General features: G+C 51.8%; 53 protein-coding genes and 5 pseudogenes (2 of these 58 only partly in view). 27 read left to right on the plus strand and 31 right to left on the minus strand.

Annotated features, from left to right (window positions below):
* The 3 genes and pseudogenes from MON37_RS07280 to MON37_RS07290 form a co-directional block, all read left to right on the plus strand.
* On the plus strand, positions 1 to 155 hold the 3' portion of the coding sequence (locus tag MON37_RS07280; RefSeq protein ID WP_242883552.1) for an IS5 family transposase. Its footprint begins 853 nt before the window's first position; the window shows 155 of its 1008 coding nt (coding positions 854-1008); its start codon lies off the left edge, out of view; the stop codon is at positions 153 to 155.
* Positions 156 to 602: 447 nt separating this feature from the next.
* Positions 603 to 1412: an HNH endonuclease gene (locus tag MON37_RS07285; RefSeq protein ID WP_039409810.1), complete on the plus strand. Its 810-nt coding sequence runs from the start codon at positions 603 to 605 to the stop codon at positions 1410 to 1412.
* Between the two features lie 160 nt (positions 1413 to 1572).
* Positions 1573 to 1686, plus strand: a pseudogene (locus MON37_RS07290) (IS5/IS1182 family transposase); the annotation flags it as partial.
* 147 nt (positions 1687 to 1833) lie between these two features.
* On the opposite strand, the gene pyrC reads toward MON37_RS07290, so the two are convergent.
* The 3 genes from pyrC to MON37_RS07305 form a co-directional block, all read right to left on the minus strand.
* Positions 1834 to 2868 carry a dihydroorotase gene (gene pyrC, locus MON37_RS07295; protein WP_003741827.1) on the minus strand — a complete coding sequence of 345 codons (1035 nt, stop codon included), beginning with the start codon at positions 2866 to 2868 and terminating at the stop codon, positions 1834 to 1836.
* A gap of 70 nt (positions 2869 to 2938) precedes the next feature.
* Complete coding sequence (locus tag MON37_RS07300) at positions 2939 to 3541, minus strand: NMCC_0638 family (lipo)protein (protein ID WP_039409813.1); 603 nt, start codon at positions 3539 to 3541, stop codon at positions 2939 to 2941.
* Positions 3542 to 3554: 13 nt separating this feature from the next.
* Positions 3555 to 3779 (minus strand): sulfurtransferase TusA family protein, encoded by a 225-nt coding sequence (locus MON37_RS07305; RefSeq protein ID WP_009311572.1) that lies wholly within the window; start codon positions 3777 to 3779, stop codon positions 3555 to 3557.
* Between the two features lie 108 nt (positions 3780 to 3887).
* Between MON37_RS07305 and MON37_RS07310 the strand changes: the two genes are divergently transcribed.
* Positions 3888 to 4499, plus strand: a complete 612-nt coding sequence (locus tag MON37_RS07310) for a CNP1-like family protein (RefSeq protein ID WP_039409827.1) — start codon at positions 3888 to 3890, stop codon at positions 4497 to 4499.
* A 74-nt stretch (positions 4500 to 4573) separates the two neighbouring features.
* On the opposite strand, the gene MON37_RS07315 is transcribed toward MON37_RS07310, so the two are convergent.
* From MON37_RS07315 to MON37_RS07325, 3 genes are read right to left on the minus strand one after another with little or no spacing between them, the layout of a single operon-like run.
* Complete coding sequence (locus MON37_RS07315; RefSeq protein ID WP_039409816.1) at positions 4574 to 5350, minus strand: TatD family hydrolase; 777 nt, start codon at positions 5348 to 5350, stop codon at positions 4574 to 4576.
* Positions 5351 to 5354: 4 nt separating this feature from the next.
* Positions 5355 to 5711, minus strand: coding sequence for a PilZ domain-containing protein (locus tag MON37_RS07320; RefSeq protein WP_003760734.1), 357 nt, complete (start codon positions 5709 to 5711; stop codon positions 5355 to 5357).
* 19 nt (positions 5712 to 5730) lie between these two features.
* Positions 5731 to 6708 carry a DNA polymerase III subunit delta' gene (locus tag MON37_RS07325; RefSeq protein WP_039409819.1) on the minus strand — a complete coding sequence of 326 codons (978 nt, stop codon included), beginning with the start codon at positions 6706 to 6708 and terminating at the stop codon, positions 5731 to 5733.
* 285 nt (positions 6709 to 6993) lie between these two features.
* Here MON37_RS07325 and MON37_RS07330 point away from each other — a divergent pair, with 285 nt between their 5' ends.
* From MON37_RS07330 to MON37_RS07370, 9 genes and pseudogenes are all read left to right on the plus strand, one after another.
* Positions 6994 to 7224, plus strand: coding sequence for an NGO_0222 family membrane protein (locus MON37_RS07330; RefSeq protein ID WP_019270290.1), 231 nt, complete (start codon positions 6994 to 6996; stop codon positions 7222 to 7224).
* A gap of 153 nt (positions 7225 to 7377) precedes the next feature.
* Positions 7378 to 8007, plus strand: coding sequence for a DUF1269 domain-containing protein (locus MON37_RS07335; protein WP_039409821.1), 630 nt, complete (start codon positions 7378 to 7380; stop codon positions 8005 to 8007).
* Between the two features lie 130 nt (positions 8008 to 8137).
* Positions 8138 to 8351, plus strand: a pseudogene (locus MON37_RS07340) (HI_0552 family protein); the annotation flags it as partial.
* 139 nt (positions 8352 to 8490) lie between these two features.
* Positions 8491 to 8721: an NGO_0222 family membrane protein gene (locus tag MON37_RS07345; RefSeq protein ID WP_019270288.1), complete on the plus strand. Its 231-nt coding sequence runs from the start codon at positions 8491 to 8493 to the stop codon at positions 8719 to 8721.
* A 9-nt stretch (positions 8722 to 8730) separates the two neighbouring features.
* A complete protein-coding gene (rdgB, locus tag MON37_RS07350; protein ID WP_039409824.1) occupies positions 8731 to 9324 on the plus strand; it encodes an RdgB/HAM1 family non-canonical purine NTP pyrophosphatase in 594 nt (197 codons plus the stop codon).
* Positions 9325 to 9456: 132 nt separating this feature from the next.
* Entirely contained in the window at positions 9457 to 10422 is a 966-nt protein-coding gene (locus MON37_RS07355) for an IS30 family transposase (RefSeq protein WP_242883583.1), read from the plus strand.
* Positions 10423 to 10471: 49 nt separating this feature from the next.
* Entirely contained in the window at positions 10472 to 11647 is a 1176-nt protein-coding gene (hemW, locus tag MON37_RS07360; protein ID WP_039410282.1) for a radical SAM family heme chaperone HemW, read from the plus strand.
* A gap of 178 nt (positions 11648 to 11825) precedes the next feature.
* Positions 11826 to 12215: a RidA family protein gene (locus tag MON37_RS07365; protein WP_003766974.1), complete on the plus strand. Its 390-nt coding sequence runs from the start codon at positions 11826 to 11828 to the stop codon at positions 12213 to 12215.
* A gap of 80 nt (positions 12216 to 12295) precedes the next feature.
* On the plus strand, positions 12296 to 13126 hold the full coding sequence (locus MON37_RS07370; RefSeq protein ID WP_003756961.1) for a symmetrical bis(5'-nucleosyl)-tetraphosphatase: 831 nt from the start codon (positions 12296 to 12298) through the stop codon (positions 13124 to 13126).
* 202 nt (positions 13127 to 13328) lie between these two features.
* Here the strand turns inward: MON37_RS07370 and tal are convergent, their stop codons facing one another.
* Positions 13329 to 14384: a transaldolase gene (tal, locus tag MON37_RS07375; RefSeq protein WP_039410285.1), complete on the minus strand. Its 1056-nt coding sequence runs from the start codon at positions 14382 to 14384 to the stop codon at positions 13329 to 13331.
* A 135-nt stretch (positions 14385 to 14519) separates the two neighbouring features.
* Here tal and MON37_RS07380 point away from each other — a divergent pair, with 135 nt between their 5' ends.
* Positions 14520 to 15494, plus strand: coding sequence for a KpsF/GutQ family sugar-phosphate isomerase (locus MON37_RS07380; protein ID WP_039410287.1), 975 nt, complete (start codon positions 14520 to 14522; stop codon positions 15492 to 15494).
* A gap of 88 nt (positions 15495 to 15582) precedes the next feature.
* Positions 15583 to 16842, plus strand: coding sequence for an RsmB/NOP family class I SAM-dependent RNA methyltransferase (locus MON37_RS07385; protein ID WP_039410289.1), 1260 nt, complete (start codon positions 15583 to 15585; stop codon positions 16840 to 16842).
* Positions 16843 to 17299: 457 nt separating this feature from the next.
* Here MON37_RS07385 and scpB read toward each other — a convergent pair whose 3' ends face one another.
* The 6 genes from scpB to MON37_RS07415 all read right to left on the minus strand — a co-directional run bounded on the left by scpB (position 17300) and on the right by MON37_RS07415 (position 21823).
* Entirely contained in the window at positions 17300 to 17911 is a 612-nt protein-coding gene (gene scpB, locus MON37_RS07390) for an SMC-Scp complex subunit ScpB (RefSeq protein ID WP_039410291.1), read from the minus strand.
* 200 nt (positions 17912 to 18111) lie between these two features.
* Positions 18112 to 18732, minus strand: a complete 621-nt coding sequence (locus tag MON37_RS07395) for an HI_0552 family protein (protein WP_039410292.1) — start codon at positions 18730 to 18732, stop codon at positions 18112 to 18114.
* Positions 18733 to 18852: 120 nt separating this feature from the next.
* The gene (locus MON37_RS07400; protein ID WP_003741856.1) at positions 18853 to 19362 is read right to left on the minus strand and encodes a hemerythrin domain-containing protein; all 510 of its coding nucleotides are present in this window, start codon (positions 19360 to 19362) and stop codon (positions 18853 to 18855) included.
* 59 nt (positions 19363 to 19421) lie between these two features.
* A complete protein-coding gene (locus MON37_RS07405; RefSeq protein WP_242883537.1) occupies positions 19422 to 20387 on the minus strand; it encodes an IS30 family transposase in 966 nt (321 codons plus the stop codon).
* Between the two features lie 151 nt (positions 20388 to 20538).
* Positions 20539 to 21114: an azurin gene (gene azu, locus MON37_RS07410; RefSeq protein ID WP_045075155.1), complete on the minus strand. Its 576-nt coding sequence runs from the start codon at positions 21112 to 21114 to the stop codon at positions 20539 to 20541.
* A gap of 286 nt (positions 21115 to 21400) precedes the next feature.
* Positions 21401 to 21823, minus strand: coding sequence for a DciA family protein (locus MON37_RS07415; protein ID WP_070636240.1), 423 nt, complete (start codon positions 21821 to 21823; stop codon positions 21401 to 21403).
* 157 nt (positions 21824 to 21980) lie between these two features.
* Between MON37_RS07415 and secA the strand changes: the two genes are divergently transcribed.
* The 3 genes and pseudogenes from secA to MON37_RS07430 all read left to right on the plus strand — a co-directional run.
* Positions 21981 to 24734, plus strand: a complete 2754-nt coding sequence (gene secA, locus MON37_RS07420; protein ID WP_242883585.1) for a preprotein translocase subunit SecA — start codon at positions 21981 to 21983, stop codon at positions 24732 to 24734.
* A gap of 194 nt (positions 24735 to 24928) precedes the next feature.
* Positions 24929 to 25776, plus strand: a protein-coding gene (locus MON37_RS07425) for an IS630 family transposase (protein ID WP_242883587.1) whose coding sequence is annotated in 2 segments (ribosomal slippage) — positions 24929 to 25244 and positions 25244 to 25776 — 849 coding nt in all. Because the reading frame shifts where the segments join, the coding sequence is not laid out codon by codon here.
* A 130-nt stretch (positions 25777 to 25906) separates the two neighbouring features.
* Positions 25907 to 26041: pseudogene (locus MON37_RS07430) on the plus strand (IS5/IS1182 family transposase); the annotation flags it as partial.
* Between the two features lie 85 nt (positions 26042 to 26126).
* Here the strand turns inward: MON37_RS07430 and MON37_RS07435 are convergent.
* Entirely contained in the window at positions 26127 to 26963 is an 837-nt protein-coding gene (locus MON37_RS07435; RefSeq protein ID WP_156122111.1) for a hypothetical protein, read from the minus strand.
* Positions 26964 to 27051: 88 nt separating this feature from the next.
* Here MON37_RS07435 and MON37_RS07440 point away from each other — a divergent pair.
* Positions 27052 to 27204: pseudogene (locus MON37_RS07440) on the plus strand (IS5/IS1182 family transposase); the annotation flags it as partial.
* A gap of 30 nt (positions 27205 to 27234) precedes the next feature.
* Here the strand turns inward: MON37_RS07440 and MON37_RS07445 are convergent.
* Together MON37_RS07445 and MON37_RS07450 are read right to left on the minus strand one after the other, a co-directional pair.
* Positions 27235 to 28923: a glutamine--tRNA ligase/YqeY domain fusion protein gene (locus MON37_RS07445; protein ID WP_039405524.1), complete on the minus strand. Its 1689-nt coding sequence runs from the start codon at positions 28921 to 28923 to the stop codon at positions 27235 to 27237.
* 123 nt (positions 28924 to 29046) lie between these two features.
* Positions 29047 to 29637, minus strand: a complete 591-nt coding sequence (locus MON37_RS07450; RefSeq protein ID WP_052242811.1) for a hypothetical protein — start codon at positions 29635 to 29637, stop codon at positions 29047 to 29049.
* A 27-nt stretch (positions 29638 to 29664) separates the two neighbouring features.
* Here MON37_RS07450 and MON37_RS07455 point away from each other — a divergent pair, with 27 nt between their 5' ends.
* Positions 29665 to 30630 carry an IS30 family transposase gene (locus MON37_RS07455; protein ID WP_242883589.1) on the plus strand — a complete coding sequence of 322 codons (966 nt, stop codon included), beginning with the start codon at positions 29665 to 29667 and terminating at the stop codon, positions 30628 to 30630.
* Positions 30631 to 30902: 272 nt separating this feature from the next.
* Here the strand turns inward: MON37_RS07455 and MON37_RS07460 are convergent, their stop codons facing one another.
* The 3 genes from MON37_RS07460 to serC form a co-directional block, all read right to left on the minus strand.
* On the minus strand, positions 30903 to 31679 hold the full coding sequence (locus MON37_RS07460; protein ID WP_039410480.1) for a DeoR/GlpR family DNA-binding transcription regulator: 777 nt from the start codon (positions 31677 to 31679) through the stop codon (positions 30903 to 30905).
* 161 nt (positions 31680 to 31840) lie between these two features.
* A complete protein-coding gene (locus tag MON37_RS07465; protein ID WP_039410483.1) occupies positions 31841 to 32398 on the minus strand; it encodes a nitroreductase family protein in 558 nt (185 codons plus the stop codon).
* 231 nt (positions 32399 to 32629) lie between these two features.
* A complete protein-coding gene (gene serC, locus MON37_RS07470; protein ID WP_039410486.1) occupies positions 32630 to 33736 on the minus strand; it encodes a phosphoserine transaminase in 1107 nt (368 codons plus the stop codon).
* Between the two features lie 354 nt (positions 33737 to 34090).
* Between serC and rimP the strand changes: the two genes are divergently transcribed.
* The 5 genes and pseudogenes from rimP to MON37_RS07495 all read left to right on the plus strand — a co-directional run bounded on the left by rimP (position 34091) and on the right by MON37_RS07495 (position 43195).
* Positions 34091 to 34522: a ribosome maturation factor RimP gene (gene rimP / locus MON37_RS07475; RefSeq protein WP_003741871.1), complete on the plus strand. Its 432-nt coding sequence runs from the start codon at positions 34091 to 34093 to the stop codon at positions 34520 to 34522.
* Positions 34523 to 34547: 25 nt separating this feature from the next.
* Positions 34548 to 36050 (plus strand): transcription termination factor NusA, encoded by a 1503-nt coding sequence (nusA, locus tag MON37_RS07480; RefSeq protein ID WP_039410489.1) that lies wholly within the window; start codon positions 34548 to 34550, stop codon positions 36048 to 36050.
* 11 nt (positions 36051 to 36061) lie between these two features.
* A complete protein-coding gene (gene infB / locus MON37_RS07485; RefSeq protein ID WP_141752678.1) occupies positions 36062 to 38968 on the plus strand; it encodes a translation initiation factor IF-2 in 2907 nt (968 codons plus the stop codon).
* Positions 38969 to 39107: 139 nt separating this feature from the next.
* Positions 39108 to 39905, plus strand: a pseudogene (locus tag MON37_RS07490) (IS30 family transposase); the annotation flags it as partial.
* Positions 39906 to 40537: 632 nt separating this feature from the next.
* On the plus strand, positions 40538 to 43195 hold the full coding sequence (locus MON37_RS07495) for a calcium-binding protein (protein ID WP_039404211.1): 2658 nt from the start codon (positions 40538 to 40540) through the stop codon (positions 43193 to 43195).
* Between the two features lie 567 nt (positions 43196 to 43762).
* Here the strand turns inward: MON37_RS07495 and MON37_RS07500 are convergent.
* From MON37_RS07500 to alr, 9 genes are all read right to left on the minus strand, one after another.
* Positions 43763 to 44227 carry a ProQ/FINO family protein gene (locus tag MON37_RS07500; RefSeq protein WP_039404210.1) on the minus strand — a complete coding sequence of 155 codons (465 nt, stop codon included), beginning with the start codon at positions 44225 to 44227 and terminating at the stop codon, positions 43763 to 43765.
* A 236-nt stretch (positions 44228 to 44463) separates the two neighbouring features.
* On the minus strand, positions 44464 to 45555 hold the full coding sequence (gene aroC / locus MON37_RS07505) for a chorismate synthase (RefSeq protein WP_039404209.1): 1092 nt from the start codon (positions 45553 to 45555) through the stop codon (positions 44464 to 44466).
* Positions 45556 to 45658: 103 nt separating this feature from the next.
* Entirely contained in the window at positions 45659 to 46429 is a 771-nt protein-coding gene (locus MON37_RS07510; RefSeq protein ID WP_039404208.1) for a sulfite exporter TauE/SafE family protein, read from the minus strand.
* A 117-nt stretch (positions 46430 to 46546) separates the two neighbouring features.
* Positions 46547 to 47629: a tRNA (uridine(54)-C5)-methyltransferase TrmA gene (gene trmA, locus MON37_RS07515; RefSeq protein WP_039404207.1), complete on the minus strand. Its 1083-nt coding sequence runs from the start codon at positions 47627 to 47629 to the stop codon at positions 46547 to 46549.
* Positions 47630 to 47775: 146 nt separating this feature from the next.
* The gene (locus MON37_RS07520; RefSeq protein WP_039404206.1) at positions 47776 to 48492 is read right to left on the minus strand and encodes a GntR family transcriptional regulator; all 717 of its coding nucleotides are present in this window, start codon (positions 48490 to 48492) and stop codon (positions 47776 to 47778) included.
* Between the two features lie 358 nt (positions 48493 to 48850).
* Entirely contained in the window at positions 48851 to 49270 is a 420-nt protein-coding gene (locus tag MON37_RS07525; protein WP_039404204.1) for an OsmC family protein, read from the minus strand.
* A 151-nt stretch (positions 49271 to 49421) separates the two neighbouring features.
* Positions 49422 to 50777: a PFL family protein gene (locus MON37_RS07530; RefSeq protein WP_039404202.1), complete on the minus strand. Its 1356-nt coding sequence runs from the start codon at positions 50775 to 50777 to the stop codon at positions 49422 to 49424.
* A 14-nt stretch (positions 50778 to 50791) separates the two neighbouring features.
* The gene (locus tag MON37_RS07535; RefSeq protein WP_003765481.1) at positions 50792 to 51064 is read right to left on the minus strand and encodes an ACT domain-containing protein; all 273 of its coding nucleotides are present in this window, start codon (positions 51062 to 51064) and stop codon (positions 50792 to 50794) included.
* A gap of 347 nt (positions 51065 to 51411) precedes the next feature.
* Complete coding sequence (gene alr, locus MON37_RS07540) at positions 51412 to 52470, minus strand: alanine racemase (protein ID WP_039404198.1); 1059 nt, start codon at positions 52468 to 52470, stop codon at positions 51412 to 51414.
* A 458-nt stretch (positions 52471 to 52928) separates the two neighbouring features.
* On the opposite strand from alr, the gene MON37_RS07545 reads away from it, so the two are divergent.
* Positions 52929 to 53810, plus strand: a complete 882-nt coding sequence (locus MON37_RS07545; protein WP_039404197.1) for a carbohydrate kinase family protein — start codon at positions 52929 to 52931, stop codon at positions 53808 to 53810.
* Positions 53811 to 53889: 79 nt separating this feature from the next.
* Here the strand turns inward: MON37_RS07545 and thiD are convergent, their stop codons facing one another.
* The 3 genes from thiD to MON37_RS07560 form a co-directional block, all read right to left on the minus strand.
* Positions 53890 to 54696 (minus strand): bifunctional hydroxymethylpyrimidine kinase/phosphomethylpyrimidine kinase, encoded by an 807-nt coding sequence (gene thiD / locus MON37_RS07550; RefSeq protein WP_039404195.1) that lies wholly within the window; start codon positions 54694 to 54696, stop codon positions 53890 to 53892.
* Between the two features lie 254 nt (positions 54697 to 54950).
* Complete coding sequence (locus tag MON37_RS07555) at positions 54951 to 55946, minus strand: ornithine carbamoyltransferase (RefSeq protein WP_039404194.1); 996 nt, start codon at positions 55944 to 55946, stop codon at positions 54951 to 54953.
* Between the two features lie 221 nt (positions 55947 to 56167).
* The gene (locus MON37_RS07560) at positions 56168 to 56977 is read right to left on the minus strand and encodes a methylated-DNA--[protein]-cysteine S-methyltransferase (RefSeq protein ID WP_082013565.1); all 810 of its coding nucleotides are present in this window, start codon (positions 56975 to 56977) and stop codon (positions 56168 to 56170) included.
* A gap of 253 nt (positions 56978 to 57230) precedes the next feature.
* On the opposite strand from MON37_RS07560, the gene MON37_RS07565 reads away from it, so the two are divergent.
* On the plus strand, positions 57231 to 57671 hold the 5' portion of the coding sequence (locus tag MON37_RS07565) for a YbhB/YbcL family Raf kinase inhibitor-like protein (protein ID WP_039404191.1). It continues 117 nt past the right edge of the window; 441 of the gene's 558 nt are visible here — the first part of the coding sequence; its start codon is at positions 57231 to 57233; its stop codon lies beyond the right edge, outside the window.

The following is a 57671-nucleotide window of genomic DNA, read 5'->3' on the forward strand; positions in this document are numbered from 1 at the left end:
TCGAGCAAAGCTTTGGTACGCTGCACCGTAAATTCCGCTACGCCCGGGCAGCCTATTTTGGTCTGCTCAAAGTGAGTGCGCAAAGCCATCTGAAGGCGATGTGTTTAAACCTGTTGAAAGCGGCTAACAGGCTAAGTGTGCCTGTTGCCGCCTAAAAGGCGGCCCGGATGCCTGATTATCGGGTATTCGGGGAGGATTAAGGGGATATTTGGGTAAAATCAGGAGCAATTAGGGGCGGAAATAGACGAAAACCTGTGTTTGGGTTTCGGCTGTCGGGGGGAAGGGCTTTTTTGCAAAGGTCTCAGGCTGATTTGATTCGGCTTTAAAGAAAAGGTCGTCTGAAAACGATTTAGCGAAACCTGCTCTATCTGTTTTCAGACGACCTTTATATGTTCTTTTGCGTATAAGACCGAGCCGACTGCCGTCATTCCCGCGCAGGCGGGAATCCAGACCCCTGCATTTCAGAAATATTTAAAGATTACTGTAAATCCAAACTTCTGGATTCCCGCCTGCGCGGGAATGACAGCCTAGATTTTTTGTCTCGAACCTATATATATACAAATACACTTAATTGAATTTATAGAAAAGATTTGGAGAATCTTATGTCTGACATAGTAATTTTTGAAGATATGCCAAATGATGCTGCTTTTATTGAATGGCTTAAGAACAACCAAAATGGTTTTGTACTAAACATAAACAAAAAAGGTAAAGTCTCCCCTATATACCCTAAATTACACAAAGCTAGTTGTAGTAGCTTTCCAATTGAAAAAAAAGACAAAAATTGGACAACAAAAGCTTCAGACTATTTCAAAGTTTGCTCAAACTCAATCGAAGAACTTGAACAATGGAGCTGGGTCAAATATCAAAAAGGGCTAAATCCATGCAGAATCTGTAAGGAAAAAGGATTACCGGTAGAACAGCTCACAGGAATACAAAATTTTCAGGTAACTTCTGCCCTATCCTTAAAATCTGATATATACAAACTCGAAAAACGTTTAGCCTCCGAGACCAATTCAAACAAGCGAACCGAAATTGAAACTTTGATCAAAGCCCGTTTAGGGCAAGGCAGATTCCGGCAAAAACTACTCGAACTGTATCCGAACTGCCCGCTAACAGGTCTAGATGTTCAGTCTTTACTTATTGCCAGCCATATTAAACCTTGGAGCAAGTGCAACAATGAAGAGCGTCTAGACCCCTCCAATGGTCTGATGCTCGCACCCAATATCGACGCATTATTCGATAGCGGTCTGATTACGTTTGAGACCGACGGTACGATAAAAATCAGTCCGAAAATCGATCTGAAAAATCAAAAGCGGCTTGGGATTTCTTCCGATATGAAATTGAAAATTCGACCGAAAAGCAAAAAATATTTCGAGTATCACCGCAACCACGTTTTCCAAAAAGAAGAATAGATAGTGTTGAACAGTCCGTTGATTTAAGGTCGTCTGAAAACGATTTAGCGAACCACTCTATACCTGTTTTCAGACGACCTTTTTGCGTTCTTTTGTATACGAATACTAACCAATTACCGTCATTCCCGCGCAGGCGGGAATCCAGACCTCTGCATTTCAGAAATATAGTGGATTAAATTTAAATCAGGACAAGGCGACGAAGCCGCAGACAGTACAAATAGTACGGCAAGGCGAGGCAACGCCGTACTGGTTTAAAGTTAATCCACTATACTTAAAGATTACTGTAAATCCAAACCTCAAGATTCCCACCTGCGCGGGAATGACGATGATTGAATATTTCCCATTTGAATTCACCATCAAACCAAAATGCCTGCCCTTTTTCGGGCAGGCATTTTCATACGTCAGTTCAATCAGGTTCGGCTCAATATTTGACTGTCCAGCCTATCTCGCCGCCCGCGCGCATTGGGACGAGTTCGCCGTCGCCGTAGGGGACGCTTGCGGGGACGGTTTGGCTTTGTTTGACGAGGGTGATCGTGTCGGCGTTTTCGGGAATGCCGTAGAACCTTGCGCCGTTTTTCGAGGCGAAGGCTTCGAGTTTGTCCAATGCGCCTGCTTTTTCAAACACTTCGGCGTAAAGCTCGATGGCGGTCATGGCGCTGAACATGCCGGCGCAGCCGCAGGCGTTTTCTTTGGCGGATTTGGCGTGCGGCGCGGAGTCGGTGCCGAGGAAGAATTTGTGTGCCTTCTCGCCGGTAACGGCGGCGACCAATGCCTGACGGTGGGTCTCGCGTTTGAGTACGGGTAGGCAGAAATGATGGGGGCGTACGCCGCCGACCAAGAGGTCGTTGCGGTTGAGCAGGAGGTGTTGCGGGGTAACGGAGGCGGCAACGTTGTCGCCTGCTTCCAAAACAAGGCGGGCGGCTTCGGCGGTGGTGATATGTTCGAACACGACTTTGAGATTCGGCACTTGCGCCAAAACGGGTTTCATCACGCGCTCGATAAAGGCGGCTTCGCGGTCGAAGATGTCGATTTCGGGGTCGGTTACTTCGCCGTGAACGAGGAACAGGATGCCCTGTTTTGCCATTTCTTCCAAAACGGGTATGAGTTTGAACAGGTCGGTTACGCCGGAATCGGAATTGGTCGTCGCACCTGCGGGGTAGAGTTTGAAGGCGACGATGCCGGCGGCTTTGGCTTCGCGCACCAGCTCGGGTGTGGCTTGGTCGGTCAGGTAAAGCGTCATCAACGGCTCAAACGCGCTGCCTTCGGGCAATGCCGCCATGATGCGCGCTTTGTAGGCAAGCGCGTCGGCTACGCTGACGACGGGCGGCTTGAGGTTGGGCATGATGACGGCACGCCCCATCTGGCGGGCGGTATAGGGGGCAACGGCTTTGAGCGCGTCGCCGTCGCGCAGGTGCAGGTGCATATCGTCGGGGCGGATGATGGTCAGGGTTTGCATGAGTGTTCCTTTTTAGATTTTTGGGTTTCAGACGACCCCTTGATGTTCCCTTAAAGGTCGTCTGAAAAGGCTATTGCACAAGGACAGGCTTGCCGTTGTAGGACTGATGCGTCAGGTAAAACACCGCCTGCACGGGCAACTGGTCGGACGGGGTGGTTTTGACGGTCAGCAGGGTTTCTTCCGGGCTACCCGACGCGCGCCACGCATAAGAAAGCTGACGGATCGGAACCGGCGATTCAGAGGCTTGATCGGTGCGCAATTCGTTGTTCAAACCCTTCGGCGGGTTTTCGACCAGCACCATAAACTGCTTGCGTATCAAGTTTTCGTCCGCCCGCGCCGTCTTCACGCTGCAACTGTCGCCGGTCAGGCTCAAATAATAATCCGCGCCGTCCTGCGTTTTCTTCCAAACGGCAAGCGCATCCAGCTCGATGAAACCTGCGGGCAGCCTGCCGATTTCTTCCGCGTTCAAAGCCGTCAACTTTTCATTATCGGCAAAAGAGCGCACTCTATCGGCAGCCCCGTCAAAAGCGACGCAGCCTTGACGGAACAATTCCGCCGCCGCGTTCGCACGATCCGCCATCTGCTCGGGCGGCACTTCCTCCCTGCCGCACGCCGTCAATAAAACGGAGAAAGCGGCAAGCGTCAAAAGCCTTGAAATCGGACGTTTCGCCATTTTCAGACGACCTCTATTTATGTTTCACGACCAGCGTGAACACGCCGTCTTCTTCGCGCGATTCGAGCAAGACATGCCCGGTCTGGCGGCAGAAAGCCTCAAAATCGCCGGGCGCGCCGCCGTCGGTCGCCAACACGGTCAGGACTTCGCCCGCCTCCATTTGCGCCAAGGCTTTTTTGGTTTTCAAAATCGGCAAAGGGCATCTGAGCCCCTTCAGGTCTAAGGTGTGTGCGTTCATATTTTCGGATGTTCCGTTAACAGGATTAACATGAATTATACCGTACTTACTTGCACCCCACCCCGCCGAACCCATAAAATAAAGCCGTTTTTCACTTTGGAGCACACCATGCGCCGTCTCGCCCTCCTAACCCTCTGCCTCGCCGCCACGGCAGTCAACGCCGCCGGATTCAGCGAAAAAGATACCCCCTTCAACACACGCTACAAAGAAAGCCCCGAAGAAGCCGCAGCCCGCGAGTTCGCCGAACAAAAAACCGCGCTCCCGCCGCTGCCCGACACCCAATCCGGCGACTGGTTCGACCTCTACGTCAGCGAAGACTACGGCAAACAGCCCAAAATCCTCCTCAGCAGCCTGCAAATCATGCCCTCTCCCGACGGCAGCATCCGCTACATCCTCAACGTCCGTTCCGACAAAGGCCATGACAACCTGACCGTCGAAGGCCTCTTCTGCGCCCACTCTTCCTTCACATATGGCAAAGACAAACGCTCGTCTTATAAAGTGTTCGGCTACGGCGACACCGTCAACCGCCGCTGGATCGAGCCGCGCAAAGCCGAATGGAAACCCATAGGCTCAACCTTCAACAAAAACGACGCAATGCGTGCCGTCCTCTACCAGGCCTTCTGTGTCGACGGTGTACCGAACACCACCGAAGGCCTGGTCAAACGCCTCAAAGAACGCGCCGGACGCTACGCGCCGAAGATGGTGCGCCACGACAAATAAGCAAGCCGTTTGACGGTTTCAAACATCAAAAAAGGTCGTCTGAAGCATTTTCAGACGACCTTTTTCCATTCGAATCAAACACGGATGTCGGGTACTTTATTGAACAAACGATAGAAATTGTCGCTAGTGTAAGCGGCAAGCGTTTCTACGGGTTCGCCGCGCAGTTTCGCCACAAATTCGGCAGTATAACGGACATAGGAGGGTTCGTTAGGCTTGCCGCGTTTGGGAACCGGAGCGAGAAACGGGGCATCGGTTTCAACCAGCATTCGATCTACAGGGACGTATTTGGCAGCTTCCTGAATTTGCGGGGCATTTTTGAAGGTAACAATGCCGGAGAAGGAAATGTATAGCCCCAAATCTAAAGCAGCTTTGGCGAAAGCAGTATCTTCGGTGAAGCAGTGGATAACGCCGGAGTTGGTTTGACCTTCTTTCAGAATCGCCAAAGTATCGGCGGCGGCATCGCGGGTATGAACAATCACGGGCAAACCGCCTTCGTTGGCGGCTTGAATGTGTTCGGCGAAGCGGCGGTGCTGCCATGCCAGATCGCCTTTGCACCAGTAATAATCCAAGCCCGTTTCGCCTATGCCGACGACTTTCGGGTGTTTTGCCGCTTCTACCATTTCAGCGACGGTAAATTCTTCGGCTTCTTGACTGTCGGGGTGGACGCCTATGGTGCAGTAAATCTGTTCATTGGCTTGGGCAATGCTGAAGACTTCGGCGAAACTCTGTTTGCTCACGCTGATGGCAAGCGCCTGCTTGACGCTTTGTTCTTCCATGTTGGCGAACACTTCAGGCAGGCGGTTGCTTAAGCCTTCGAAATTGAGGTGGCAGTGCGAATCGATTAAATGCATGATTTTAAAGCGTGAAGGTAACGCGGTCGCTGCGCAGTTTCGGTCCCAGCTCGCCTTCAATCAGGGTTTTCGCCTGAAGGCAGCTTTCGTGTTCGGAAAATGCCAGCCCGACGCCTTTAGGACGGTGTGCGGAAGTACGGGCGGGATTGATCCAGACGACTTTGGTAGGCAGGAAGCGTTTGGGGTAATCGGCGATTTCAACGGCGAGCAGGATGTCTTCGCCCAATGAAAATACGTCTTCGGTCGGAACGAAAAGTCCACCGTGTTCGAGAAACGGCATATAGCAGTTGTAGAGCAGGGTCGGGTCTTTAAGCTGCAACGCCATCATTTTCGCCGGAATGTCTTTATTGTTGTTTACCATTTTGTTTTACCTTATCTGATTATTTGTTTTGCCAAAATTCGAGATATTCAGTCAGCAGATACTCAAGCTGCATTTTAACACTCAAGGTGTGGTATCCGTAAGGGCTGAGTGCGTTCAGACGACCCGTCAGCGCAAACAGGCGGCGCGGATCGGTTTTGGAAGCCGTCTGCGACAATGCCTGCGCGTAATCGGGATAATAAAGCGGCGGCATTTGTTGTTGCGCCAAGCCGACATCCAACAGCCATTTTTGCATCCAATCGATGAAGACTGCCAACGGCTGTTTGTGTTTGTCAAACGCAGCGGCGTAGTCGAGTATCGTCAACAGACGCGGTGCGGCAAGCAAAGTGAGCAGTTCTTCGCGCAAGTCATCCATTTCGGGCGTATGGGCAAACAAAGGCGCACCGCTGTGAAAAGCCAGCAAAGATTCCGCATCACCTACACCCTCTTTCCGAAGATATGCCAAAGCTTCATCACGTGAAGGTGCGGGCAGAACCATCTGGCGGCAACGGCTTTTAATGGTCGGAAGAAGCTTGTCGCGTGCATGCGTAACCATCAAAAAAACAACGTGTTGCGGCGGCTCTTCCAAAGCTTTGAGCAAGCCGTTTGCCGCCTGTACGTTCATACTTTCAGCGGGATGCACCAATACCACCCGCAATCCTCCGCGCACAGCCGTCAGATAAATATTTTCCACAATATCGCGCACGGCATCGATTTTAATCTGCAACAATTTTCGCCCGACCGCACCGTCTTCGGGGATTTCAGGAGTGAGTTCGTAAAAATCGGGATGGCTGTTTTGCAAAAACAAATGACACGAAGCGCATACGCCGCAAGGCTGATGATCTTCCCGAGGCGATTCGCACAGCAAAGCCTGCGCCACAAACCGTGCAAACGCTGTCTTACCGGTGTTTTCCTTGCCGGTAAACAGCCAAGCGTTCGGACGGTTTTCCCAATGGCCGGCAAGCTGCCGCCACTGGTTTTGATGCCACGGATAAATCATATCGGGAAGTACAAGCGTTTGAACAAAAGCGTGATTATACAGGGAAATGTTAGAGGTCGTCTGAAAAGCGGCTTCCGTTGCAGACGACCTTACCGGATGTGCATCATTTTTAAGCAACATGATTTTTTGTTTGTATATCAATCGTCAAACCAATTTATACACAGGCTGTTCACACAGTTTGCCTGACAAAATGTGTATCACAACAAAACCCGCGGGACACTTTTTTCAAATTTCAAACAACAGCCTGCGCTATAATCCGCCTCATTCACTTTCACCCTTTCAATCATGAACCGACAAAAAACCTACCTCCTGCTGACCGCCCTGTTCACCCTGATTTTCATCGCACTCATCATGCTCGGCGGCTACCTGCTTTCCATCCAAAGCAAACAGTTCGCCGTCGCCGCCTTCCTGTTCGCATTCGGCGCCGTCTTCGCCCAAATCGGCAGCCTCGCCCTCTACATCCGCCACAAAGCCCGCGCACAAATCATGCGTGAGCAACAAACCGAATCCCATTAAGGCTGGGTATTGTTCGTTATCCATTTGCCGGTTCTACAGGCTTTACATAGGTAAAGTTCTGTTTGCCGCATTGCTCCCCCCCCCTTGCAATTTACACTGACACCGCATACAACTTGTATGTTCTTAAATCTTTCAACCCACGGGAGTAGACTTATGAAACAAAACATCATCGTTGTCTTATTCAACATCTCCAGCGAAGCTTATCAAGCCTTTTCTGAATTGAAAGCTTACTCGCAGACAACAGATACTTTGGTGGCACAAGCCGTTTTGGTTAAAAAGGAAAATGACCTGATTATCCCAGCAGAAAGCACCGACTTTACCGCCAATACGGTCGAAGGCACATGGACGGGCGGCCTCATTGGTTCACTGGTCGGCATTCTCGGCGGTCCTATCGGTGTTCTGTTGGGTGGAGCTACTGGCGCACTCATCGGCAGTGATGCAGGTACTGCCCAAACATTGGAAGAGGGGGCGTTGCTGGAAAATACAGCCAAAAAACTGGATAACGGCAGTACTGCAATCATTATTTTGGCGCAAGAATCCGACGAGGCTGTATTGGATGCTTTCTTCCACCGTTTCAAAACCGTTATTCTCCGGCAAGATGCAGTCGTTGCCCAACAGGACGTATTGGCAGCAATAGAAGCGCAGGAAGAAGTGGCACGTCAGGCACACGAAGCTTGGAAAAAACAGCGCAAAGCCGAACGCAAAGAACGCAAAGAGATAGTGGAAGCCTTCAAGGCCGACATCAAACAAAAATTCGACGAATTGGCAGCCAAGTTGAAATAACACTGCCACCAACCCAAGGTATGTAACCGCTCAAATTTTCCGTTTCGGATGCATGCCAAACCGGTTTGAGGCTACCTGAAAATCTATTTTTCAGGTAGCCTCTCCCTTTTTCATGCCCCGCCAAACCATCATGCTCACCCCGCAAAGCTGCGACCTATTCCAACGCCCATTTTTCCAGTTCGCCCAAATCCGCCAATACCAGCCCGAAACCGAAGCGCAAACCAAGCAAGGCCGACTACAAAGCCGCGTGGCAAGTGTGGCGCACGTTGGTTTTACAGGTAGCCTCACAACTGGGCGCGGGCTTTGCCCCGCCGCATATCGAACGCTGGTGCAACGGCTGGCAGCGCGACCTGGCTAGTCGAAACCCTGCACCGCCTGCTGCCAGTGTACGAAGCCTGCCACAATGTGCGGCTGTGAGCGGAAGCAAGCTTCCCCCATCTGCCGTTAAGGCTACCTGAAATCTAAAAGAAACAAACAAAACCAATGACCAAACGCCGAACCTTCCTCATTCTGACCGTCCTCTTCACCCTGCTCTTCATCGCATTGGTAACGTTGGGCGCCTACCTGCTTTCCATCCAAAGCAAACAATTCGCCGTCGCCGCCTTCCTATTCGCCTTCGGCGCCGTCTTCGCCCAAATCGGCAGCCTCGCCCTCTACATCCGCCATAAAGCCCGCGCACAAATCATGCGCTCGCAACAAACCGAACCCCATTAAGGAAAACCCATGTTCGACAAAATCGTCCTCGCCAGCGGCAACGCAGGCAAACTCAAAGAATTTTCCCGCCTCTTCGCCGATTTGAACATCGAAGTCCTGCCGCAATCCCAGTTCGACACGCCCGAATGCCCCGAGCCGTACCGCACCTTCGTCGAAAATGCGCTCGCCAAAGCCCGCCACGCCGCCAAACACAGCGGCCTGCCCGCGCTCGCCGACGACTCCGGTATCTGCGCCGCCGCATTAAACGGCGCACCCGGCGTCCTCTCCGCCCGCTATGCCGGAGCCAATCCCAAATCCGATGCCGCCAACAACAAACGCCTTTCAGACGACCTCGCCGACAAAGCCGACAAAAGCTGCTACTACGTCTGCGTGCTCGTCCTCGTCCGCCACGAAAACGACCCGCAACCCATCATCGCCGAAGGCATTTGGCACGGACAATGGCAGGCAGAAGCCGCAGGAACCCACGGCTTCGGCTACGACCCTCATTTCTACCTGCCCGAACACAACTGCACCGCCGCCGAGCTTGACCCCGAAATCAAAAATGCCGAAAGCCATAGAGGGCAGGCGTTGCGGGAATTGTTGAGAAAAATTGAAGCCTTATAAATTTATAAATTAATAACAGGTCGTCTGAAAAAATTTCAGACGACGGCGGATTCGCATTTGAAGTGCAACTTTCCATAACAGAAAAAGGCCAGTATGCGGTAGCATACGGCCTTTCCTGCAAGAAAGATTGCCATGAGCTACACACAACTGACCCAAGACGAACGATACCATATCCAATACCTGTCCCGCCACTGCACCATCGCCGAAATCGCCAAACAGCTCAACCGCCACAAAAGCACCATCAGCCGAGAAATCAAGCGGCACTGCATCCAAGGACAGCAATACAGCGCCGAAAAAGCACAGAAGCAAAGCCGGCTGACCAAACAGCACCGGCGAAAACCCTATAAGCTCGATTCGCAGCTGGTTCAACACATCGACACCCTTATCCGCCGCAAACTCAGTCCCGAACAAGTATGTGCCTACCTGCATAAACACCACGGGATCACACTCCATCACAGCACCATTTACCGCTACCTTCGCCAAGACAAAAGCAACGGCGGCACTTTGTGGCAACACCTCAGAATATGCAGCAAACCCTACCGCAAACGCTACGGCAGCACATGGACCAGAGGCAAAGTGCCCGACCGCGTCGGCATAGAGAACCGACCTGCTATCGTCGACCAGAAAACCCGCATCGGCGATTGGGAGGCCGACACCATCGTCGGCAAAAATCAGAAAAGCGCGTTATTGACCTTGGTCGAACGCACTACCCGCTACACCATCATCTGCAAATTAAAGAACTTAAAAGCCGAAGACACTGCCCGGGCGGCCATTAGGGTATTAAAGGCATATAAAGCCAGAGTCCACACCATCACCATGGATAACGGCAAAGAGTTCTACCAACACACCAAAATAGCCAAAGCCTTGAAGGCGAAAACCTATTTTTGCCGCCCTTACCATTCTTGGGAGAAAGGGCTGAATGAGAACACCAATGGACTCATCCGGCAATATTTCCCCAAACAAACCGATTTCCGAAACATCAGCGATCGGGAGATACGCAGGGTTCAAGATGAGTTGAACCACCGGCCGAGAAAAACACTTGGCTACGAAACGCCAAGTGTTTTATTCTTAAATCTGTTCCAACCACTGGTACCCTAGTGTTGCACTTGAAATCCGAATCCAAGGACCTCAATCCCTAAAACACACCATGACCCAAATCACATTCTCCCAAGCCGGACAGCTCACCGCCCTGCCGCCACTGTCGCTCTATATCCACATCCCGTGGTGCATCAAGAAATGTCCGTATTGCGACTTCAATTCCCACAGCCTGAAAAACGGATTGCCCGAAGACGCCTATATCGACGCGTTGCTGACCGACTTGCAGCTTGAATTGCCGAATATTTGGGGCAGGCCGGTGGAAACGATATTTTTCGGCGGCGGTACGCCCAGCCTGTTTCAGGCGGAATCGATTGACCGTTTGTTAAGCGGCGTGCGTTCGCTGTTACGCTTGCAGCCGGAAGCGGAAATTACGTTGGAGGCCAATCCGGGCACGTTTGAAATCGAGAAGTTTCAAGGATTTAAAGACGCGGGTATCACGCGGCTTTCTATTGGCGTGCAGAGTTTCAACGACGATATGCTCTCAAGGCTGGGGCGCGTCCACAACGGCAAAGAAGCCTTAACCGCCATAGCTACCGCCTTGAAATTATTTGATAAAGTCAATATCGACTTGATGTATGCCCTGCCGAACCAGACCGTTCAGACGGCATTGGACGACGTGCAAACCGCCATCGCCACGGGTGCGACCCACATCAGCGCGTATCATCTGACGATGGAGCCGAACACGCCGTTCGGTCATACGCCGCCGAAAGGTTTGCCGCAAGACGAAGCCGCCCTCGACATCGAAGACGCGGTACACGGCGCGCTGGAAGGCGCGGGTTTTATCCACTACGAAACATCGGCTTTTGCGAAACCCGCCATGCAGTGCCGCCATAATTTGAACTACTGGCAGTTCGGCGATTATTTGGGCATAGGCGCGGGCGCACACGGCAAAATTTCCTACCCCGACCGCATTGAGCGCACCGTCCGCCGCCGCCATCCCAACGACTACCTCGCCTTAATGCAAAGTCAGCCAAGTGTTGCCGTCGAACGCAAAACCGTTGCCGCCGAAGATTTGCCGTTCGAATTCATGATGAACGCCCTGCGCCTGACCGACGGCGTACCCGCCGCGATGTTGCAGGAACGCACAGGCGTACCCGCCGCCAAAATCATGGCGCAAATCGAAACGGCAAGACAAAGAGGTTTGCTGGAAACCGACCCGACCGTGTTCCGCCCGACCGAACGGGGACGGTTGTTTTTAAACGATTTGTTGCAATGCTTTTTGTAAGATTGGATTTTTTCAGACGACCTTGATACACCAAACCGTAACATCCGCAGACTGCCGCTTCATTAAGGTCGTCTGAAAATATCCATACCCTACACAATCACTCGGTTTTATACGATAATCGACACCGTTTTCATCAAAGTTCCCATCTTTCAGACGACCCCGACAACAGGAGAAAATCATGTCCAAAACCATCATCCACACTGACAAAGCCCCTGCCGCCATCGGCGCATACAGCCAAGCCGTACGCGCGGGCGACACCGTTTACATGAGCGGTCAAATCCCCCTCGATCCCGCCACCATGACCGTTGTCGGCAACGGCGACTTCCGCACCGAAGCCCGCCAAGTCTTTAAAAACCTGCAAGCCGTTGCCGAAGCCGCGGGCGGCACGCTGGGCGACATCGTCAAACTCAACGCCTACCTGACCGACCTCGCCAACTTCGCCGTCTTCAACGAAGTCATGGCAGAATTCATCCAAGAACCCTTCCCCGCCCGCGCCGCCGTCGGTGTCGCCTCCCTGCCCAAAGGCGTGCAGGTCGAAGCCGAAGCCGTGCTGGTACTGAACGCATAAGACACGCAACCCGTTTTCAGACGACCTCCCACAAGCCAAAGGTCGTCTGAAACACCACACACTATCGGACAATAACAACAATGGCACACTACGCAATCGGCGATATTCAAGGCTGCTTCGACGAACTCACCCTTTTGCTCGACAAAATCAACTTCAACCACGGTACAGACACCCTCTGGCTCGTCGGCGACATCGTCAACCGCGGCCCCAAATCCCTCGAAGTCCTCCAATTCTGCATGGAACACGAAAGCAGCGTCCGCATGGTTCTCGGCAACCATGACCTGCACCTGCTCGCCGTCGGCTACGGCGAAGGCACCGTCAAGCGCAGCGACACCATCACCCCCATCCTCCAACATCCCGACAGCAAAAAAATGCTCGAATGGCTGCGCTTCCAGCCCCTGCTGATTAAAGGCGTGCGCCATGTTATGGTTCACGCCGGCATCCTGCCCCAGTGGACCATCGCCCGCGCCGAACTGCTTGCCAGCGAAACCGAAGCCGAACTGCGCGGCAAAAAATACAAAAAGTTTTTCTCCAAAATGTACGGCAACAAACCCGCCGAATGGCGCGACGATCTGACCGGCTACGACCGCCTGCGCATGATTCTCAACGTCTTCACCCGAATGCGCGCGCTGACGCTGAAAAACGAACTCGATTACGACTACAAATCCACCCTCAAAAAAATGCCCCCGAACCTGCGCCCTTGGTTCAAAGCCCCCGACAGGCAAAACCTCAGCCACACCATCGTCTTCGGACACTGGTCTTCGCTGGGTTTTATGAACACCGACAACATCCTCTCCCTCGACACCGGCGCGCTTTGGGGTGGCGAACTGACCGCCATCAACCTTGCCGACCACAGCATCACCCAAGTCCCTTCCCTTGGTGGTTTGGACTGGAAAACGGCTTTGAAATAATTCATATAGTGGATTAACTTTAAATCAGGACAAGGCGACGAAGCCGCAGACAGTACAGATAGTACGGCAAGGCGAGGCAACGCCGTACTGGTTTAAAGTTAATCCACTATAAAAATGAAAAAGGTCGTCTGAAAACCAAAATTCAGGTTTTCAGACGACCTTTTATATCGACGAACCGCAAGCCTTACCTGCGGTTTGACAATCAAGCCAGCGGGGCGAGCAGTTTGTCAAAGGCTTCTTCAAATTGTTTCAAACCGTCTTCCTGTAAGCGGTTGGCGAGGGTTTCTACGTCTATGCCGATCGCGGCGGTTTCGGCAAGCTGCGCTTGTGCTTCTTCTACGCCTTCGGTCAGCGTAGATTTGGCTGTACCGTGGTCGATGAAGGCTTTGAGGGTGGCGTCGGGAACGGTGTTGACGGTGTGTGCGCCGATCAGGCTGTCAACGTAGAGCGTGTCGGGATAGGCGGGGTTTTTGACGCCTGTGGATGCCCATAAGAGCTGTACGCGGTTTGCGCCTTTGGCCTCCAGCGCGGCAAATTCGGGGCTGCCGAAGTATTGCGCCCAGTCTTGGTAGGCGGCTTTGGCAAGGGCGATGGCGATTTTGCCTTTGAGGTGGTCGGGCAGCGTTGCGTCCAGCGCGCCGTCCACGCGGGAGATGAAGAAGCTGGCGACGGCTTGGATATGTGCAACGCTTTGTCCGGCTGCCAAGCGTTTGGCGATGCCACGCGCGTAGGCTGCGTAGGCTTTGAGGGTTTGGGCGCGTGAGAACAGCAGGGTCAGGTTCACGCTGATGCCGTCGGCGATGAGGGTTTCGAGTGCTTCGATGCCTGCGTCGGTGGCGGGGACTTTAATCATGGCGTTTTTACGCGCGATGGCGGCATGGAGGCGGCGGGCTTCTTCTACCGTGCCTTGTGCGTCTTTGGCAAGCTCGGGGGAAACTTCGAGGCTGACGAAACCGGTTTTGCCGCCGGTGGATTCGTGTTCGGCAAGGCAAACGTCGCAGGCTGCCTGTACATCGGCAATCGCCATGGTTTCGTAGCGTTGTTTGGGGCTGAGGTCTTGCTGCTTGAGGGCGGCGACTTCATCGGCGTAAAGCGCGTCGCCGGCAAAGGCTTTTTGGAAGATGGCGGGATTGGAAGTGACGCCGCACACGCCTTGTTTCAGCATTTGCGCCAATTCGCCGCTTTGTACGAGCGAGCGGGAAAGGTTGTCCAGCCAGATTTGTTGTCCTAATGCTTTAACGTCCGATAAAATAGTCATCTCTGATTCCTTTAAATATAGGTTATTTGCGAAGCAGGCGGTAATGCTACCCCTATTCGGCAAATTTGGATAGTTTATTAGGGCATTTAATGATGTCCAAAACGATATAAAACGAACACAAAAAGGCATGAAATTATGGCAGGAAACGGTCAATATCTCGATTGGGCGCGCGAAGTGTTGCACACCGAAGCGGAAGGCTTGCGTGAAATTGCGGCGGAATTGGACGAAAACTTCGTCCTTGCGGCAGACGCGCTGTTGCACTGCAAAGGCAGGGTCGTCATCACAGGCATGGGCAAGTCGGGACATATCGGGCGCAAAATAGCGGCGACCATGGCTTCAACCGGCACACCCGCGTTTTTCGTCCATCCTGCGGAAGCGGCGCACGGCGACTTGGGCATGATTGTGGACAACGACGTCGTCGTCGCAATTTCCAATTCCGGCGAAAGCGACGAAATCGCCGCCATCATCCCCGCGCTCAAACGCAAAAACATTACCCTCATCTGCATTACCGCCCGCCCCGATTCGACCATGGCGAGCCATGCCGACATCCACATCACCGCGTCAGTTTCCAAAGAAGCCTGCCCGCTGGGACTTGCCCCGACCTCCAGCACGACCGCCGTTATGGCTTTGGGTGACGCATTGGCAGTCGTCCTTTTGCGCGCCCGCGCGTTTACGCCCGACGATTTCGCCTTGAGCCACCCCGCCGGCAGCCTCGGCAAACGCCTGCTTCTACGCGTTGCGGACATCATGCACAAAGACGACGCCCTGCCTGCCGTCCGACTCGGTACGCCCTTAAAAGAAGCCATCGTCAGCATGAGCGAAAAAGGCTTGGGCATGCTGGCGGTAACAGACGATCAAGGTCGTCTGAAAGGCGTATTCACCGACGGCGATTTGCGCCGCCTGTTCCAACAGCGCGACCGTTTTGACGGACTGACCGTCGATGAAATCATGCACCCCTCCCCCAAAACCATCCCCGCCGAACGCCTCGCTACCGAAGCACTGAAAGTCATGCAGGCAAACCATGTGAACGGGCTTTTGGTAACAGACGCCGACGGCGTGCTGACCGGCGCGCTGAATATGCACGATTTACTGATGGCGCGGATTGTGTAGTCCAAGCAGGTCGTCTGAAACCTGATTCAACGTTTTCAGACGACCTTTCCAGTATAATCCAAGCCTTTCCCCCGATTGCGAACCCACCATGACCCCGATCCAAATCGACCATACCACCAAAGTTCTGGCCGAAATGCTGACTTTCAAACAGCCTGCCGATGCCGTTCTGTCCGCCTACTTCCGCGAACACAAAAAACTCGGCAGACAAGACCGCCACGAAATCGCCGAAACCGCCTTCGCCGCCCTGCGCCATTATCAAAAAATCAGTACCGTCCTGCGCCGCCCGCATGCCCAGCCGCGCAAAGCCGCACTTGCCGCGCTCGTCCTCGGTAGAAGCACCAACATCAGCCAAATCAAAGACCTGCTCGACGAAGAAGAAACCGAGTTCCTCAGCAGCCTCAAAGCACGCAAACCCGAATTTTCAGACGACCTCCATACCGCCGCCGAATTGCCGCAATGGCTGGTGGAGCAACTGCAAAAACATAACAGCGACGAAGAAATCCTCGCCTTCGGCCGCAGCACCAACCAAGCCGCGCCGCTCGACATCCGCGTCAACACGCTCAAAGGCAGACGCGACAAAGTGCTGCCCCTGATTCAAGCCGAAAGCCCCGATGCAGAAGCCACGCCCTATTCCCCTTGGGGCATCCGCCTGAAAAACAAAATTGCCCTCAACAAACACGAATTGTTTTTAGACGGCACGCTGGAAGTCCAAGACGAAGGCAGCCAGCTCCTCGCCCTGCTCGTCGGCGCCAAACGCGGCGAAATCATCGTCGATTTCTGCGCCGGCGCAGGCGGCAAAACCCTCGCCGTCGGTGCGCAAATGGCAAACAAAGGCAGAATCTACGCCTTCGACATCGCCGAAAAACGCCTTGCCAACCTCAAGCCCCGCATGACCCGCGCCGGACTGACCAACATCCACACCGAACGCATCAGCAGCGAACACGACAGCCGCATCTCCCGCCTCACCGGCAAAGCCGACCGCGTTTTGGTCGATGCCCCCTGCTCCGGCTTAGGCACGCTGCGCCGCAACCCCGACCTCAAATACCGCCAATCGCCCGAAACCGTCGCCAAACTTTTGGAACAGCAACACAGCATCCTCGATGCCGCCGCCAAACTGGTCAAACCGCAAGGCAGGCTGGTTTACGCCACTTGCAGCGTGTTGCCCGAAGAAAACGAAATGCAGGTCGAACGCTTTTTGGAAGAACACCCGGAATACGAACTCCTCGACTGCGCCGAGCTGCTCGCCGGTTTGAAAATCGATTTGAACACCGGCAAGTACCTGCGCCTCGATTCGGCAAAACACCAAACCGACGGATTCTTCGCCGCCGTTTTGCAACGCAAGGAATAAATGTTCAAACAAGGCGTAAACACACGAAAGTCGTCTGAAAAACCGGATTCGGGTTTTCAGACGACCTTTCTCAATTCAGCCAAGCCGTAGCTTGAACTTTGCCTGCAAAATCAGCCAAGCAAATTTGGAATCGGACAATCAAGTTTTTTAGCGGGAAAACCTACGCTACATTTTGTGGCTATCGCAAACATACTTAACTTTGAATGCAGTATGTCGTCCAATTCCGTCATTCCCCCGCAGACGGGAATCCATCGTAAAACGTAAGAAACCTTGATTTGAAGAACAGTTTCTGAATTTCAAAAATGGACTCCCGCCTGCGCGGGAATGACGGCTGACGACGGATCTCGTATTAAAACCAATACCTCAGGTCGGCATTCATGCCCGACCTGCATATGGCAAAGCAACGCCCAAAACACGAAAGGTCGTCTGAAAACCCTTTCAGACGACCCCTCCCAATTCAGTTGACCAACCTGCCTGCATTTTCAGACTCTTCCGCAGGCTCTTCCTCATCGCCCGTCGGCGGCGTTTCCACCAAATCGGGCAACACCAATTCACCCAACTCGGTCAATGGCGGCAGCTCTTCCAAACTGTCCAACTGCAAATCGCTCAAAAACGTTGCCGTCGTCGCCCACAATGAAGGCCGCCCGACCGAATCACGATGCCCGATCACTTCAATCCAGCCCCTGTCCTGCAAAGTCTGCATCACGTTCTGCGACACCGCCACGCCGCGTATGCCCTCAATGTCGCCTCGCGTCACCGGCTGCTGGTAGGCAATAATCGCCAGCGTTTCCATTACGGCGCGGGAATAGCGCGGCGCACGCTGCTCCTGAAGGCTGCCCAGCCGCTCGAATGCCGCCTGAGCAATCTGAAACCGCCAGCCCTCGTGCGTATGCACCAGTTGCAACGCCCTGCCCTGCCAACGTGTTTTCAACTGCGCCAATACATCGATTAATTTGTCCTGCGACAGCGGCGGCACACACAATTCGCGCATGGATTTTTCGTTTAGGGGTTCGGTTTGGGTCAAAAGCGCGGCTTCGATGAGCGCGTCGGGAGGGAGTTTTTCGTTCATAATTTAAGATTGTTGCTCGATATAACAAGTTTTCAGACGACCGCCAAGTGCTTAAAGGTCGTCTGAAAAACGGAAACAGCAGGATAGGTTTGACAGGTCAAATTTAAATGAAGTACCTGTTTCAGCCTCCCATCTGCGTGGGATTGACGATGTGTGTTTTTCCTATTTTAACCTGCGGCACATTCGGACAGAAACCGTCTTTATGCCCCATGACAGGCTTCGTAAAGCGGCAGCAAATCTTCCACCGTTTCAACTATCCATTTTGCTACATCCTGTTTGCCCAAATCGTCGCGTTCGATGTGTTTGCCGATGCAGAAAAAGTCTTCGCCGTTTTGCAATCTTCGGTCGGATTCGCTTTGCTGTGCGACGGTGCGGTAGTCGTCATATTCGCTTTCCGCGCCGTGCCACATATCGAATGCGGCGTATTTTTCGGTATCGAAATTGTCCAGCCAGCGGTTGTACTCGGGCAGCGCAATCGGCGACACGTCGGCTTTGTAGCAGTGCCAGTCTAGGCTGACGCTCAGGCGGCGGCGGTTCAATAAAATCGATAAAATCGCGGCGGAATTTTTGTATTGGGCGTATTTGAAGTAGGCGAAGAAATGGGCGCGAACCTGCCAGCCGTTACACCAGCGTTCGATATGCGGCGGGGCGAAAGGTTCGCCCAAATCTGCGGCGACCTGCTGTATCAGCTGCTGCCATATCTGCCAGTTTTCCTTGTAGTCGGCTTTGATTTGCGGAATGCTCTCGGGCTGGTATTTTTTGAGCTGGGCAAACTGGAAAAACGGGATATTGAACAAATCGCAGCTTTTTGGCGTCAGCATGGTTTGCTTCCTTTTCAGACGACGTTGTTGGTTTGCGGGAAGATACTGGGGTCGTCTGAAACTCTGTTTTCAAGTTTTCAGACAACCTTTGTTTGAAGAAACGGCAATCTGTAAACGACCTTATCTGCGTCGGCGCGCCGCCATGATTTCGCCGATTTCGGTCAGTTTCTCTTTGGGGATAAACGTTTTGCCCATGTCGAACAAGGGTTCTTCAATCGCCAGATGCACATCGTAACCTGCCACAAAGCGTTTGAACGCTTCCGCATCGGGGATATAGGCGTTGTCTGCTTCGAGTTTTGCAAATTCGGCAGCCACGGCATCCCAGTTGCCATGCAGGCTTACATGCTGGCGCAAAAGCTCGTCCACGCTTTCTTGGGCTTGCGGCGCGTATTGCAGCAGGAGCGGGAAGAAGTTTTCTTCTTCGTCTTCATGGTGCAGCGGCGCGGCAACGTTGAAATACTGGGCGATTTGGCGGATGGTTTGCAAAACAATCTGATTGCAGCCGTTTTCGGCGATATAGTCCGACAGCATGGCGACTTGGCCGCAGAAACGGCGTACTTTGCCGTGGCAGGCGTACAGCATTTCAATCGGCTCGGCAAAGGTAACGCTTTTGGTTTCAAACGGATTCATGTTTGTGTTCTCAATGGGTACTTTTCAGACGACCTTGGATTCGGATTTCAAGTGCAACACTAGGGTACCAGTGGTTGGAACAGATTTAAGAATAAAACACTTGGCGTTTCGTAGCCAAGTGTTTTTCTCGGCCGGTGGTTCAACTCATCTTGAACCCTGCGTATCTCCCGATCGCTGATGTTTCGGAAATCGGTTTGTTTGGGGAAATATTGCCGGATGAGTCCATTGGTGTTCTCATTCAGCCCTTTTTCCCAAGAATGGTAAGGGCGGCAAAAATAGGTTTTCGCCTTCAATGCTTTGGCTATTTTGGTGTGTTGGTAGAACTCTTTGCCGTTATCCATGGTGATGGTGTGGACTCTGGCTTTATATGCCTTTAATACCCTAATGGCCGCCCGGGCAGTGTCTTCGGCTTTTAAGTTCTTTAATTTGCAGATGATGGTGTAGCGGGTAGTGCGTTCGACCAAGGTCAATAACGCGCTTTTCTGATTTTTGCCGACGATGGTGTCGGCCTCCCAATCGCCGATGCGGGTTTTCCGGTCGACGATAGCAGGTCGGTTCTCTATGCCGACGCGGTCGGGCACTTTGCCTCTGGTCCATGTGCTGCCGTAGCGTTTGCGGTAGGGTTTGCTGCATATTCTGAGGTGTTGCCACAAAGTGCCGCCGTTGCTTTTGTCTTGGCGAAGGTAGCGGTAAATGGTGCTGTGATGGAGTGTGATCCCGTGGTGTTTATGCAGGTAGGCACATACTTGTTCGGGACTGAGTTTGCGGCGGATAAGGGTGTCGATGTGTTGAACCAGCTGCGAATCGAGCTTATAGGGTTTTCGCCGGTGCTGTTTGGTCAGCCGGCTTTGCTTCTGTGCTTTTTCGGCGCTGTATTGCTGTCCTTGGATGCAGTGCCGCTTGATTTCGCGGCTGATGGTGCTTTTGTGGCGGTTGAGCTGTTTGGCGATTTCGGCGATGGTGCAGTGGCGGGACAGGTATTGGATATGGTATCGTTCGTCTTGGGTCAGTTGTGTGTAGCTCATGGCAATCTTTCTTGCAGGACAGGCCGTATGCTACCGCATACTGGCCTTTTTCTGTTATGGAAAGTTGCACTTCAAATGCGAATCCGCCGACCATTTTATAACAAAACAGCCTGCATAAAGCAGGCTGTCTGTATTTTGAAGCTTGGACGGATTAGTCGACCAAAGTCACTTTGCCGTTCATCAAAGCACCGTGTCCCGGGAAGGTGCAGGCAAATTTGTATTCGCCGCCCGCCAGTTTGGCAGGATCCAGAGTCAGGGAAGCTTCTTCGCCGCCGCCGACCAGTTTGGTGTGGGCAACAACGCGTGCATCGTCAGCTTTCACATAGTCGGTTGCAGCAGCGCCGGCACCGTCTTTGAAAATACCGTCCATGTCTTCGGCTTTACCGATGACGATGTTGTGACCCATGCTTTCTTTAGGTTGGGTACCGGTGTGTTTCAGGGTAACGGTGAATTCTTTACAAGCTTTGCTGACTTGGATTTCTTTAGTGTTGAACTGCATAGCGTCGTTGGCTTCGACAGTAGTCGCGCAGTTGCCGGCGGCAGGTGCTGCGGCAGAATCGGCAGGCGCTGCTTCGGAAGCAGGAGCAGCATCGGCAGGTGCAGCAGTTTCCGCAGGAGCGGCTTCAGAAGCGGCAGGCGCTGCATTCTCAGCAGGTTTTGCAGGTTCTTGCGAGCAGGCAGCCAAACCGATAACGGCGGCAGAAATCAGGGCTAAATATGCTTTCATTTGTATCTCCTAATGATGAGAGTCTGTTAAATTTTACAAAACAAAACTTGCGAATATATTAATAAACCCATATTCGAGTTTACTATCTACAAGCGGAACCAAAGAAATAATGAAGCCGTATTCTGCTACAACAACCCAAACAAGTCCAAGATTCCATAGCAAATTTACATCAGTTTACCTAAAAAAGAATGACTACTATTCAGGTATTATTTCTTTAGTATTAGACCCTCTCATTCGAACGAATGAAATTTAACTTATATTAACAATTTAAATAATAATTCCCAACTCAACGGCTGTGTTTGCGCACCAACTCCGCCAGCGCGGCAGCCAATTCAGGATGCTTATCTTCCAATTTTGCCGCCGCCGCATCAAAACTCTCCAATGCCGCCCCGCTCAAATGCAGGCTGTTGACTTTGGGTTGTGCCGGCGGCTTCGGCACGACTTTGACCGCCACATTCCGAATCCCCGCGTTCAATTCCTGAAGCTGCGGCACAAGCGCGGGCAATATCATTTTCAGGCGCGAAGCCGCCATACCGTTTGCCGCCAGCAACACCAACCTGCCCTCTTCGATGCAGGCAGTTTGAAAGTGCGGGTGCAGGTTTGCCGGCAGGATGCGTTTGACTGCCGCATCCAGCCTGCGCCATTGTTGCGACTGCTGCAACAAACCGGCCAACCGCGCATCCCGCTTGCCCAATTGTTCCAAATTCATATGTTTCAGACGACCTTTTCAAAGTGTACGGTTGTATTATCAAGATTGAAATCCGGTAAAACTGCCTTTATTTCAAACGGCATGACTGCCTTGCTGCGAGGCTTGTGTTAAAATCCCCGTTTCGCCATTATTTTATATCAGGCGCAGGAACTATTTCATGCTGACAAACATTGCTAAGAAAATCTTCGGCAGCCGCAATGACCGGCTGCTCAAACAATACCGTAAATCCGTTGCCAAAATCAACGCACTCGAAGAACAAATGAAAGCCTTGAACGATGCGGATTTACAGGCTAAAACAGCCGAATTCAAACAACGTCTTGCCAACGGTCAGACTTTGGACGACATCTTGGTCGAAGCCTTCGCCGTCTGCCGCGAAGCGTCCCGCCGCGTACTTAGTATGCGCCACTTCGACGTACAGCTTATCGGCGGTATGGTGCTGCACGACGGCAAAATCGCCGAAATGCGTACCGGTGAAGGTAAAACCTTGGTCGCCACCCTTGCCGTCTATCTCAACGCCCTGTCCGGCAAAGGCGTGCACGTCGTTACCGTCAACGACTACCTTGCTGCCCGAGACGCAGGCATTATGGAACCGCTCTACAACTTCCTCGGCTTAACCGTCGGCGTCATCGTCGCCGATATGCAGCCGTTTGACCGTCAAAACGCCTACGGCTCCGACATTACCTACGGTACCAACAACGAATTCGGCTTCGACTACCTGCGCGACAACATGGTGACCGACCAATACGACAAAGTTCAGCGCGAATTGAATTTTGCCGTAGTGGACGAAGTGGACTCCATTCTGATTGACGAAGCGCGCACCCCGCTGATTATCTCCGGTCAGGCGGATGACAACATCCAGCTGTACCAAATCATGAACAGCCTTCCCGCGCACCTCATCCGCCAAGAAACCGAAGAAGGCGAAGGCGATTACTGGGTCGATGAAAAAGCACACCAAGTCATCTTGAGCGAAGCGGGTCACGAACACGCCGAACAAATCCTGATTCAAATGGGTTTGCTGCAAGAAAACGACTCCCTCTACTCCGCCGCCAACATCGCCCTGATGCACCACCTCATGGCAGCATTGCGCGCGCATACGTTATTCCATAAAGACCAACACTACGTCATCCAAGACGGCGAAATTGTCATCGTGGACGAATTTACAGGTCGTCTGATGTCCGGCCGCCGCTGGTCCGAAGGCCTGCACCAAGCCGTCGAAGCCAAAGAAGGCGTGGAAATCAAACGCGAAAACCAAACCCTCGCCTCCATCACCTTCCAAAACTACTTCCGCCTGTACACCAAACTCTCCGGCATGACCGGTACCGCCGATACCGAGGCTTTCGAGTTCCAAAGCATCTACAACCTCGAAACCGTCATCATCCCGACCAACCGCCCCGTACAGCGTAAAGACTTCAACGACCAGATTTTCCGTTCTGCCGAAGAAAAATTCGAAGCCGTCGTCAAAGACATCGAAGAATGCCACAAACGCGGGCAGCCCGTCCTCGTCGGTACCACCAGCATCGAAAACTCCGAGCTGGTTTCCCGTCTTCTGCAAAAAGCCGGACTGCCGCACAACGTCCTCAACGCCAAAGAACACGAACGCGAAGCCCTGATTGTCGCCCAAGCCGGTAAAGTCGGCGCCATTACCGTCGCCACCAACATGGCGGGGCGCGGTACCGACATCGTCCTCGGCGGCAACCTCAAGCACCAAATCGAGGCCATCCAGTCCAACGAAAACCTGAGCGACGAAGAAAAAGCCGCACAAATCGCCGCCCTTGAAAACGGCTGGCAGGCAGAACACGACCAAGTGGTCGCGGCAGGCGGCCTGCACATCATCGGCACCGAACGCCACGAAAGCCGTCGCATCGACAACCAATTGCGCGGACGCGCAGGCCGTCAGGGCGACCCCGGCTCCAGCCGCTTCTACCTCTCATTTGAAGACCCGCTGCTGCGCCTCTTTGCGCTCGACCGTGCCGCCGCCATCCTCAACCGCCTCGCACCCGAACGCGGTATCGCCATCGAACACGGCATGCTGACCCGCCAAATCGAAGGCGCGCAACGCAAAGTCGAAGGCCGCAACTTCGACATGCGCAAACAAGTATTGGAATACGACGATGTTGCCAACGACCAACGTAAAGTCATCTACCACCAACGCAACGAAATCCTCAACAGCAAAGACGTCAGCGACCTGACTAAAGGTATCCGCGAAGAAGTCATCAGCGATTTGGTCGATTTGTACATACCGCCCGACAGCATGGAAGAGCAATGGGACATCCCCACACTCGAAAGCCAGCTTGCCGCCGAATTCCGCCTGCACGAAGACATCCAAGCATGGCTCAAAGCAGACAGCACTTTGGACAATCAGGACATCAAAGAGCGTCTGATTAAACGCGTGGAAGAAGAATACGCGGCAAAAGTCGAGCTGGTCGGTAAAAAACCGATGGCGGATTTCGAACGCAACGTCATGCTGCAAGTCATCGACCTGCAATGGCGCGAACACCTTGCCGCCATGGACTACCTGCGCCAAGGCATCCACCTGCGCAGCTATGCCCAGAAAAATCCGAAACAGGAATACAAACGCGAAGCCTTCGCCATGTTTGAAAACCTGTGGCGCGGTATCAAGCATCAAACCGCTTCCCTCTTAGCCTCCGTCCAAATCGAGCGCAACACCGACGTAGAAGAAATTGCCGAACCCGCACCCGTCGGCATCCAAACCATCCACTCCGAAGCGCCCGACATGGAAGAACTGCTCGGACAATCCCAAACTAATTTGGTTACCGAAGCTTTCGACCCCGATGGAACGGATTTCAGCCCCGAAGCGCTGACCGCCCAAGGCCGTATCGTCCACCGCAACGACCCCTGTCCTTGCGGCAGCGGCCTGAAATACAAACAATGCCACGGCAAACTAAGCTGATGACAGCTTAAACAAAAGGTCGTCTGAAACTTTTCAGACGACCTTTTCATTTTGGCAAGTTAATTTACATCAAGACAAAACAATGAAACCGCAGACAGTACGGATAGAACTAAATCCATTGACTTTATGCTTTCAAACATTATATAGTCAATTAAAAATAAAATAGTACAATACTCAACTTTGAAGGTCTAACCATGGCATACTCTGCGGACTTAAGAAACAAAGCTTTAAACTATTACGAACAATGCAAAAATATCAGCCAAACCGCAGCAACGTTTAACTTGTCAAGAAACACGCTTTACCTGTGGATTCGCCTTAAAAAACAAACAGGCAGCCTAAAACATCAAGTTACCGGTCTAAATGCCGTCAAATTGGATAGGCAAAAACTGGCTCAATATGTTGGGCAACACCCGGATGCCTATCTGCATGAAATCGCCAAACATTTTGATTGTACGCCAGCCGCCGTTTGCTATGCACTCAAACAGATGGGGATGACGCGCAAAAAAAGACCACCACTTACAAAGAACAAGACCCGGCCAAAGTAACGCATTATTTGACACAGCTGGCCGAATTTTCCGACTACCAACGTGTTTATTTGGATGAAACAGGATTTGACCGCTACCTGTTCCGTCCCTATGCCCGCAGCCCGAAAGGGCAAATAGTGAAAGCGCAGATAAGAGGAAAAAGATACCGACGCTTATCTCTGGTGTCCGCACAAGTCGGCAACCGGCTGATTGCTCCGATGGTTTATCAAAATACGATGACCGGGGTCTTTTTTGAAGCGTGGTTTCAGCAATGCCTACTGCCCGCATTGACTCAAAAATCGGTGATTATTTTAGATAATGCACGATTTCACCGTATGGGTGTTTTACGGGAAATGGCGGAAAAATTGGGACATAAGGTATTGCCTCTTGCACCTTATTCACCTGAGCTCAACCCGATTGAGAAGGTGTGGGCGAATATTAAGCGGTATCTGCGAACCGTATTGTCTGATTACGCCCGATTTGACGATGCGTTACTGTCCTATTTTGATTTTAATTGACTATAAAAATCACCCGCCTTGATTTCAGGTAAAGCAACACAGTACCGGTTTGCCCACACATACTGCCTACTCTGAGAAAAGATGACTTCAACTATCTCATCTAAAGAAGCACTGTCCACCGCAGCAATTTTATAGTGGATTAAATTTAAATCAGGACAAGGCGACGAAGCCGCAGACAGTACAGATAGTACGGCAAGGCGAGGCAACGCCGTACTGGTTTAAAGTTAATCTACTATATCTCTCGATGGCATTCGGAACCATAAACGATGCCATAGCAAACTGGTCTGTCCCCTTAAGCCCAAAGGTCGTCTGAAAACCCGATTCCAAGTTTTCAGACGACCTCAATACCTCTATTCTGCCGCCTTTGATTTGGGCCGGACAACTTTTTTACCCCAGCATAATTCGGGCAGATCAATAGTGCTCACTACTGTAACTATATCAGGTTTATCCCTATCCCATTCCAGCGTAACACCGTCATCATCAATCGCACAGCCTGGCAAGTTTTTCTGTGTTAATGTCAGCTCAAAGTTTTTTAACTGTTTATTTGAATCAAGAATGACGTTTCCCCAATAAGGTTGATCATTGGAAGCAATATTTGCCTGCCAATACCCGTCACGTTCAGTGCGCGTCACTCGCCAAAAATATAATTTCCCATCCACAAACCACTCAGGCAGGGACACTTCGGCTGATTCGTTTAACATGCAACTTGATAGGAAATAATCAGCAGGACTGGACGGCATCTTGCCACCTTTAGTCAATGCTTGCCACTCCATCTCTCCGTCACTCCGGCAGGGCCACCCTTCCACATCAACCGTCCTGGCTTCCCCGATAGCATTCATCGTCAGTGTTGCTTGATAACCATCTTCAGTCTGGTACGCAGAACGATTCATTCCATTAACTTCGATGCCTTTCCATTCAACGGGGCGAGAAAATGTAACTTCGCTAAAAGTAGAAAAATCAGGCTTTTTCGATACCCCATCCTGAGGAGCTACGGTCAGCTTAGAGCCTGCCGGGATTCGTATACCATCAATCACCAACTCCTCTTTAGTCGTTTGATAACTTGAATCATCATACCTTTTAGTTTGCCATGCCTTAACCATATACATGCCAAACAATGACACCACGATCAAATTGAAAATGATGGCTGAATTCCTAATCAGCGGATTTTTGGATTTAACAATTGCCACAATACTGGCAATCCAAACTATGCGGCCATAGCCAATATGGCCATGCCAATAAGAATTAAATTCTCCAAAACAAGTATTTCCTTTTCTTTATAGTGGATTAACTTTAAATCAGGACAAGGCGACGAAGCCGCAGACAGTACAGATAGTACGGCAAGGCGAGGCAACGCCGTACTGGTTTAAAGTTAATCCACTATATATTCAGAAAATAGGTCGTCTGAAAACCCGATTTCAAGTTTTCAGACGACCTTCCAGTATTGCTGTTGCCAACAGATTACTTGGGCTGCCAAGAGTCTTTCAGCGTGACCGTGCGGTTGAACACGGGCTGCTCGGGACGGTGGTCTTTGCGGTCGGTCACGAAATAGCCCAGACGCTCAAACTGCCAACGGCTTTCGGCGGGCAGGTTTTTGGCTGCGGGTTCGGCGTAGGCGGTGATTTCCTTAATGGATTCTGGGTTGAGGAAATCGGTAAACGGCAGGTATTCGCCGTCTTCGCCGCGCACGGCATCGGGACGCTCGACGGTAAAGAGGCGGTCATACAGGCGGACTTTGATTTCGGCGGCGTGTTCGGCGGAAACCCAGTGAATCACGCCTTTGACTTTTCTGCCTTCGGGATTTTTGCCCAAGGTGTCATGGTCGATGCTGCATTTGAGTTCGATCACATTGCCCGCCGCGTCTTTTACGACTTCATCGCACTTGATGACATAGCCGTGACGCAGGCGTACTTCGCCGCCCGGGGTCAGGCGTTTGAAGCCTTTGGGCGGATTTTCGGCAAAGTCGTCTGCCTCGATGTAGATGGTTTGGGACACGGGGATTTCACGCCCGCCCATTTCTTCGTGATTGGGGTGGAACGCGGCACGGCGGCTTTGGGTTTTGCCGGCTTCAAAGTTGGTCAGAGTCACTTTGAGCGGGTTCAAGACTGCCATCAGGCGCGGGGCGGAGTTTTCCAGCTCTTCGCGAATCGCGCCTTCCAACACGCTCATATCGACGATGTTTTCAGATTTGGAAATACCGGCGCGTTTGGCAAACAGGCGCAGGCCTTCGGGCGTGTAACCGCGGCGGCGCATACCGGAAATGGTCGGCATACGCGGGTCGTCCCAGCCGGTAACGTGGCCGTCTGAAACCAGTTGGTTCAGCTTGCGTTTGGACGTGATGGAATACAAAAGCTCCAAACGGGAAAACTCGTATTGGCGCGGACGTGTGGCGTGCGGCGCGGGGATGTTGTCCAACACCCAGTCGTACAGCGGGCGGTGTGCTTCAAATTCGAGCGTACACAAGGAATGCGTGATGCCTTCGATGGCATCGGAAATGCAATGCGTGTAGTCGTACATCGGGTAGATGCACCATTTGTCGCCGGTGTTGTGGTGGTGGGCGCGGCGGATACGGTAGATGACGGGGTCGCGCATATTGATGTTGCCTGAAGCCATGTCGATTTTCAGGCGCAGGGTTTTGCTGCCGTCTGGAAATTCGCCGTTTTTCATGCGCGTAAACAGGTCGAGGTTTTCTTCGATACTGCGGTCGCGGTAAGGGCTGTTTTTACCCGCCTCGGTCAGCGTACCGCGGTATTCGCGCATTTCTTCGGGCGTCAAATCATCGACATACGCTTTGCCGTCTTTGATTAAACCGACGGCGTAGTCGTAAAGCTGGTCAAAATAATTGGAAGCGAAACGCGGCTCGCCCGCCCAATGAAAACCGAGCCACTCGACATCTTCTTTGATGGCATTGACGTATTCGTCGTTTTCTTTTTCAGGATTGGTATCGTCAAAACGCAGGTTGCACAAGCCATCGTAAATATAAGCCAAACCGAAGTTCAGGCAGATGGATTTGGCGTGGCCGATGTGCAGGTAGCCGTTGGGTTCGGGCGGGAAGCGGGTTTGGATGGCTTCGTGTTTGCCGCTTTTTAAGTCTTCTTCGATGATGGTGCGGATGAAATGGTTGTCCGCGAATTGGTCTTTGTTGAGCATGGTCAGGAGCTATCTGAAAATATGATGTCGTGCCGATTTTACCTGAAAACAGGACGGCTTTACAGTCAATACAAGGTACAGAGGTCGTCTGAAAACCGTTTCAGACGACCTCTGTATAGACAATTACGAATCGGATGAAAGATTGGAATGGTCGGAAGCATTGTCTTCCGGACGTTTAAATGCGGTTGATGAATCGATAAAATCAACCAGCCGGTTAATCAACAGAACGATACCCAAAATAACCAAAAGTGCGATTGGGTAAAAAATCCCAAGCAAACCGGTAGTGCCGATAAAAGACCAGCGCATGGACGCCCAAAATGCTTGAAGCGAGGATTTTTCCAAAGAGAGCAGTTTGGGGCGGGCTGCGGTAGCGATAATGGAAGCAATCAGCGAACCAACATAAAATACAGGCAACCCTAGCCACAAAAAAGCTGATCCGTGATGATCGTAATTGGGGGAGTAAGGGTCATTATGACTGTCAGCACTGTCTACCGCCATCATAAACAACAACCAAAGTATGGTTGTTATCCACACGCTGCCCGCCACAGTAGCAGGTCGCAAACGATGGGAAAACAGGACATAAACCAGATTCGCCGAACAAAGCATCAACATACCGGCAATCAATGTAAGCTCGAAGCGATCGGGTATTGCCTGGCGGATTCGCATTTGAAGTGCAACTTTCCATAACAGAAAAAGGCCAGTATGCGGTAGCATACGGCCTTTCCTGCAAGAAAGATTGCCATGGGCTACACACAACTGACCCAAGACGAACGATACCATATCCAATACCTGTCCCGCCACTGCACCATCGCCGAAATCGCCAAACAGCTCAACCGCCACAAAAGCACCATCAGCCGCGAAATCAAGCGGCACTGCATCCAAGGGCAGCAATACAGCGCCGATAAAGCCCAACGGCAAAGCCGGCTGACCAAACAGCACCGGCGAAAACCCTATAAACTCGATTCGCAGCTGGTTCAACACATCGACACCCTTATCCGCCGCAAACTCAGTCCCGAACAAGTATGTGCCTACCTGCATAAACACCACGGGATCACACTCCATCACAGCACTATTTACCGCTACCTCCGCCAAGACAAAAGCAACGGCGGCACTTTGTGGCAACACCTCAGAATATGCAGCAAACCCTACCGCAAACGCTACGGCAGCACATGGACCAGAGGCAAAGTGCCCGACCGCGTCGGCATAGAGAACCGACCTGCTATCGTCGACCGGAAAACCCGCATCGGCGATTGGGAGGCCGACACCATCGTCGGCAAAAATCAGAAAAGCGCGTTATTGACCTTGGTCGAACGCACTACCCGCTACACCATCATCTGCAAATTAAAGAACTTAAAAGCCGAAGACACTGCCCGGGCGGCCATTAGGGTATTAAAGGCATATAAAGCCAGAGTCCACACCATCACCATGGATAACGGCAAAGAGTTCTACCAACACACCAAAATAGCCAAAGCCTTGAAGGCGAAAACCTATTTTTGCCGCCCTTACCATTCTTGGGAGAAAGGGCTGAATGAGAACACCAACGGACTCATCCGGCAATATTTCCCCAAACAGACAGATTTCCGAAACATCAGCGATCGGGAGATACGCAGGGTTCAAGATGAGTTGAACCACCGGCCAAGAAAAACACTTGGCTACGAAACGCCAAGTGTTTTATTCTTAAATCTGTTCCAACCACTGGTACCCTAGTGTTGCACTTGAAATCCGAATCCAAGCCTGACTGAACCATATCGAAGTCGTGATGATAATAATGATACTGCCAGCCAATGAAAGGCCGGAAAATGTTCTTTCGCTGATACGGGGGAAATTCATCTTTACGTCTTTTCAAAACTGTTCTTCTGAATCAAAGAACATTCATATACGGATGATTGTTTTCAGACGACCTGCACACTCAATAGCAGCTATCTGAAAACGCTTCCCCATTGTACCCGAATTTCATTAACCTTTTGTAACCCCCGAAATCAAAGCGGCACAGGTTCGGCAACCAGCCATTCTACGCCCGCATCACCCAAAACCTTCTGCATGGCGGCTTCCGGTACGCGGTCGGTAAATACTTTGTCAAACGAGCCGATGTCGCCCAGCCTGACCAAGGCATTGCTGTTGAATTTGCTGTGGTCCACGCCTAAATACCTGACCCGCGCATTGGTCATCATCGCCTGCATGACGCTGACTTCTTTATAGTCGTAGTCCAAAAGCGAGCCGTCGCTTTCCACGCCGTGCGTACTCATGACGGCATAATCGACTTTAAACTGATTGATAAAATCGACCGTCGCCACGCCCGTAATCCCGCCGTCCAAGGGGCGAACGACGCCGGAAGTAATGATGACGGTGTAGTCGGTGCGCGCGGACGTGATGGAGGCAACGTAAATATTGTTGGTGATAATCCGCAGGTTTTTACGCTGCTTGACCAACTCGGCGGCAACGGCTTCCATCGTCGTGCCTATGCTGATAAACAGCGACGAATTGTCGGGAATGTGGGCGGCAATCAGGCGGGCGATGGCGTTTTTTTCATTTTGGCAGTGTTTTCGCTTACCTTGCGCCACGCCGCCAGAAATATCGCCGACCGACGCTCCGCCGTGGTAACGCTTCAACTGCCGCGTTTCGCTCAATTCCTGTATGTCGCGGCGTATGGTCTGCGGGGTAACGTCCAAGGCTTCCGCAAGCTGCTCGACCGTCATGAAATGCTGCTCGCGCACCAGGGCAAGGATGTGTTCGTGTCTTTGTATTTTCGGTTTCATCTGGATTTGTTTCAATTCGTTCCGGTTCGTTTGAATTCGGATTGTACGCCTTTTGCCCAAAATCGGAAAAGGCTGCCGCCGATTCGGCTTTACCCAAAACCAAAGGTCGTCTGAAAACCTGAATCCCCGGTTTTCAGACGACCTTCGGCTTTGTGAACCGTTTACCAAGTCGTTACGAATTGTTCCAAATCGGTATTTTTCGCACCGCCCCCCTCTTCCACAGGAGAGCCGATCATCATCAGCCCGATAATCTTATCTTTGTCCGAACAACCGAATGCTTCGCGCAAGAGCGGGCTGTTGACCCACATTCCCGTAATCCACACATTGTCGAAGCCCTGCGCGGAAGCGGCAAGCTGCAACCCGTAGGCGGCACAGCCCGCGCTCAACATCTGTTCCCATTCGGGTTTGGGCTTCGCCACTTCGCGATTAGGCGCAAAAGTTACGCCGATAACCATCGGAGCCATACTGCCCACCCGCTCGGCCTTTCTCATAACATCGTCACCAAAATTTAATTCGGTAACGGTTTGGCACAAAATTTCGCGGAAACGTTGCAATCCTTCCGCGCTTTGAATGACGGTGAAGCGGAACGGACGCATATTGCCGTGATCGGGAACCTGCGTAGCGGCTTGAAGCATTACTTCCAGTTGCTCTGCGTTCGGCGCGGGAGCAGTCAGTTTTTTAGATGAACGACGTGTGGTGAGAAGGTGTAAAGCGTCCATTTTTTTCTTTCGAATCAGTTAAAACAGCGGATTTTATAGCACAAAGCGAATTGAAACACCATGTTTGGAAACGCGGTTAAGAAGCATAACAATACAATAGGCACTAAAATCATTACATAAATTTACTCTATATAAATAGAAGCTGTTAATCCGCTGCATCCAAATATAAAGGTCGTCTAAAAACAAGCGCGGCAAATTTTCAGACGACCTTTATATATAGAAATAAAACCCTTAGCCGTAACGCCGTTGGAAATCGCTCATAAAGTCCGCCAACGCCTGTACGCCTTCGAGCGGCATGGCGTTGTAGATGCTGGCGCGCATACCGCCGACGGTTTTGTAGCCTTTGAGCAGGCACAGGCCTTGCAGTTCGGCTTCGAGGACGAAGCGGCGGTCGAGTTCGGCTGAGGCGGTTTGGAAAACGACGTTCATTTTCGAGCGGGCATCGGGGCGGATTCGGTTGATGTAGAAGCCGCCGCTGCCGTCGATGGCGTCGTAAAGCGTTTGGGCTTTGATGTTGTTGATGGCTTCGATTTTCTTCACGCCGCCTTGTGTCAGCAGCCAGCGGAACACTAACCCTGACATATAAATGGCGTAGGTGGACGGGGTGTTGTACATGCCGTCGCGGTTGAGGTGGGAACGGTAGTTGAAGACGTCGGGAATGCTGTCGGGGCAGCGGTCGAGCAGGTCTTCGCGGATGATGACGACGGTTGCGCCGGCGGGGCCGATGTTTTTTTGTGCGCCCGCGTAAATCAGCCCGTAGTCGGAAACGTCAAACTCGCGCGAGAGGATTTCGCTGGACATGTCGCAAACAAGCGGCGGCAGGTCGTCTGAAAGTTTGGGAACGGTTTGGTATTGCAGGCCGTTGACGGTTTCATTGATGACGAAGTGGACGAAGGCGGAGTTTTTGTCTATGTCCCAAGTTTCGACGGGTGGCAGGGCGATATAGTCGAATTGTTCGCCGCCGTGCGCAGCCAGTCGGATTTCGGCATCGGTCAGACGGCTCATTTGTTCGTAGGCGATGCGGCTCCAGTTGCCCGTTACCACTGCGTCGGCGGACGGGAAGCCATGCGCCAGGTTCATCGCAACCATGTTGAATTGCGTGGTCGCGCCGCCTTGCAGGAACAGGATTTTGTAGTTGGAAGGAATGTTCAGTAGCGTGCGCAGGTCTTGTTCGGCGTGATGGAGGATGCTGAGGAACATTTCCGAGCGGTGGCTCATCGCCATGACGGGGAAGCCTGTGCTGTTGTAGTCGAGCATTTCTTGCTGCGCGGTACGCAATACGGCTTCGGGCAGGACGGCGGGGCCTGCGGAAAAGTTGTAGATGGGGCGGGCGGACATGGCAATGCCTTTTTGTTTCGATGATAACAGCTTTGAATTTTAGAATGACGGCGTGCTTCGTGCAAGCCGTATGGTAGGGAAATGGGGTCGTCTGAAAAAGAAAGATTGAAAATAAAATGATGATTATCAATGGGTAAGGTTTAATGGCAATTTTTCAGACGACCGTTTTTGTCAACAATTTTAAGCTTGGTTTTATGCTGTCAAGCATATTCATTCTATGAGGTCGTCTGAAAAAAGCCGCGATAAATCAACGCTTTTCTTTTGAGTGGAAAGCGGTTATAATAAGCCAATTTTTCAATTTTGACGAAAAATGGCCACGGGGCCATTTTTTTGTTTATGTACTCCGGGAGATTCATGGATATTCAAACAATTCTCGAAAAAACCCTGCCGGGTTTGGGCTATGAACTGGTCGATTTCGAGCTGACTGCGCAAGGCACGCTGCGCGTGTTCATCGATAAGGAAGGCGGGATTACCGTCGAAGACTGCGCGACCGTCAGCAATCATTTGAGCCGCGTGTTCATGGTGGAAGACATCGATTATAAAAATCTGGAAATTTCCAGCCCCGGCCTTGACCGGCCTCTGAAAAAAGCCGCCGATTTCGTGCGCTTTGCAGGACAACAGGCAAAAATCAAAACCCGCCTGCCGGTTGACGGACAAAAGAATTTTATCGGCCGCATCGAGGGTTGTGAAAACGATACCGTAACGCTCTCTTTTGACGGCAAAACCGCGCAAATCGGCTTGGATAATATCGATAAAGCCCGCCTGCGCCCCGAATTTAAATTTTAAAACTTGATATTGGAGATTCTAAAAAATGAGTCGCGAAATGTTGCAACTTGCTGAAGCGTTGGCAAGCGAGAAAAACGTTGAAGCGGAAGTGGTGTTCCAAGCATTGGAATTTGCCCTTTCTACCGCAGCCAAGAAAAAAGCCGACCGCGAGCACATGGATGTGCGCGTCGAAATCGACCGCGATACCGGCGAATACCATACTTACCGCCGCTGGCTGATTGTTGCCGACGAGGATTACACCTATCCCGACCTGGAAAAAACCATCGAAGAAATCCAAGAAGAAATTCCGGGTACCGACATTCAAATCGGCGACTACTACGAAGAAACGCTGCCGAACGAAGGCTTTGGCCGCCAAGCCGCGCAAACTGCCAAACAAATCATCCTGCAACGCATCCGCGATGCCGAGCGCGAGCAAAATCTGAACGAGTTCTTGGCTGTTAAAGAAGACATCGTTTCCGGTACGGTAAAACGCGTAGAGCGCCACGGCATCATCGTCGAAGTCGTTCCGGGCAAGCTGGACGCGCTGATTCCGCGCGAACAAATGATTCCGCGCGAAAACTTCCGCGGCGGCGACCGTATCCGCGCGCTGTTTTTGCGTGTGGACGAAATAGGCAACACCGGCCGCAAACAAGTTATCCTCAGTCGTACTTCGGGCGATTTCCTTGCGAAGCTGTACGAAATGGAAGTACCTGAAATTGCAGACGGCTTGTTGGAAATCCGCGAAGTGGCACGCGACCCGGGCCAACGTGCGAAAGTGGCGGTTAAAGCCAACGACCAACGTATCGATCCGCAAGGTACCTGTATCGGCGTGCGCGGCTCCCGTGTGAACGCCGTCAGCAACGAATTGGCAGGCGAGCGCATTGATGTGGTGCTGTGGTCGTCTGAAACTGCCGAGTTCGTGATGAACGCGCTGTCTCCTGCCGAAGTCAGCCGCATCGTGATTGACGATGACAAACACGCGGTTGATGTGATCGTCGCCGAAGACCAGCTTGCGCTCGCCATTGGCCGCGGCGGTCAAAACGTGCGCTTGGCATCTGATTTGACAGGTTGGCAGTTGAACATCATGACTGTCGAAGAAGCAGACGAACGCACTGCTGCCGAAGACGCAGCCATCCGCGACCTCTTTACCGCGCATCTGAACATCGACGACGAAACCGCCGATATTTTGGTGGAAGAAGGTTTTGCCACGCTGGAAGAAGTTGCTTACGTTCCGGCTGCCGAACTGCTCGCCATCGAAGGTTTTGACGAAGAAATCGTCGAAACCCTGCGCAACCGCGCCCGCGATGCGATTCTGACCATAGCGATTGCGTCCGAAGAGAAGCTGGAAGAAGTTTCAGACGACATGCGCAATCTGGACGGCGTAGATTCCGATATGCTCCGCAAACTGGCGGAAGCCGGCGTAACCACCCGCGACGATTTGGCGGAACTGGCCGTTGACGAACTGATTGAAATAACCGGTGTAGATGAAGAAGCGGCGAAAAAAGTGATTCTTGCCGCCCGCGAACACTGGTTTACCGAAGAGAACTAATGGGGGTACAGATGAGTAACACAACCGTAGAACAATTTGCCGCCGAACTGAAACGCCCCGTCGATGATTTGCTGAAACAACTGAAAGAAGCCGGTGTCAATAAAAGCAGCGGCAGCGATTCCCTGACGCTGGACGACAAACAACTGCTGAACGCCTATCTGAAAAAGAAAAACGGCAATGACGGCGGAACCATCAGCATCCGCCGCAAAAAAACCGAAGTCAGCACTGTCAGCGGCGTCAAAGTCGAACGCAAACGCGGCCGTTCCGTAACGATTCCTTCGCCGGAAGAGCTTGCCGCCGAAGCTAAAGCCAAAGCAGTAGCTGAAGCGCAAAAAGCCGAGCAGACAGAAGCGAAAGACCAAGCCGCAGAACAGGCAAAAGCCGAAGCTGAGGCCGCCGCCCGTGCCGAAGCGCGTGCGAAAGCCGAAGCGGAAGCTGCGAAGTTGAAGGCTGCCAAAGCAGCAAAAGCCGAGCCGAAAGTCAAAGCGGAAGAAGCGAAACCTGTTGAAGCGGCTGAAAAACCTGCCGAAGTGAAAGCAGCTGGAAGCAAAGCCGACGACAAACCGGCAGAACCCGCTGCACAAGCAGTTCAGGCTGAAGACAAACCTGCCCAAAGGTCGTCTGAAAAACCTGCCGAAGGCAAAGCCAAGTCTAAACAAGACAAAGGCAATAAAGGCAAAGACGCGAAAAAAGCAGCAAAACCCGCTGCCCCTGCCGCTCCGCAACCTGTGGTCAGCGCGGAAGAGCAAGCGCAACGCGACGAAGAGGCACGCCGCGCCGCCGCTTTACGCGCCCATCAAGAAGCCTTGTTGAAAGAAAAACAAGAGCGTCAGGCGCGCCGCGAAGCCATGAAACAACAGGCGGATCAGCAAGCCAAGCCCGCAGCCGAAGCCAAAGCTACCGAGCAGCGCAAGCCTGCCGAAAAAGCCAAAGCCGCGCCTGCAGAAGGCAAAGCCGCCAATCCTGCCCGTGCGAAAAAAGAAGACCGCCACAACCGCGACGATGACAACCAAGGCCGCAACGCCAAAGGCAAAGGCGGTAAAGGCGGACGCGACCGCAATGCGCGCAACGGCGACGACGAGCGCGTACGCAGCGGTAAAAAAGGCAAGAAACTCAAACTCGAGCCGAACCAACACGCCTTCCAAGCACCGACCGAACCCGTCGTTCACGAAGTCTTGGTTCCCGAAACCATTACCGTTGCCGATTTGGCGCATAAAATGGCAGTCAAAGGCGTGGAAGTGGTCAAAGCCCTGATGAAAATGGGCATGATGGTCACCATCAACCAATCCATCGACCAAGACACCGCCCTGATTGTGGTGGAAGAACTCGGCCACATCGGCAAACCTGCCGCCGCCGACGATCCCGAAGCATTCTTGGATGAAGGCGTGGAAGCTGTGGAAGCCGAAGCATTGCCGCGTCCGCCGGTCGTTACCGTCATGGGTCACGTCGACCACGGTAAAACCTCGCTGCTGGACTACATCCGCCGCGCCAAAGTGGTACAAGGCGAAGCGGGCGGTATTACCCAGCACATCGGTGCATACCATGTTGAAACCCCGCGTGGTGTGATTACCTTCTTGGATACCCCGGGTCACGAAGCGTTTACCGCCATGCGTGCGCGCGGTGCGAAAGCAACCGACATCGTGATTCTCGTGGTTGCTGCCGACGACGGCGTGATGCCGCAGACCATTGAAGCGATTGCCCATGCGAAAGCAGCGGGCGTGCCGATGGTGGTAGCCGTGAACAAAATCGATAAAGAGGCGGCCAATCCCGAGCGTATCCGCCAAGAGTTGACCGCACACGAAGTCGTGCCGGACGAATGGGGCGGCGATGTACAATTTATCGACGTGTCCGCCAAAAAAGGCATCAATATCGACGCATTGCTCGAAGCCGTATTGCTTGAGGCCGAAGTTTTGGAACTGACTGCCCCTGTCGATGCGCCCGCCAAAGGCATCATCGTCGAAGCCCGTCTGGACAAAGGACGCGGCGCGGTCGCTACCCTCTTGGTGCAAAGCGGTACGCTGAAAAAAGGTGATATGCTGCTTGCCGGTACCGCGTTCGGTAAAATCCGCGCGATGGTCGATGAAAACGGTAAAGCCGTCAACGAAGCCGGCCCGTCCATTCCGGTCGAAATCCTCGGCTTGTCCGACGTACCGAATGCCGGCGAAGACGCAATGGTGTTGGCAGACGAGAAAAAAGCCCGCGAAATCGCGCTCTTCCGCCAAGGCAAATACCGCGACGTGCGCCTTGCCAAACAGCAGGCGGCGAAGCTGGAAAATATGTTCAACAACATGGGCGAAAACCAAGCCCAATCCTTGTCGGTCATCATCAAAGCAGACGTACAAGGTTCTTACGAAGCTTTGGCGGGCAGCCTGAAAAAACTGTCCACCGACGAAGTGAAAGTGAATGTATTGCACAGCGGCGTGGGCGGTATTACCGAATCGGACGTCAACCTTGCCATCGCTTCAGGCGCGTTCATCATCGGCTTTAACGTGCGTGCAGACGCTTCTTCGCGCAAACTTGCCGAAAATGAAAACGTGGAAATCCGCTACTACAACATCATTTACGATGCCATCGACGACGTCAAAGCGGCCATGAGCGGCATGCTGGCGCCGGAAGAGAAAGAGCAGGTTACCGGTATGGTCGAAATCCGTCAGGTCATCAGCGTATCCAAAGTCGGCAACATCGCAGGCTGTATGGTTACCGACGGCGTGGTCAAACGCGATTCCCATATCCGCCTCATCCGCAACAACGTGGTCATCCACACCGGCGAACTGTCTTCTTTGAAACGCTACAAAGACGACGTCAAAGAAGTCCGCATGGGCTTCGAGTGCGGCTTGATGATCAAAGGCTACAACGAAATTATGGAAGGCGACCAACTGGAATGCTTCGATATCGTCGAAGTCGCCCGCTCGCTGTAATTTCCCGTTGTAAATAAAAGGTCGGCGGATTCGCATTTGAAGTGCAACTTTCCATAACAGAAAAAGGCCGGTATGCGGTAGCATACTGGCCTTTCCTGCAAGAAAGATTGCCATGGGCTACACACAACTGACCCAAGACGAACGGCAAAGCCGGCTGACCAAACAGCACCGGCGAAAACCCTATAAGCTCGATTCGCAGCTGGTTCAACACATCGACACCCTTATCCGCCGCAAACTCAGTCCCGAACAAGTATGTGCCTACCTGCATAAACACCACGGGATCACACTCCATCACAGCACCGTTTACCGCTACCTCCGCCAAGACAAAAGCAACGGCGGCACTTTGTGGCAACATCTCAGAATATGCAGCAAACCCTACCGCAAACGCTACGGCAGCACATGGACCAGAGGCAAAGTGCCCGACCGCGTCGGCATAGAGAACCGACCTGCTATCGTCGACCGGAAAACCCGCATCGGCGATTGGGAGGCCGACACCATCGTCGGCAAAAATCAGAAAAGCGCGTTATTGACCTTGGTCGAACGCGTTACCCGCTACACCATCATCTGCAAATTAAAGAACTTAAAAGCCGAAGACACTGCCCGGGCGGCCATTAGGGTATTAAAGGCATATAAAGCCAGAGTCCACACCATCACCATGGATAACGGCAAAGAATTCTACCAACACACCAAAATAGCCAAAGCATTGAAGGCGGAAACCTATTTTTGCCGCCCTTACCATTCGTGGGAAAAAGGGCTGAATGAGAACACCAACGGACTCATCCGGCAATATTTCCCCAAACAAACCGATTTCCGAAACATCAGCGATCGGGAGATACGCAGGGTTCAAGATGAGTTGAACCACCGGCCGAGAAAAACACTTGGCTACGAAACGCCAAGTGTTTTATTCTTAAATCTGTTCCAACCACTGGTACCCTAGTGTTGCACTTGAAATCCGAATCCAAGGTCGTCTGAAAACCTTATCCATCAGGTTTTCAGACGACCTTTTTGTACGTTAAATATAAAAAATAGGCGCGTATTCAGTGAAACAATACCTCAAAACCCTACCCCATCCCCGAACGGCTTGATACTCAACAGCTCATTTATCAAATATTCTTAACGAGTTATTATTTATTCGATATTTTATTTTTTAAAAATTATAGCCTTAGAACATAGAAAATGAAAAATTCACAGAAAAACAAATGTATTTTTTGACTTCATAGCGAAAAGAAAAACGGTAATACGGCATGATATATACAAAACAGGCTTGATTTAAGTACCTTAAAGTACAGATTTTCGCAAATTTAAATGCTGCAAAACCATAACAAAAATTCAATTAACTCATCACATTATTTATAAAAAATGAAGATAAAATATTTATTTTTCGTAAAATCAGAACTTTAAATAAAATATTCAGTCAAACCGCCCATGCCATATTTATATCCGTTCGTACCTAAATCCAACAATTCTCCCAATGCCATGCTAAATTGTTTATTTAGTCAGGAACACCAACAAACCAAATAGTTCCCATCATCACCGTTTAATCCTTCATTTCTACGGAAAACAATATCTATGAATATTAAAACAACTCCTTCAACACAGCACATTCACGGTGTATCTACCTCGGCATATACGGTAAATACCAATAACGGGACCTACATCCGCAGCAATATCAGCCGCACGCTTGCTGCCGGAGAAAAAAATCTAATTCTAGAAGGTGATGCCAATATCTTCGGAGCAGGGAATAACGGGGATAACATACTTATTGGCAACAGCGGACGTAACCGTCTTAATAGCGGACGCGGCAATGATTCCGTTTACGGTGGCGGTGGCGATGACATCATCAACGGTGGAGAAGGCTTTGACTTACTGTTCGGTGAAGATGGCGACGACACTCTAAACGGGGAATCCGGTGATGATGTACTGAACGGTGGCATGGGTAACGATACCTACATTTTCAATGCAGCAGGCGGCAGGGATACCATCGTCGATACCGAGGGAAGCAACCGCGTCCGCTTTACCGGAGGCTTGCGTGCCGAAGATTTGACCATAATGGCTGTTACTAACAATGAAGGCGGGCAGGATTGGAAAATCTCCATTAATAACACAGATTCCGTACTGACCATCAGCAACCAATATACTGCCGGAAGCAGTGTTCCTTCCATCCATCAATTTATTTTTGACAGTGGTGTTTTGGACGTAGCCGAATTTATCCGTGCAACAAAAGCCAATATTGAAACAGCGAAACCACAAAACCTGACCATTAATGGAACCGATTCAGACGACGTTTTAAATGGTAGTGATGGCAATGACACTATTGACGGCAAAGCTGGTGCCGACACGATGAGCGGAGGATGGGGGGACGATACTTATTATGTTGATAATGTCAAGGATGTCATTATCGAAAAGAAAGATGCAGGTACCGATACCGTAATCAGCAGTGTTTCCTACACAGCAGCAACCAATGTTGAAAACGTTACCTTGACCGGCAATGCCAATATCTTCGGCGCAGGCAACAACAGCGACAATATCTTGACCGGCAATGCCGGACACAACCGTCTCAACAGCGGGCGCGGCAACGATACCGTTTACGGCATGGGTGGAAATGACAACCTGAATGGCGGCGACGGAGATGATTATCTGGATGGCGGCGAGGGTAACGACAACATCAATGGCGACGCAGGCAACGACACTTTAATCGGTGGCAAAGGAAAAGATACCCTGAAAGGCGGCGCAGGTAACGATACCTATATTTTCGGCGACGATGATACGATTATCGACGATCAAGGAAACAATACCTTGCGTTTTTCAGACGACCTGCGTATCAAAGACCTCAAAATCAGCGTCAATGACAACGCACAAGGCGGGAAAGACTGGTTGATTACATCAGCAAACAGTTCTGTATTGATTCGAGACCAAATTAGCGCAGACGGCAAAGTTTCCGTCGGACGTTTTGAATTGCTCGGAGAAACCTATACCCACGAATCCCTACTCAAAGCTGTTGCCAATTCAAACAAACAAGGTTCGATCATTACCGGAACAGCAAGAGACGATGTCCTTACCGGTACCGAGCAAAACGATACCATCGACAGCGGAATCGACGGACGTGACCGTCTGTACGGACTAGGCGGAGATGACATCTTGCGCGATAGCGGAACAAGCTATTTCGGTAACGAACGCGATGACGAACTCTACGGCGGCGACGGCAATGATAAATTATATGCCGACGTTGGTGACGATTATCTGGACGGCGGTGCCGGCAATGACCATCTTGAAGGCGGACAACACCGAGATACTTACGTCTTTGGTAAAGGATACGGACACGACACCATCTTTGACTACAATTTCAATCTTGATCCCGAATTCAACCCGAACGGAATGCAAAATGCCAATACCGTTAGATTTACCGGTGGCCTGACTTTGGATGATTTAGAAATTTCGATGACCCAAAGCTATGACAAATCTGGTATCGATCATATCCCTTCCGATTCCGAATTCATTATTATTCCCCGTCTGAACGGCGATACTTGGAACATTTCAATCAAAGGAACAAACGATGTCCTAACTATCAAAAACCAGTCCGGTATTTACGGCGCAATCAGCGAATTCCAGTTTGATTCCAAAACCTATACCGTTGGCGAAGTCATTGAGCATTTTGGTCTGAATGCGCCTCACTTTGACAAAGCCGGTAACCTTGTCCACGACCTTACCGATAAGATTGACTGGTACGGTGTTGATCAGAGGGGATACAACCGCGTTGTTTACGGATCGGCTGATAACGATACTGCGGACTTTTCAGACGTTATCGGTAAAGTTACCTTCTACGGTGGCAAAGGAGAAGATATTATCACCTTGGGAAGATACAATGTAATTGACGGTGGTACGCGTAATGATGCCATTTTCGACTCCGGACACTCGGTTAAAAATACCATTATGTTTGGAAAGGAAAGCGGACACGATACCTTGCACAATATCCGTGCAGAAGCAGATACCACAGTTCTCTTCTCAGGGAATTTAACGATTAAAGATGTCGAATTGACAACAGGCAAAGACTGGGTTGTGAAGCTGAAAGGTTCAAATGACGAATTGACCATCAAGGATATGGTTCATTCCCCATCCGGTCATGATACGGTTGACACCTTTAAATTTGAAGGTGGCGAAAGCTATACCGCTACCCAATTCCTGAATGCCTTAGGTATGGATAGTACCGTCAACCACGGCTTGATTTAACCGTCTGAAAGGTCGTCTGAAACTTCTCCCATTATCGGTGGGAAAGGTTTTCAGACGATCTTTTGTTTTGTCTTGATGATAATTCCCAACACCAAATGCCGCTATTTTCCAATACTGATTCAATATGTTGTATGTAATGCAACAATTTAAGAATTTCCATAAAAGCCCTTGACAAGACTTCTTTATTGTGTCAGAATAACGCCCGTTGAGTTGCTTGATGCAGCTTGATTTTTCTCCTCTATTTCTCCTTTGTAGACTTGGCGCATATCTCAAACGATATGCGCATTTTTTTATCTTGATTTTCCAAGTTTAAAATAAAATCAAATAAAACAAGATATTCCCATCTACTTCAATTCTCACGCACACAAAAATCCATCTTTAGAAAACGTGTAATCCCCAATAAAAAATCAACAAACACCCACCGTTTACCCTCCCCTGTCAAAGCAAAAATAATGGTTGCAAAGCGTGTTTCCTCTTTTCCCTCCTCCGTTGATTTGAAATACCGATAAAAAAGGTCGTCTGAAACAGAAAATCCGTTTTCAGACGACCTTTTAAAATCATTCGGTATTATTCGGCGTTGTTTTGTGCCACTTCTTCAGTTTCGGCAGCTGCGCCGACTTGCTCGGCTTCTACTGCATCAGTTTTCGCTGCCTGTTTGGCCGCTTGGCGCTCGGCTTGTTCTGCCAAAGCCTGCTGGACAAACGGATGCTGTTGGGCGATGGCTTGTTCTTCCGCGCTGACTTCGCCTTTGAAGCGGTTGTTCAAATCAAAACGTTTTCCACCGCGCGCCAAGGCTTTGAGGTAGCGGGGGCGGCGGCAATGGTTGGCGAGAACGCGGGCGATCAGTGCAGGATCGTATTGGGGCAGCGCGGCAACAAGGTCTTGGTCGATGCCGACGGCCAGCGGTTTGAATCGTTTGAAGACGTCGTATTTGCCGTAGATGTGGTCGGCAATCATGTCGGTCTGTTTTTTCTTGCTCATGGTTTGGACGGCGGATTTCAAAGCTGCGCCCAAAGCGGTTTCTTGTGTCATGTCGTTTGTATTCCTCTAAAATAAAGCCGTGCGTTTCGCTATGGCACGGTAATGGCGGTATTTTAGTATAAAGCCTGTGTTTTGGCTAAGTTTTTTTGCGAATGTTCGATTGTAAATGTTTATTTGCGGACGGGCCGGCACACTTATCTTAATAGGCGTTGAGAAAGGTCGTCTGAAAATGTTCGGCACAATCCGTCATGTTTGTTTTCAGACGACCTCTTTCGATTTTATCCGCACTACTTGGTAATGTCTGGCGTATCGACGGCTACGTCGGCATTTTGCGCGCGATGGCGCAGGGCGTGGTCGATAAGAACGAGCGCGAGCATGGCTTCGGCGATGGGGGCGGCGCGCAGACCGACGCAGGGGTCGTGTCTGCCGTGGGTGGCGAGTTCGACAGGATTGCCGTTGATGTCGATGCTGCGGCGCGGTGTGGCGATGGAGCTGGTGGGTTTGATGGCAATGTTGACGTGGATGTCCTGCCCGGTGCTGATGCCGCCGAGGATGCCGCCGGAGTGGTTGGACAGGAAGCCTTGCGGGGTGAGTTCATCGCCGTGTTCGCTGCCGCGTTGGACGATGCTGCCGAAGCCCGCGCCGATTTCCACGCCTTTGACGGCGTTGATGCCCATCATGGCGTAGGCGATTTCGGCATCGAGGCGGTCGAAAACGGGTTCGCCCAAGCCCACGGGGACGTTGGCCGCTTCGATATGCAGTTTCGCGCCGACGGAATCCAACGATTTGCGCACGCTGTCCATATAGCTTTCCAGCTCGGCGATTTGGCTTTGGTTGGCGGCAAAGAAGGGGTTTTGGGAAATGTGTTCGTAGCCTTCAAACTGAATTTCTTTTTCGCCGACTTGGGTCACGTAGGCGGTGATTTCCGTGCCGAATTTTTCTTTCAGCCATTTTTTGGCGACGGCTCCGGCGGCAACGCGGGCGGCGGTTTCGCGGGCGGAGCTCCTGCCGCCGCCGCGGTAGTCGCGCGTGCCGTATTTGTGCCAGTAGGTATAGTCGGCATGACCGGGACGGAAGCTGGTGGCGATGTTGCCGTAGTCTTTGCTGCGTTGGTCGGTATTGCGGATTAAGAGGGCGATGGGTGTGCCGGTGGTTTTGCCTTCGAAGACGCCGGAGAGGATTTCGACTTGGTCGGCTTCGCGGCGTTGGGTAACGTGGCGGCTGGTGCCGGGTTTGCGCCGGTCGAGGTCGGCTTGGATGTCTGATTCGGCCAATGCCAGTCCGGGCGGGCAGCCGTCGATGATGCAGCCCAAACCTGCACCGTGGCTTTCGCCGAAGGTGGTAACGGTGAAGAGTTGTCCGAAAGTGTTGCCTGCCATGCTTCCCTCTATCGGTTATATGCTGAAAGATGACGGATTTTAGCATACAAAGGTCGTCTGAAACGCTTTCGGCGGGCGAATCCTACCTTTGACACACCTTCTGTTATCGAATCAAATCCCAAGCGAATTTGCCTATGGTCAGGCACAGCAACACCATAAATCCATAACGCAGAAACTGGGTGCCGCCGCGTATCGCCAATTTCGCGCCGACCACGCCGCCGCACAAATTCGCCAGCGCAAGCGGGATTGCCCACGCCCAAACGACGTGTCCTTGCGGGATGAAAAATGTCAGCGCGGCGAGGTTGGTGGTCGAGTTGATGACTTTGCCCGATGCGTTTGCCGTCAAAAAATCGTAGCCGTAAAAACGGACGAACACGAAAGCCAAAAGGCTGCCCGTCCCCGGCCCGAAAATCCCGTCGTAAAAGCCGATTAATGCGCCGAAAAACAAGCCCCACAAGGTTTCGCGGCGCGTCAGCTTTTCAGTGCGCACCGTTTGTCCCAAATCTTTTTTGATAAAGGTATAAACACACATGGCAATCATGATGACCAGCATCGCCGGTTTCATGTATTGCACAGGGAAAAAGACCACGGCTTTCGCGCCCAGATAGGAAGCGGCAAACGCCAGCACGGCTGCGGGCAGCAGCATTTTCCACGGTACGGGGATTCTGCGCAGATATTGCCCCGTGGCAGTAACCGTCCCGCAGCAGGAGGCAAACTTATTCACGCCCATCACCGAAGCAACAGGCGTGGAAGTGGGCAGCAAGTTGAATAATCCGGGTATTTGCAACAACCCACCACCGCCAACCGCCGCGTCCATCAGTCCGGCGCAAAATCCTGTGAGCATTAAGAGGTAGAAAAAGGAATCTACGGGCATGATGATTTAGGCTTTATTGGAAATTTGTTATCAGGGAAAAGGTCGTCTGAAAACAGTTCTGCACATGAAAATCCATGGTTTTAAAATGTTCAAACGACCTTTTTCAAATCCACTTCTTTATTTCTTCTTCAAATAAACGCCGCTTTCGATATGGTGCGTAAACGGGAATTGGTCAAACAACGCGGCGCGTTCGACAGTATGGGTTTGGCAGAGGGTATCGAGGTTCGCGCGCAAGGTCTCGGGATTGCAGGAAATATAGATAATGTTGTCAAACTGGGAAACCAGCTTCAGCGTTTCATCATCGACGCCGGCTCGGGGCGGATCGACAAAAATCGTAGAAAAATCATAATCTTTCAACGAGATACCCTGTTCTTGCAGGCGGCGGAATTCGCGGCTTTGGGTATAGGCTTCGGTAAATTCTTCCGCAGAGAGGCGGGCGATTTTGATGTTGTCCCTTTGGTTGGCTTCGATATTCCACTGTGCGGCATAAACGGAAGTTTTGGACACTTCGGTCGCCAACACCTGACGGAAATGCTGCGAGAGCGGCAGGGTGAAATTACCGTTGCCGCAGTAGAGTTCGAGCAGGTCGCCGCCGAGGTTTTGCGCGACATCGCATGCCCAGCCGAGCATTTTTTCGCACACGCGGGCGTTGGGCTGCGTGAAACTGCCTTCGACTTGGCGGTAGCGGAAGGTCTTGCCGTTTACGTTCAGCTCTTCGATTATATAGTCTTGAGTCAAAACGATTTTCTGCCCCCTACTCCGACCGATGATATGGATGCCCAATTCACGCGCCAAAGTTTCCGCTGCACGTTGCCACGCTTCGCCCAGTTTTTTGTGGTAAATCATGGTAACGAGCATCTCGCCGCTCAACGCAGACAAAAATTCTACGGCGTACCAGCGGTTTTTGAGTTCGGGATTTTGCGCAGCAGCTTCGATGAGTTTGGGCATTAAGGCATTGATGGACTCAGCGGCGGCGGGAAATTGATCGCAACGTATCAGACTTGCGCCACTCGCCTTCTGCCCGCGCTCGAACATGGCATAAAACATTTCACCACCTTCGTGCCAAATGCGAAATTCGGCGCGCATACGGTAATGCTGTTCGGGGGATTCGAAAACTTGAATTTCAGGAAAATCCAAACCTTGGAAAAGCTGTTGCAAGTATTGGATTTTTTGGTCGAGCTGTTGCGTATAAACGGTCATTGGAGAAATGTCTCATGAAAAAATGTCGTAATGTCGGTTTGGTCGGCAGGTTGGCATAAAGATGTTTAACAACACCGAAAATGCTGACAAAGGTCGTCTGAAACCTACCCACGCTTGTTTTCAGACGACCTTTTATCGGCATTTGATTACTCGCCTTCGTATTTGCGTTCCAAACGCTCCACGCACGCGCTTAAGTGTTTGCGCATGACTTTGACGACGCGGTTGCGTTTGCCGTTGACCAGCAGGTCGAGGATTTCGCGGTGTTCGGAATGGGTGTGGGTGTTGATGGTGCGTTTTTCATGACGTTGCGCATCGAAGACGGCGACGATGAGCGAAGAACGGGCGCACAGGGTGTTCATGATATCGAACAAGACATTATTGTCGATCAAGCGTGCCAGTTCGACGTGAAAGGCATTGGATAAGCGGTTCCAACCCACGCGGTCGCCGCTGTCGGACGCCTGTTCTTCACGCTCGATCATCGCGTAGAGCGGCTGGAGGCGGGTTTCCAAATCGGGCATATCGGACAGGAGGTTCAAAATCATGCTTTCCATTTCGATACGCGCGTTGAACACGTCCTGCATTTCCTTCAAATCGGGAACATGGACGAACGCGCCGCGATTGGGCTGCAAATCGACGATTTTGTCGTGTGCCAACAGGGACAGCGCGCCGCGCACTGTATTGCGCGAGCAAACCATCTGGCGGCACAGCTCGGATTCGGTCAGTTTTTTGCCGGGCAGTAAAACATGGTCGGTGATGCCGTCAAGTATCAGGGCGTAAACGCGGAATAGCTCCGAATCGTGCCTGCCTGCCGGCATCATGGAAGAAGGGGTAGGCGCATGGAGGGTATCGTTATCGGTATTCATTATTTAAGCTCTCCTCATAGTCTGGCGTGTCATATCGTTTGAAATAACAGAAATTTTGCGACGGCGGCAACCCGCCCCTTATCGCTTTTTGCTTGATTCCATTTCGATATAGCACAAAATCTGATTAAGATATAATTAAAAATTGTTGACAATCTCTAGTGAAGCTTGCACAATATCCTCACAAGGCCAAGTTATGAAGGCTGATAGAGAGAGAATCCACAATAAGCAAGCAGATATATTCATAGTGTAGCGTGAATATATCTGCTTTTTTGTTGGGCGGCCTTTATTCACGCTTTAACAATATTCCGCCTCTAAACGCTTTTCAGACGACCCCAAGGATACGGGGTCGTCTGAAAAATTACTCCACTTCGACGGTTTCAAAACTGTGGGTGATTTTCGCCGCCTTGCCCAGCATAATCGAGGCGGAACAATATTTCTCGGCGGACATCTGCACGGCGCGCTCGATGGCGGATTCGGTCAGGTTGTGTCCGATAACTTTAAAATGGATGTGGATTTCGGTGAACACGCGCGGGGCATCGTCGGCGCGCTTCGCGGTAACCGTCGCCTGGCAGTCCACCACCTTTTGACGCTGCTTCTCGGCAATCATCACGACATCGATGCTGGAACAGCCCGCCACACCCAAAAGCAGCATTTCCATCGGGCTGGGGCCGCGTTTCGCCTGCCCTTCCGCCGCCGCGCCTTCCATGACGACGCTGTGTCCGTTTTCGGTCGTGCCGACAAAGCACATTCCGTCTATCCATTTTGATGTAACTTGCATGATTGCCTTTCTATCGCAAAAATGCCTGAGAAACAGGCGCATTTTCATATTGTAAACATTTTTTACGGATAAATATAGGCGCAAGGATGGAGAAGGTCGTCTGAAAACTCGCAAAGCTTGTTTTCAGATGACCTTTTTTATGGTCAAACAATCAGTTCTTCATCGACTGCACCGGTGCGGGAATCCTGCCGCCGCGGTTGACGAACACTTCGCACGAACCTTCTTTAACCGGCATCACGGGCGCGTAGCCCAGCAGGCCGCCGAACTCGACGCTGTCGCCGACGGTTTTGCCCGTTACCGGAATGATGCGCACAGCGGTGGTTTTGCTGTTGATCATGCCGATGGCGGCTTCATCGGCGATGATGCCGGAAATCGTGTGTGCGGGCGTGTCGCCGGGAACGGCAATCATGTCCAGCCCGACCGAGCAAACGGCGGTCATCGCTTCGAGTTTGTCCAACGTCAGCACGCCTGCTTCGGCGGCGGCAATCATGCCTTCGTCTTCGGAAACGGGGATAAACGCGCCGCTCAACCCGCCGACCGCGCTGGAAGCCATCATGCCGCCTTTTTTCACGGCATCGTTCAGCAATGCCAAGGCAGCCGTCGTGCCGTGCGTACCGCAAACGCTTAAACCCATTTCTTCAAGGATGCGTGCCACCGAGTCGCCGACGGCGGGGGTCGGTGCCAGCGACAAATCGAGAATGCCGAACGGGATGCCCAGTATTTTCGAGGCTTCGCGGCCGATGAGTTCGCCCACGCGGGTGATTTTGAAGGCGGTTTTCTTCACGACTTCGGCAACTTCGGTCAGGCTGACCGCGTCCGAATTTTCCAGCGCGGCTTTGACCACGCCCGGCCCAGATACACCGACGTTGATGACGGCGTCCGCTTCGCCCGCACCGTGAAACGCACCCGCCATAAACGGATTGTCTTCCACCGCGTTGCAGAACACGACAATTTTGGCGCAGCCGAAACCTTCGGGCGTGATTTCCGCCGTGCGTTTGATGGTTTCCCCCGCCAGTCTGACCGCATCCATATTGATACCGGCGCGCGTGCTGCCGATATTAATGGAGCTGCACACGATGTCGGTAGTCTTCATCGCTTCGGGAATGGAGCGGATTAACACCTCGTCTGAAGGCGACATGCCTTTTTGCACCAGCGCGGAAAAGCCGCCGATAAAAGACACGCCGATGGCTTTGGCTGCCTTGTCCAAAGTCTGCGCCACGCTGACGTAAGAATCGGCTTTGGTTGCCGCCGCGATTTGGGCAATCGGCGTGACGGAAATACGCTGATTCACAATCGGCACGCCGTATTTGGCGGAGAGGTGTTTCGCCGTAGCGACCAAATCTTTGCCGACAGTGGTGATTTTGTTGTAAATGTTTTGGTTCAATACATTGATATCAGTGCTGATACAGTCGTGCAAATCAATGCCTATGGTAATGGTGCGGACGTCAAAATGCTGGTCGGCAACCATTTTGACGGTTTCTAAAATTTCGCCGGATTGGATACTCATTACATTCCTCCGACTCAAATGCGGTGCATGGCTTGGAAGATTTCTTCGTTTTGCATACGGATGTCGAGCGCGAGTTTTTTGCTCTCTTCCGCAAACAAATCCAGCATTTCCTGCCGCGATTTGGGGCATTTCGAGGTATCCACCAAGATAATCATGGTGAAGAAATCGTCCATCAGCTGCTGGCTGATATTGAGGATGTTGATTTGGTTTTCCGCCAAAATTCTGGAAACGTCGTACACGATGCCGACGCGGTCTTTGCCGATGACAGTGATGACTGAATTGTTCATAAGTCAGGGTCCTTGTAGGGGTCGTCTGAAAAATTGATTTGGGAAATTATAGCACCGCTTTAGAATAATATGACTTGGATTGTTGACAATTTTGCATTGCCCGAACCTGATATTCCGTCTGCCGTCATTCCCGCGCAGGCGGGAATCCAGATTTATCCGTGCAGAAATCGTCAAAGAAAAAAGTTTCCTAAATTTTATGTTCTGGATTCCCGCCTGCGCGGGAATGACGGCCGCTCTTAAAATATTTGGATTTTCAAAAAGCCCTATGAAGAAGGTCGTCTGAAAACCATGTAACGAAACCGTTAACTTTGTTTTCAGACGACCTTCAGTTCAAACCGCTACTTAAATCACTCCGAATAGGTAAACTTCGCACGTTTGACGTTGCAAAGGATTTCATACGGAATCATACCGGCGGCTTCGGCGACTTCGTTGATATTAACAATGTCGCCCCACAATTCGACTTCCGCACCCAAACCTTCTTTGGAAGCATCGAGTTCGACGGTGATCATGTCCATAGACACCCTGCCGATGATGCGGCTGCGTTTGCCTTCGACGGCAACGGGCGAATTGGTCGAGGCTCGGCGAGGATAGCCGTCGGCGTAACCGCAGGCAATCAGGCCGACACGGGTAGATTTGCTGGTGTAAAACGTCGCGCCGTAGCCGATGGGAGAATGAGGTTGCAGAACGCGTTCGCCGAATACGCGGGAAGTCAGGCGCATGACGGGTTTCAGGCGTTCGTCCACGCCGCCGAACGGAGAAATGCCGTAAAGTGCCAGACCGGCACGACCCCAGTCGCGGCGAGCTTCGGGCACGTTCAGGATGGCAGCGGAGTTGGCGAGGCTTTCTTCGCCTTCCAAGCCTTCACACGCCAAATCAAAGGCTTCAAGCTGCATTTCGGTCATGCCGTTGTCGGGTTCGTCGGCGCAGGCAAAGTGGCTGAACTTGACGATGCCGTCAACGTGTTTGCATTGTTTCAGGGCGGTGTAGGCAGAAGTGTAATTGTGCGGAAAGAAACCGGCGCGGTGCATACCGGAATCCATTTTGAGCCAGACTTTAACGGGATTCTGCCAATGATGGGCGATTAAGGCTTCGAGTTGCCATTGGCTGCCGATGCCCGGCCACAAATTGTATTTATCGACGGTAGCGTATTCCGACGCTTCAAACACGCCTTCGAGCAATACGATGGGATTGCTAATGCCGCTCTCGCGCAATTCGACGGCTTCGTCCACGGTGGCGACGGCAAACCCGTCGGCAAGGTCAGACAATGCGTGGCTGCACCGTACCGCGCCGTGTCCGTAAGCGTCTGCTTTAATGACGGCAAGCATCTTGCCGCCGTGAATCTGTTTCAGGGTTTGGTAATTGTGGCGCAGATTGTCCAAGCGGATTCGGGCATTTAATGGACGCATGATTTGTTCTTTCCGTTAATGAAGGTCGTCTGAAAATGGATATTCACGTTTTCAGACGACCTTTCGGTATTTTTAACGACCACATTATAGGCTTAAAGAGAGGGTTTTTAAATATCGTAATGAAATGAAGAAAATTGGAATATATAGCCCGTCTGTTCAAACATATTCTGCCGATTTGTATTTAAATTTCAAAAATCAGCATATCCCCTTCCCAAAGCACTTATAAAATGAAAGAAAAATAAACCCTGCTAATTTGCCGAATCAGGCCGCCTGTAACGCAATATTGTGATGAATCAAACTTCCTGACGGATAAGCCTACGATTGCTTGTCAGTCGGTAGATTTTAAAACATAATACTTACGCGCCTAAGTATTGGAGTTTTACTACAAATACATGATGGGTAAGCCGTACGCAGCGCAGCAGTTCCAACCGATCAACTCAAAGCAAGGAAGGTCTAAAATGAAAGTAACCAGTTTCGGCGAAGTGTTGTGGGACGATTTTCCAAGCGGCAAAGTGTTAGGCGGTGCGCCGCTGAACGTTTTGGTCCGTTTGCAATCCTTCGGGGTTGATACCGCCATCATCAGCCGCCGCGGCGATGATGCCGACGGCGAAGAGCTGCTGCGCCAAATCCAAGCGAAAAACGTCAATACCGACCTGCTGCAAGTGTGCAAAGAATGCGATACCAGCCTTGTCAAAGTCATCTTGGACAAATGCGGCAGCGCGTCATACGAAATCGTGTATCCCTGCGCTTGGGACCGCATCGTCGTCGAAGATGCCGCCTTGCAGCGTGTCGCCGAATCCGATGCCTTCGTGTTCGGCAGCCTTGCCACCCGCGACGAGGTTTCCCGTGCGGCTTTAGACAAACTGATGGAAAAAGCCAAATTCAAAATCTTCGACGTCAACCTGCGCAAACCCCACTACGACACCGACCGCCTGCTCGCCACCATGAAGCGTGCGGATATGCTCAAGCTCAATGACGACGAATTGTACGAACTGTCCGCAATTTACGGCTCGCCCTACCACAGCATCGAACAAAACATCGCCTACCTCAACCGCTTGACCGGCGCACAAACCATCTGCGTCACTTTAGGCGGACACGGTGCAATTTTATACAAAGACGGCGAACTCTACCGCCACTGCGGCTTCCGCATCAAAGTTGCCGATACGGTCGGCTCCGGCGACAGCTTCTTGGCAGGGCTGACCTATAAACTGCTCAACAATGCCGAGCCGCAAGAAGCCATTACCTTCGCCTGCGCTCTCGGCGCCCTAGTCGCCTCCAGACACGGCGCGACGCCCGACATTTCCTTGCAAGAAATCGAAAGCTTCATGAATCCGGCTTGATGTTTGCCATCAAAGGATGTCACAACAAAAGGTCGTCTGAAAACGGATTTTCTGTTTTCAGACGACCTTTCCATATCCCTCAATCCCGATAAGCCCAATGATTGACCGGACCGTGTCCCGCGCCGATGTTCAAAGGGTTGCGAATCGCCTCGGTAATGTATTTTTTGGCGGTTTGCACGGCTTCGAGCGTCTCGAAACCTTTTGCCAGCTCGGCGGCGATACAGGCGGAGAACGTGCAGCCTGTACCGTGCGTATGCGCCGTCGGGAAGCGGCGGTCGACAAATTCAAACACATCATCCGGCGTAAACAGCCAGTCTGTGCAGTATTCGCTGCGGCTGTCGCCCAAATGCCCGCCTTTAACCACCACGTTTTTCACACCGCAATCTTGCAGGATTTTGGCAGCGCGTTCCGCGTCTTGGCGGTTTTCAATGCGCACGCCCGTCAAGGTTTCCGCTTCGGGCAGGTTCGGCGTCAGAATGTCGGTATCAGGCAGAAGCAGACGTTTCATCGCTTCAACGGCGGAGTCCTGCAACAGCGGCGCGCCGCCTTTGGCAATCATCACCGGATCAAGGACGCGCTTGCCGAAACGGCATTTTTTCAGATTTTCGGCAACGCATTCAATCACTTCCGCCGTACCCAGCATCCCGATTTTATAGGCGCGGATTTCAAAATCGGAGCGGACGGCTTCGATTTGAGCAGTGATGATGTCGGTCGGAATCAGATGCACCGCCGATACGCCGAGCGTATTTTGCGCGGTCACGGCTGTCAGCACGCTGGTGCCGAACACGCCGCGCATCTGAAACGTCTTCAAATCCGCCTGTATCCCCGCCCCGCCGCCGGAATCCGAGCCGGCGATGGTCAGCGTTTGGACAAATGTTTCTTCCATTTGGTTTCTCCTGTTTCTTGGTTGGACAATTTAGGAAGCGGTTTGAAGGTCGTCTGAAAACCAATCATGCTTGTTTTCAGACGACTTTTGTTTTGTGGAAATCTAAAAGTTTGGAATCGCAACAATCTCTGTACATTCGCCCAAAATAGAAGTCTAGATTCCTGCCTTCGAGGGAAGGGGGTGTAAGTGCCTGTTATTCAGATTTATTATAGACTGATTTAATCATTTTTTTGATATAGCACTGCCGTTAGCCGTCAATCCCCCAGCGCCGCCACCATCACCGCTTTAATCGTGTGCATCCGGTTTTCCGCTTGGTCGAACACGATGCTGGCGGGGCTTTCGAATACTTCTTCCGTTACTTCCACGCCGTTTAAGCCGAAGGTTTCGTAAATCCATTCGCCGACTTTGGTTTCGCGGTTGTGGAAGGCGGGCAGGCAGTGCATGAATTTGACCTGCGGATTGCCCGATGCCGCCATCAGTTCGGGGGTAACGCGGTAATCTTTCAATAAATCAATGCGTTCCTGCCACGCCTCTTTCGGCTCGCCCATGCTGACCCACACGTCGGTATGGATGAAGTCTGCGCCTTTGACGGCTTCCTCCGCGTTTTCGGTCAGCAAAATCTTTCCGCCGGTTTCTTCGGCGACGGCGCGTGCGCGGGCGACGATGTTTTCAGACGGCCACAAGGTTTTCGGTGCGCCGATACGCACGTCCATGCCGAGCTTCGCGCCCAACACCAGCAGCGAATTTGCCATGTTGTAACGCGCGTCGCCGACGTAGGCAAACGCGGTTTGGTTCAAAGGTTTGCCGCTGTGTTCGCGCATGGTCAGCGCGTCGGCGAGCATTTGGGTGGGGTGGAACTCGTTGGTCAGACCGTTGAACACGGGCACGCCGGCGTATTTCGCCAATTCTTCGACCACATCCTGCCCGAAGCCGCGATATTCGATGCCGTCGTACATCCTGCCCAACACGCGGGCGGTGTCTTTGATACTTTCCTTATGCCCGATTTGGCTGGCGGACGGCTCCAGATAAGTGACCCCCGCCCCTTGGTCGCGCGCGGCGACTTCAAACGCGCAGCGGGTGCGGGTCGATGTTTTTTCAAAAATCAGGGCGATGTTCTTCCCTTTCATCCGCTGCACTTCGCGCCCTGCCTTCTTAGCGGCTTTCAACTCGGCGGCAAGGTCGAGGTAGGCGGTGATTTCTGCGGGCGTAAAGTCCAAAAGTTTCAGGAAATGGCGGTTTTTCAGGTTCATATTCGTATTTCTCCTTTCCGGCAGGTCGGACATTGATGAGCAATCTGCCGCTGCTCTATTTTATAGTGGATTAACTTTAAACCAGTACGGCGTTGCCTCGCCTTGCCGTACTATCTGTACTGTCTGCGGCTTCGTCGCCTTGTCCTGATTTAAATTTAATCCACTATAGTCAGGTCGGATTTTCGAATCCGGTAATTTCAATCGGCGTTGTTACCTCAAAATCAAAACAAGGTCGTCTGAACTTCGCCGCGTTCCAAAGCAAGCAGCGACTGTTTGCGGTTCAAGCCGCCTGCGTAGCCGGTCAGCTTGCCGTCGCTGCCGATGACGCGGTGGCAGGGAATCAGGATGGAAACCTTGTTCTGCCCGTTGGCGGCGGCAACGGCGCGGACGGCTTTGGGATTACCCAAACGCTGCGCCTGCTCCTTGTAGCTGCGCGTTTCGCCGTAAGGAATCGCCAGCAGCGCATCCCATGCCTGTTTTTGAAATTCGGTACCAATCTGCTCCAAGGGCGTGGCAAAGGTTTTCAGACGACCCTTGAAGTATAAGTCCAATTCCTGCCGCAGAAGTTGCGTTCGCTCATCTTCCCGAAACACAAACCGTCCGCGCAAGGCTTTTTGGACGGCGGTAATTTCCTGCTCCATATGCTTCTGCCCGACAAACTCCAGCAAACACAAACCCTTACCGCCGAACACCGCCAACATCTCGCCCAAAGGCGTGGCAATGGCGGCAGCGGTCAGTTCGTTCAAGCTGTCAGGATAATGTACTTCCAAGAGACGGATGGCGCGGCGGATACGGACATATTCTTCAGGCGCGCAGCCGATACGGTCAATAAAATCCTGCTCAAACTGCTTGGCTTCGTGTTCCGTCAGATTGGGATACGGCATGACTTCACACTCAAAAACTTGGGTTTCGAGCCAATGGCGGATTTCATCCCATTTTGACGGCAGATTGTTTAAGGAAGGCAGGGTAATCATTCGTTTGCTCCGTATCTCTATCATGGATTTGACGGCAAAATCCCCAATTTTTGCCATTCCCGCACGCCGGCGCAGGAACGGGCTACGACGGAAATCTTGAGGGTTAGGTTGCGGCAATTCCTAAATATTCGATATTTCTAAAGCCTCAGGGAAAGGAATTAAAGATTTCAGACGACCTGCAAAGGGTCGTCTGAAACCACGATTTTTGCATTTGCGCATTTCGGCACATCATCCAACCGTTTCGGCACATTCCTGCCGCCGTTGACAGCCTATAATGAATCCACTTATTCATCAAGCAAAGGAATCATCTATGCAAACCCGCATCCTCTCCGCCGTACTACTGGCTTTTTCAACCGCTGCCTTTGCCGAGGGCGCATTCACGCTGCAATTCGACAACCCGTCCAAAGACGGCGGCTTTACGCAAAACCAGCTTTTGAGCGCGCCTTACGGCTTTGGCTGTTCGGGCGGCAATGCTTCGCCCGCGCTGTCATGGAAAAATCCGCCCGCAGGGACAAAAAGTTTCGTCCTGACCGTTTACGATAAAGACGCGCCGACCGGCCTGGGCTGGATGCATTGGGTGGTCGCCGATATCCCCGCCAATGTCCGCCGCCTGCCCGCAGGCATTACCGCGCAAGGCGGCAGGCTGCCCAAAGGCGCGCTGCAAACCCGCACAGACTTCGGCACTCCGGGCTACGGCGGCGCGTGTCCGCCCGAAGGCAGGAAACACCGCTACGAATTCACGCTCACCGCG

Source organism: Morococcus cerebrosus (assembly GCF_022749515.1).
In the GTDB taxonomy this organism is placed as follows: domain Bacteria; phylum Pseudomonadota; class Gammaproteobacteria; order Burkholderiales; family Neisseriaceae; genus Neisseria; species Neisseria cerebrosa.

Bases quoted from the DNA above. Each gene is read 5' to 3' on its own strand.
- MON37_RS07385 (WP_039410289.1), top strand. From the start codon at position 15,583: ATGACCCCGATCCAAATCGACCATACCACCAAAGTTCTGGCCGAAATG.
- MON37_RS07545 (WP_039404197.1), top strand. From the start codon at position 52,929: ATGAAAGTAACCAGTTTCGGCGAAGTGTTGTGGGACGATTTTCCAAGC.
- aroC (WP_039404209.1), bottom strand. From the start codon at position 45,555: ATGGCAGGCAACACTTTCGGACAACTCTTCACCGTTACCACCTTCGGC.
- MON37_RS07370 (WP_003756961.1), top strand. From the start codon at position 12,296: ATGGCACACTACGCAATCGGCGATATTCAAGGCTGCTTCGACGAACTC.
- MON37_RS07520 (WP_039404206.1), bottom strand. From the start codon at position 48,492: ATGAATACCGATAACGATACCCTCCATGCGCCTACCCCTTCTTCCATG.
- infB (WP_141752678.1), top strand. From the start codon at position 36,062: ATGAGTAACACAACCGTAGAACAATTTGCCGCCGAACTGAAACGCCCC.
- MON37_RS07455 (WP_242883589.1), top strand. From the start codon at position 29,665: ATGGGCTACACACAACTGACCCAAGACGAACGATACCATATCCAATAC.
- MON37_RS07500 (WP_039404210.1), bottom strand. From the start codon at position 44,227: ATGACACAAGAAACCGCTTTGGGCGCAGCTTTGAAATCCGCCGTCCAA.
- MON37_RS07555 (WP_039404194.1), bottom strand. From the start codon at position 55,946: ATGAACCTGAAAAACCGCCATTTCCTGAAACTTTTGGACTTTACGCCC.
- MON37_RS07335 (WP_039409821.1), top strand. From the start codon at position 7,378: ATGAAACAAAACATCATCGTTGTCTTATTCAACATCTCCAGCGAAGCT.
- MON37_RS07510 (WP_039404208.1), bottom strand. From the start codon at position 46,429: ATGCCCGTAGATTCCTTTTTCTACCTCTTAATGCTCACAGGATTTTGC.
- MON37_RS07415 (WP_070636240.1), bottom strand. From the start codon at position 21,823: ATGAATTTGGAACAATTGGGCAAGCGGGATGCGCGGTTGGCCGGTTTG.
- thiD (WP_039404195.1), bottom strand. From the start codon at position 54,696: ATGGAAGAAACATTTGTCCAAACGCTGACCATCGCCGGCTCGGATTCC.
- MON37_RS07445 (WP_039405524.1), bottom strand. From the start codon at position 28,923: ATGCTCAACAAAGACCAATTCGCGGACAACCATTTCATCCGCACCATC.
- MON37_RS07345 (WP_019270288.1), top strand. From the start codon at position 8,491: ATGACCAAACGCCGAACCTTCCTCATTCTGACCGTCCTCTTCACCCTG.
- trmA (WP_039404207.1), bottom strand. From the start codon at position 47,629: ATGACCGTTTATACGCAACAGCTCGACCAAAAAATCCAATACTTGCAA.
- azu (WP_045075155.1), bottom strand. From the start codon at position 21,114: ATGAAAGCATATTTAGCCCTGATTTCTGCCGCCGTTATCGGTTTGGCT.
- MON37_RS07365 (WP_003766974.1), top strand. From the start codon at position 11,826: ATGTCCAAAACCATCATCCACACTGACAAAGCCCCTGCCGCCATCGGC.
- MON37_RS07395 (WP_039410292.1), bottom strand. From the start codon at position 18,732: ATGCTGACGCCAAAAAGCTGCGATTTGTTCAATATCCCGTTTTTCCAG.
- MON37_RS07460 (WP_039410480.1), bottom strand. From the start codon at position 31,679: ATGAAACCGAAAATACAAAGACACGAACACATCCTTGCCCTGGTGCGC.
- MON37_RS07560 (WP_082013565.1), bottom strand. From the start codon at position 56,977: ATGGCAAAAATTGGGGATTTTGCCGTCAAATCCATGATAGAGATACGG.
- MON37_RS07525 (WP_039404204.1), bottom strand. From the start codon at position 49,270: ATGCAAGTTACATCAAAATGGATAGACGGAATGTGCTTTGTCGGCACG.
- MON37_RS07530 (WP_039404202.1), bottom strand. From the start codon at position 50,777: ATGAGTATCCAATCCGGCGAAATTTTAGAAACCGTCAAAATGGTTGCC.
- MON37_RS07325 (WP_039409819.1), bottom strand. From the start codon at position 6,708: ATGATTTATCCGTGGCATCAAAACCAGTGGCGGCAGCTTGCCGGCCAT.
- MON37_RS07305 (WP_009311572.1), bottom strand. From the start codon at position 3,779: ATGAACGCACACACCTTAGACCTGAAGGGGCTCAGATGCCCTTTGCCG.
- MON37_RS07355 (WP_242883583.1), top strand. From the start codon at position 9,457: ATGAGCTACACACAACTGACCCAAGACGAACGATACCATATCCAATAC.
- hemW (WP_039410282.1), top strand. From the start codon at position 10,472: ATGACCCAAATCACATTCTCCCAAGCCGGACAGCTCACCGCCCTGCCG.
- MON37_RS07495 (WP_039404211.1), top strand. From the start codon at position 40,538: ATGAATATTAAAACAACTCCTTCAACACAGCACATTCACGGTGTATCT.
- serC (WP_039410486.1), bottom strand. From the start codon at position 33,736: ATGTCCGCCCGCCCCATCTACAACTTTTCCGCAGGCCCCGCCGTCCTG.
- MON37_RS07405 (WP_242883537.1), bottom strand. From the start codon at position 20,387: ATGAGCTACACACAACTGACCCAAGACGAACGATACCATATCCAATAC.
- rimP (WP_003741871.1), top strand. From the start codon at position 34,091: ATGGATATTCAAACAATTCTCGAAAAAACCCTGCCGGGTTTGGGCTAT.
- alr (WP_039404198.1), bottom strand. From the start codon at position 52,470: ATGCGTCCATTAAATGCCCGAATCCGCTTGGACAATCTGCGCCACAAT.
- MON37_RS07315 (WP_039409816.1), bottom strand. From the start codon at position 5,350: ATGCATTTAATCGATTCGCACTGCCACCTCAATTTCGAAGGCTTAAGC.
- tal (WP_039410285.1), bottom strand. From the start codon at position 14,384: ATGACTATTTTATCGGACGTTAAAGCATTAGGACAACAAATCTGGCTG.
- MON37_RS07465 (WP_039410483.1), bottom strand. From the start codon at position 32,398: ATGGACGCTTTACACCTTCTCACCACACGTCGTTCATCTAAAAAACTG.
- MON37_RS07400 (WP_003741856.1), bottom strand. From the start codon at position 19,362: ATGAATCCGTTTGAAACCAAAAGCGTTACCTTTGCCGAGCCGATTGAA.
- MON37_RS07285 (WP_039409810.1), top strand. From the start codon at position 603: ATGTCTGACATAGTAATTTTTGAAGATATGCCAAATGATGCTGCTTTT.
- rdgB (WP_039409824.1), top strand. From the start codon at position 8,731: ATGTTCGACAAAATCGTCCTCGCCAGCGGCAACGCAGGCAAACTCAAA.
- pyrC (WP_003741827.1), bottom strand. From the start codon at position 2,868: ATGCAAACCCTGACCATCATCCGCCCCGACGATATGCACCTGCACCTG.
- nusA (WP_039410489.1), top strand. From the start codon at position 34,548: ATGAGTCGCGAAATGTTGCAACTTGCTGAAGCGTTGGCAAGCGAGAAA.
- MON37_RS07450 (WP_052242811.1), bottom strand. From the start codon at position 29,637: ATGCTACCGCATACTGGCCTTTTTCTGTTATGGAAAGTTGCACTTCAA.
- scpB (WP_039410291.1), bottom strand. From the start codon at position 17,911: ATGAACGAAAAACTCCCTCCCGACGCGCTCATCGAAGCCGCGCTTTTG.
- MON37_RS07300 (WP_039409813.1), bottom strand. From the start codon at position 3,541: ATGGCGAAACGTCCGATTTCAAGGCTTTTGACGCTTGCCGCTTTCTCC.
- MON37_RS07320 (WP_003760734.1), bottom strand. From the start codon at position 5,711: ATGGTAAACAACAATAAAGACATTCCGGCGAAAATGATGGCGTTGCAG.
- MON37_RS07535 (WP_003765481.1), bottom strand. From the start codon at position 51,064: ATGAACAATTCAGTCATCACTGTCATCGGCAAAGACCGCGTCGGCATC.
- MON37_RS07380 (WP_039410287.1), top strand. From the start codon at position 14,520: ATGGCAGGAAACGGTCAATATCTCGATTGGGCGCGCGAAGTGTTGCAC.
- secA (WP_242883585.1), top strand. From the start codon at position 21,981: ATGCTGACAAACATTGCTAAGAAAATCTTCGGCAGCCGCAATGACCGG.
- MON37_RS07330 (WP_019270290.1), top strand. From the start codon at position 6,994: ATGAACCGACAAAAAACCTACCTCCTGCTGACCGCCCTGTTCACCCTG.
- MON37_RS07310 (WP_039409827.1), top strand. From the start codon at position 3,888: ATGCGCCGTCTCGCCCTCCTAACCCTCTGCCTCGCCGCCACGGCAGTC.